The sequence below is a fragment of the Burkholderia reimsis genome (genome assembly GCF_003294055.1).
Lineage (GTDB): Bacteria > Pseudomonadota > Gammaproteobacteria > Burkholderiales > Burkholderiaceae > Burkholderia > Burkholderia cepacia.
Genome location: NZ_QMFZ01000024.1, coordinates 1 through 56,417 on the forward strand (window position 1 = coordinate 1; position 56,417 = coordinate 56,417).

Annotated in this window: 53 protein-coding genes; 33 read left to right on the plus strand and 20 right to left on the minus strand. The window is 66.5% G+C overall.

Features of this window, described 5'->3' with window-relative positions:
* From DPV79_RS25125 to DPV79_RS25150, 6 genes are all read right to left on the minus strand, one after another.
* Positions 1-357, minus strand: a 357-nt coding sequence (locus DPV79_RS25125; RefSeq protein ID WP_133295717.1) for a DUF2946 domain-containing protein, incomplete at its 3' end; no start/stop codon positions are given.
* Positions 335-1,804, minus strand: coding sequence for a PepSY-associated TM helix domain-containing protein (locus DPV79_RS25130; protein WP_113046727.1), 1,470 nt, complete (start codon positions 1,802-1,804; stop codon positions 335-337). The genes DPV79_RS25125 and DPV79_RS25130, both read right to left, overlap by 23 nt.
* A gap of 242 nt (positions 1,805-2,046) precedes the next feature.
* A complete protein-coding gene (locus DPV79_RS25135; RefSeq protein WP_042977181.1) occupies positions 2,047-2,532 on the minus strand; it encodes a hypothetical protein in 486 nt (161 codons plus the stop codon).
* A gap of 105 nt (positions 2,533-2,637) precedes the next feature.
* The gene (locus tag DPV79_RS25140; protein ID WP_027789773.1) at positions 2,638-3,183 is read right to left on the minus strand and encodes a hypothetical protein; all 546 of its coding nucleotides are present in this window, start codon (positions 3,181-3,183) and stop codon (positions 2,638-2,640) included.
* On the minus strand, positions 3,180-3,413 hold the full coding sequence (locus DPV79_RS25145) for a hypothetical protein (protein WP_048021591.1): 234 nt from the start codon (positions 3,411-3,413) through the stop codon (positions 3,180-3,182). The genes DPV79_RS25140 and DPV79_RS25145 overlap by 4 nt, the downstream gene beginning before the upstream one ends.
* Before the next feature lie 88 nt (positions 3,414-3,501).
* Positions 3,502-3,825: a hypothetical protein gene (locus tag DPV79_RS25150; protein ID WP_021162626.1), complete on the minus strand. Its 324-nt coding sequence runs from the start codon at positions 3,823-3,825 to the stop codon at positions 3,502-3,504.
* Between the two features lie 148 nt (positions 3,826-3,973).
* On the opposite strand from DPV79_RS25150, the gene DPV79_RS42760 reads away from it, so the two are divergent.
* Together DPV79_RS42760 and DPV79_RS25155 are read left to right on the plus strand one after the other, a co-directional pair.
* Positions 3,974-4,123: a hypothetical protein gene (locus DPV79_RS42760; protein ID WP_165843561.1), complete on the plus strand. Its 150-nt coding sequence runs from the start codon at positions 3,974-3,976 to the stop codon at positions 4,121-4,123.
* Between the two features lie 298 nt (positions 4,124-4,421).
* Positions 4,422-5,054: a LysE family translocator gene (locus DPV79_RS25155; RefSeq protein ID WP_059687693.1), complete on the plus strand. Its 633-nt coding sequence runs from the start codon at positions 4,422-4,424 to the stop codon at positions 5,052-5,054.
* Between the two features lie 79 nt (positions 5,055-5,133).
* On the opposite strand, the gene DPV79_RS25160 is transcribed toward DPV79_RS25155, so the two are convergent.
* Positions 5,134-6,762 carry an NADP-dependent glyceraldehyde-3-phosphate dehydrogenase gene (locus DPV79_RS25160; protein ID WP_059624114.1) on the minus strand — a complete coding sequence of 543 codons (1,629 nt, stop codon included), beginning with the start codon at positions 6,760-6,762 and terminating at the stop codon, positions 5,134-5,136.
* A gap of 924 nt (positions 6,763-7,686) precedes the next feature.
* Between DPV79_RS25160 and DPV79_RS25170 the strand changes: the two genes are divergently transcribed.
* Positions 7,687-9,816, plus strand: a complete 2,130-nt coding sequence (locus tag DPV79_RS25170; RefSeq protein ID WP_113046729.1) for a TonB-dependent receptor — start codon at positions 7,687-7,689, stop codon at positions 9,814-9,816.
* A gap of 36 nt (positions 9,817-9,852) precedes the next feature.
* Positions 9,853-10,386, plus strand: coding sequence for a hypothetical protein (locus DPV79_RS25175; RefSeq protein ID WP_244321806.1), 534 nt, complete (start codon positions 9,853-9,855; stop codon positions 10,384-10,386).
* Positions 10,387-10,405: 19 nt separating this feature from the next.
* On the opposite strand, the gene DPV79_RS25180 is transcribed toward DPV79_RS25175, so the two are convergent.
* Positions 10,406-11,362, minus strand: coding sequence for a LysR family transcriptional regulator (locus DPV79_RS25180; RefSeq protein ID WP_111938965.1), 957 nt, complete (start codon positions 11,360-11,362; stop codon positions 10,406-10,408).
* 226 nt (positions 11,363-11,588) lie between these two features.
* On the opposite strand from DPV79_RS25180, the gene DPV79_RS25185 reads away from it, so the two are divergent.
* Positions 11,589-12,617: a DUF1338 domain-containing protein gene (locus DPV79_RS25185; protein ID WP_059687527.1), complete on the plus strand. Its 1,029-nt coding sequence runs from the start codon at positions 11,589-11,591 to the stop codon at positions 12,615-12,617.
* Between the two features lie 364 nt (positions 12,618-12,981).
* Here DPV79_RS25185 and DPV79_RS25190 read toward each other — a convergent pair whose 3' ends face one another.
* The 3 genes from DPV79_RS25190 to DPV79_RS42765 all read right to left on the minus strand — a co-directional run bounded on the left by DPV79_RS25190 (position 12,982) and on the right by DPV79_RS42765 (position 13,814).
* Positions 12,982-13,179 (minus strand): CsbD family protein, encoded by a 198-nt coding sequence (locus DPV79_RS25190; protein ID WP_021162617.1) that lies wholly within the window; start codon positions 13,177-13,179, stop codon positions 12,982-12,984.
* Positions 13,180-13,235: 56 nt separating this feature from the next.
* Positions 13,236-13,586 (minus strand): BON domain-containing protein, encoded by a 351-nt coding sequence (locus DPV79_RS25195; RefSeq protein WP_113046730.1) that lies wholly within the window; start codon positions 13,584-13,586, stop codon positions 13,236-13,238.
* Positions 13,587-13,649: 63 nt separating this feature from the next.
* On the minus strand, positions 13,650-13,814 hold the full coding sequence (locus DPV79_RS42765; RefSeq protein WP_165843562.1) for a hypothetical protein: 165 nt from the start codon (positions 13,812-13,814) through the stop codon (positions 13,650-13,652).
* A gap of 371 nt (positions 13,815-14,185) precedes the next feature.
* Between DPV79_RS42765 and DPV79_RS25200 the strand changes: the two genes are divergently transcribed.
* From DPV79_RS25200 to DPV79_RS25220, 4 genes are all read left to right on the plus strand, one after another.
* A complete protein-coding gene (locus DPV79_RS25200) occupies positions 14,186-15,718 on the plus strand; it encodes a PAS domain S-box protein (protein WP_113046731.1) in 1,533 nt (510 codons plus the stop codon).
* A gap of 140 nt (positions 15,719-15,858) precedes the next feature.
* Complete coding sequence (locus DPV79_RS25205; protein WP_021162612.1) at positions 15,859-16,050, plus strand: CsbD family protein; 192 nt, start codon at positions 15,859-15,861, stop codon at positions 16,048-16,050.
* Positions 16,051-16,466: 416 nt separating this feature from the next.
* Entirely contained in the window at positions 16,467-17,618 is a 1,152-nt protein-coding gene (locus DPV79_RS25215) for a branched-chain amino acid ABC transporter substrate-binding protein (RefSeq protein WP_113046733.1), read from the plus strand.
* A gap of 195 nt (positions 17,619-17,813) precedes the next feature.
* The gene (locus DPV79_RS25220; protein WP_113046734.1) at positions 17,814-18,986 is read left to right on the plus strand and encodes an NAD(P)/FAD-dependent oxidoreductase; all 1,173 of its coding nucleotides are present in this window, start codon (positions 17,814-17,816) and stop codon (positions 18,984-18,986) included.
* A 92-nt stretch (positions 18,987-19,078) separates the two neighbouring features.
* On the opposite strand, the gene DPV79_RS25225 is transcribed toward DPV79_RS25220, so the two are convergent.
* Complete coding sequence (locus DPV79_RS25225; RefSeq protein ID WP_113046735.1) at positions 19,079-20,260, minus strand: serine hydrolase domain-containing protein; 1,182 nt, start codon at positions 20,258-20,260, stop codon at positions 19,079-19,081.
* A gap of 335 nt (positions 20,261-20,595) precedes the next feature.
* Here DPV79_RS25225 and DPV79_RS25230 point away from each other — a divergent pair, with 335 nt between their 5' ends.
* Complete coding sequence (locus tag DPV79_RS25230; RefSeq protein ID WP_059488885.1) at positions 20,596-21,723, plus strand: aminotransferase class V-fold PLP-dependent enzyme; 1,128 nt, start codon at positions 20,596-20,598, stop codon at positions 21,721-21,723.
* Positions 21,724-21,901: 178 nt separating this feature from the next.
* Complete coding sequence (locus tag DPV79_RS25235; protein ID WP_059687532.1) at positions 21,902-22,312, plus strand: GNAT family N-acetyltransferase; 411 nt, start codon at positions 21,902-21,904, stop codon at positions 22,310-22,312.
* A 70-nt stretch (positions 22,313-22,382) separates the two neighbouring features.
* On the opposite strand, the gene DPV79_RS42770 is transcribed toward DPV79_RS25235, so the two are convergent.
* Both DPV79_RS42770 and DPV79_RS25240 read right to left on the minus strand, forming a co-directional pair.
* On the minus strand, positions 22,383-22,730 hold the full coding sequence (locus tag DPV79_RS42770) for a hypothetical protein (protein ID WP_165843560.1): 348 nt from the start codon (positions 22,728-22,730) through the stop codon (positions 22,383-22,385).
* Positions 22,731-23,295: 565 nt separating this feature from the next.
* On the minus strand, positions 23,296-23,931 hold the full coding sequence (locus DPV79_RS25240) for a glutathione S-transferase family protein (RefSeq protein WP_113046736.1): 636 nt from the start codon (positions 23,929-23,931) through the stop codon (positions 23,296-23,298).
* A 169-nt stretch (positions 23,932-24,100) separates the two neighbouring features.
* Here DPV79_RS25240 and DPV79_RS25245 point away from each other — a divergent pair, with 169 nt between their 5' ends.
* From DPV79_RS25245 to DPV79_RS25295, 11 genes are all read left to right on the plus strand, one after another.
* Positions 24,101-24,409 carry an acyl carrier protein gene (locus tag DPV79_RS25245; RefSeq protein WP_051392129.1) on the plus strand — a complete coding sequence of 103 codons (309 nt, stop codon included), beginning with the start codon at positions 24,101-24,103 and terminating at the stop codon, positions 24,407-24,409.
* Complete coding sequence (locus DPV79_RS25250) at positions 24,406-24,921, plus strand: gamma-glutamylcyclotransferase family protein (protein WP_027790679.1); 516 nt, start codon at positions 24,406-24,408, stop codon at positions 24,919-24,921. Before DPV79_RS25245 ends, DPV79_RS25250 begins: the two co-directional genes overlap by 4 nt.
* Positions 24,922-25,388: 467 nt before the next feature.
* On the plus strand, positions 25,389-26,693 hold the full coding sequence (locus DPV79_RS25255) for an MFS transporter (protein WP_060342616.1): 1,305 nt from the start codon (positions 25,389-25,391) through the stop codon (positions 26,691-26,693).
* Between the two features lie 37 nt (positions 26,694-26,730).
* Complete coding sequence (locus DPV79_RS25260; RefSeq protein WP_048021615.1) at positions 26,731-27,255, plus strand: flavin reductase; 525 nt, start codon at positions 26,731-26,733, stop codon at positions 27,253-27,255.
* Between the two features lie 26 nt (positions 27,256-27,281).
* Positions 27,282-28,352 (plus strand): DUF6421 family protein, encoded by a 1,071-nt coding sequence (locus tag DPV79_RS25265; RefSeq protein WP_226144601.1) that lies wholly within the window; start codon positions 27,282-27,284, stop codon positions 28,350-28,352.
* A 51-nt stretch (positions 28,353-28,403) separates the two neighbouring features.
* Positions 28,404-30,245, plus strand: a complete 1,842-nt coding sequence (gene ilvD, locus DPV79_RS25270) for a dihydroxy-acid dehydratase (RefSeq protein ID WP_021156684.1) — start codon at positions 28,404-28,406, stop codon at positions 30,243-30,245.
* 2 nt (positions 30,246-30,247) lie between these two features.
* Positions 30,248-31,438: a cystathionine beta-lyase gene (gene metC, locus DPV79_RS25275; protein ID WP_021156685.1), complete on the plus strand. Its 1,191-nt coding sequence runs from the start codon at positions 30,248-30,250 to the stop codon at positions 31,436-31,438.
* 68 nt (positions 31,439-31,506) lie between these two features.
* Positions 31,507-32,823, plus strand: coding sequence for an LLM class flavin-dependent oxidoreductase (locus DPV79_RS25280; RefSeq protein WP_021156686.1), 1,317 nt, complete (start codon positions 31,507-31,509; stop codon positions 32,821-32,823).
* Positions 32,824-32,889: 66 nt separating this feature from the next.
* Positions 32,890-34,521, plus strand: a complete 1,632-nt coding sequence (gene gshA, locus DPV79_RS25285; RefSeq protein WP_165843564.1) for a glutamate--cysteine ligase — start codon at positions 32,890-32,892, stop codon at positions 34,519-34,521.
* 40 nt (positions 34,522-34,561) lie between these two features.
* The gene (locus DPV79_RS25290) at positions 34,562-35,752 is read left to right on the plus strand and encodes a benzoate/H(+) symporter BenE family transporter (protein ID WP_059589341.1); all 1,191 of its coding nucleotides are present in this window, start codon (positions 34,562-34,564) and stop codon (positions 35,750-35,752) included.
* 59 nt (positions 35,753-35,811) lie between these two features.
* Positions 35,812-36,972 (plus strand): mandelate racemase/muconate lactonizing enzyme family protein, encoded by a 1,161-nt coding sequence (locus DPV79_RS25295; RefSeq protein ID WP_059687540.1) that lies wholly within the window; start codon positions 35,812-35,814, stop codon positions 36,970-36,972.
* A gap of 129 nt (positions 36,973-37,101) precedes the next feature.
* Here the strand turns inward: DPV79_RS25295 and DPV79_RS25300 are convergent, their stop codons facing one another.
* Both DPV79_RS25300 and DPV79_RS25305 read right to left on the minus strand, forming a co-directional pair.
* Positions 37,102-38,013, minus strand: a complete 912-nt coding sequence (locus DPV79_RS25300; protein WP_021156690.1) for a LysR family transcriptional regulator — start codon at positions 38,011-38,013, stop codon at positions 37,102-37,104.
* A 329-nt stretch (positions 38,014-38,342) separates the two neighbouring features.
* Positions 38,343-38,801 carry a GNAT family N-acetyltransferase gene (locus tag DPV79_RS25305; RefSeq protein ID WP_113046737.1) on the minus strand — a complete coding sequence of 153 codons (459 nt, stop codon included), beginning with the start codon at positions 38,799-38,801 and terminating at the stop codon, positions 38,343-38,345.
* Positions 38,802-39,045: 244 nt separating this feature from the next.
* Between DPV79_RS25305 and DPV79_RS25310 the strand changes: the two genes are divergently transcribed.
* The 8 genes from DPV79_RS25310 (at position 39,046) to DPV79_RS25340 (ending at position 44,522) form a co-directional block, all read left to right on the plus strand.
* Positions 39,046-39,912 carry an AraC family transcriptional regulator gene (locus tag DPV79_RS25310; protein WP_113046738.1) on the plus strand — a complete coding sequence of 289 codons (867 nt, stop codon included), beginning with the start codon at positions 39,046-39,048 and terminating at the stop codon, positions 39,910-39,912.
* An 87-nt stretch (positions 39,913-39,999) separates the two neighbouring features.
* Positions 40,000-40,914 carry an alpha/beta hydrolase gene (locus tag DPV79_RS25315; RefSeq protein ID WP_060129323.1) on the plus strand — a complete coding sequence of 305 codons (915 nt, stop codon included), beginning with the start codon at positions 40,000-40,002 and terminating at the stop codon, positions 40,912-40,914.
* Between the two features lie 735 nt (positions 40,915-41,649).
* Complete coding sequence (locus DPV79_RS25320; protein ID WP_021156694.1) at positions 41,650-42,024, plus strand: VOC family protein; 375 nt, start codon at positions 41,650-41,652, stop codon at positions 42,022-42,024.
* A gap of 127 nt (positions 42,025-42,151) precedes the next feature.
* On the plus strand, positions 42,152-42,379 hold the full coding sequence (locus DPV79_RS25325) for a hypothetical protein (RefSeq protein WP_021156695.1): 228 nt from the start codon (positions 42,152-42,154) through the stop codon (positions 42,377-42,379).
* Between the two features lie 151 nt (positions 42,380-42,530).
* Positions 42,531-42,974 (plus strand): hypothetical protein, encoded by a 444-nt coding sequence (locus DPV79_RS25330; RefSeq protein WP_059627684.1) that lies wholly within the window; start codon positions 42,531-42,533, stop codon positions 42,972-42,974.
* A 108-nt stretch (positions 42,975-43,082) separates the two neighbouring features.
* Positions 43,083-43,577, plus strand: a complete 495-nt coding sequence (locus tag DPV79_RS25335; protein WP_113046783.1) for a GNAT family N-acetyltransferase — start codon at positions 43,083-43,085, stop codon at positions 43,575-43,577.
* A 7-nt stretch (positions 43,578-43,584) separates the two neighbouring features.
* Positions 43,585-43,734, plus strand: coding sequence for a MerR family transcriptional regulator (locus DPV79_RS42775; protein WP_155643525.1), 150 nt, complete (start codon positions 43,585-43,587; stop codon positions 43,732-43,734).
* Between the two features lie 110 nt (positions 43,735-43,844).
* The gene (locus tag DPV79_RS25340; RefSeq protein ID WP_113046739.1) at positions 43,845-44,522 is read left to right on the plus strand and encodes a hypothetical protein; all 678 of its coding nucleotides are present in this window, start codon (positions 43,845-43,847) and stop codon (positions 44,520-44,522) included.
* A gap of 86 nt (positions 44,523-44,608) precedes the next feature.
* Here the strand turns inward: DPV79_RS25340 and DPV79_RS25345 are convergent, their stop codons facing one another.
* Positions 44,609-45,580, minus strand: a complete 972-nt coding sequence (locus DPV79_RS25345) for a LysR substrate-binding domain-containing protein (RefSeq protein ID WP_113046740.1) — start codon at positions 45,578-45,580, stop codon at positions 44,609-44,611.
* A gap of 136 nt (positions 45,581-45,716) precedes the next feature.
* Between DPV79_RS25345 and DPV79_RS25350 the strand changes: the two genes are divergently transcribed.
* Complete coding sequence (locus DPV79_RS25350; RefSeq protein ID WP_027790699.1) at positions 45,717-48,017, plus strand: NADP-dependent malic enzyme; 2,301 nt, start codon at positions 45,717-45,719, stop codon at positions 48,015-48,017.
* Positions 48,018-48,091: 74 nt separating this feature from the next.
* Here DPV79_RS25350 and DPV79_RS25355 read toward each other — a convergent pair whose 3' ends face one another.
* Positions 48,092-48,727, minus strand: a complete 636-nt coding sequence (locus tag DPV79_RS25355; protein ID WP_113046784.1) for a TetR/AcrR family transcriptional regulator — start codon at positions 48,725-48,727, stop codon at positions 48,092-48,094.
* Between the two features lie 99 nt (positions 48,728-48,826).
* On the opposite strand from DPV79_RS25355, the gene fabF reads away from it, so the two are divergent.
* The gene (fabF, locus tag DPV79_RS25360; RefSeq protein WP_113046741.1) at positions 48,827-50,116 is read left to right on the plus strand and encodes a beta-ketoacyl-ACP synthase II; all 1,290 of its coding nucleotides are present in this window, start codon (positions 48,827-48,829) and stop codon (positions 50,114-50,116) included.
* A 745-nt stretch (positions 50,117-50,861) separates the two neighbouring features.
* The gene (locus DPV79_RS25365) at positions 50,862-51,764 is read left to right on the plus strand and encodes a hypothetical protein (protein ID WP_226127073.1); all 903 of its coding nucleotides are present in this window, start codon (positions 50,862-50,864) and stop codon (positions 51,762-51,764) included.
* A gap of 40 nt (positions 51,765-51,804) precedes the next feature.
* On the opposite strand, the gene DPV79_RS25370 is transcribed toward DPV79_RS25365, so the two are convergent.
* Positions 51,805-53,499 carry an NfrA family protein gene (locus DPV79_RS25370; protein WP_113046743.1) on the minus strand — a complete coding sequence of 565 codons (1,695 nt, stop codon included), beginning with the start codon at positions 53,497-53,499 and terminating at the stop codon, positions 51,805-51,807.
* Entirely contained in the window at positions 53,496-55,454 is a 1,959-nt protein-coding gene (locus tag DPV79_RS25375; protein WP_244321808.1) for a glycosyl transferase family protein, read from the minus strand. The genes DPV79_RS25370 and DPV79_RS25375 overlap by 4 nt, the downstream gene beginning before the upstream one ends.
* Positions 55,455-56,417 lie beyond the last annotated feature (963 nt).

The window sequence follows — 56,417 nt, forward strand, 5'->3', positions numbered from 1 at the left end:
GATCGGCGGCGCGGGCGGCGCATGCTGCACGGCCGGGGCGGCGGACAGGAACGCCGCGTACTGCAACGGCGGATGGCCGGCGAGCAGGCCGCAATAACCGCAGCGTTCGAAATGCGGATCGGCGGGCGCATGCGGTTCCGCGTGCGTCACGAGCGTATTGCCGGTTGCCGAGCAGATCGGCGCGGCCGGCAGGCCGCCAACGGATTCGGATGCGCTCGCGCGCAGTTGCGAGATCAGCGGCGCGACCAGCGCGAGCACGAGCGCGAACAGCCCGAGCCACGCCGTGGCCCGGGCTTGCCGTGTCGGCGCGCGGCGTGCGACGGCGCGCGACGAATCAGGCTGCCGCGCGTGCCGCACGGCCGAACAGCAGACGGTCGATCAACCAGACCGCGACGATCGTCGCGCCCATCAGCGGAAAGACGATGCCGAGCAGCACGAGCCCCGCGATCCAGCCGCGCATCGGCGGCGTGTCGCGTTCGCGCGACGGCGCGCCGAGCTTGCCGGCCGGGCGCCGTTTCCACCACATCACGGTGCCGGTGACGGCCATCGCGGCCAGCCCGAGCGACAACACAGCGCAGACGATCTGGTTCGCGAGCCCGAAGTAGCGGCCCATGTGCAGCGACGTGCCGTACGACACGGCGCGCGATACCGCGCCGTAGTCGTCGTAGCGGATGTCCTTCAACACGGCGCCGCTGTACTGGTCGAGGTAGATCGTCCGCTCGGCCTGCGGGTCGTCGGGGAAGTACGACGCGGTGAACACGCCGTCCGCGCCGGACGGCAGCGCGAGCGTGTAGCCGCTCGTCACGCCGAGGCCCGCGACGATCGCGATCGCGCGGGCCAGCGGCAGCGGGGCCGGGGTCGGCGCCGACGGCGAATGCGGAACGGGCACGTTGCCGACCGCCCACGGTGTTTGCGGCAACGGCAGGTCGTCCATCACCATCCCCGGCATCGACTCGCCGGATTCGTGGTGATGGCCCGAGGGTGCGGCGGCCTGCGCGGGCGCATGCCCGGGCGCCGCGGCGGCACCCGGGCGCGTCGAGCGAACCGACGCGCCGCCCCATGCGCCTTCCGGCGCGCCGAGGTTCACGGTCGCGGCCAGCGCCTTGAAATTCTTGCCCCACGAACCCGACCACGGCAGCCCCGTCAGGATGAACGCCACCGTGCCGGCCGCGAGCCAGATGCCGGCCGTCGCGTGGAGGTTTTTCCACAGCGGCCGGCCGCGCAGCGACAGGTCGGGCCGCAATGCGCGCCCGACGCGCGCCGTGCCGCGCGGCCACCACAGTGCGATGCCGGTGCCGATCATCACGAAGGTCCAGCACGCGGCGAGCTCCATCAGCAGTTCGCCCGTCTTGCCGAGCAGCAGCTTGCGATGCAGCATCCGGTCGATCTGCATGAAGCGGTTCTCGACGCTCAGCGTACCGAGCACGCTACCGTCGTACGGGTTCACGTACACGCTCTCGCGGCTGCCGTCGCGCAGCCGGAACACGTATTCGGCGCTGCGGTCCGGCGCGGTCGAGACCTGGACGGAAACCGGCGTCGCGCCGGCCGGCATTGCGGTGCGTGCACTCGCGAGCAGCGCGTCGGGATCGAGGCGCGGCGTGGCACGCGGCTCGACGACGAGCCGGTGCGGATACAGCAGCGGCTCGATCTGCGGCTGGAAGCAATACAGCGTGCCCGTGATCGCGAGGATCACCAGGAAAGGCATGACGAACAGGCCGGCATAGAAGTGCCAGCGCCAGAGCGTCCGGTAACCCGCGTGGGCGGAATGGGCGGGCGAGAGGGCCCGCTCGACGGTGGTCGACATGGTGTCAGCTCCTCGTGTTCGTTGAGCGGCCACGCCGGCGCGTGCCGGCGGACGTCAACGTGCGTTGCGCCCGCCTGCACGCAGCGACGGAGCGGGCGGCGCGACGCCATGCGCGGACGGTGCGCATGACGGCGTCGCCCGCGCGGTGCGGGCAGGCGGATGAACGCTTGAATCAGGTCATATGAGACGAACGGCGTGCAGGCCCGTGCATATCGATGCGCGCGGGCCGCGAGGCGGAACCGTCAGCAGAACAGGGGAGGCGCGCGGGAAGGAGGGCGATCGTCGAAGATCGATCGCACGAACGGAAGAGGGGCGACGTGAATCCGGAAGCGCCGCGGGACGGCGCCCGGAAACAGCAGCACCAGCAGCACGAACGACGCGAGCGCCGTGAACAGCGCGGCGCCGAATGCGCACAGGCTGTCGCCGCCTCCGGCGGAAGCCGGGTTGTCGGCGTGCGCGTCATGCTTGAGCGCATCGGCGAGCGCGAGCGCATCGTTGGCCGGCGTGATCGGCGCGCCGGCATCGAAACGGGCCGCCAGCGCGGCCACGTCGACGATCAGCGGGCCGCGGCCCGAACACAGCACCACCGAGCCCGCATCCGGACCGTCCGGATCGAGCATCACGGCGCCCGACATCAGCGCGCGGGACAGCAGCGTCACGAGGAGGAACCCCCACAGAAGCTGTCGCGCGACGCCTGGCCGGAGCAGGAAGCGGCGAAGTGCGTTCATGGCGCGCGATTGTACCTCCGTTTGCGGTGCGGGGCCGCTCGTCACGCTGATGCACGGCATCAGCCCGGCGTGCTGCCGGAAGAGGAGGCGGCGCGCGCGCGGTGGCTATCCGGAACCGGGCGATCCGCTTTCCGGCGGCGCGTTCGCCGGGCCATACGACCAGGTGCCGTCCGCGCGGGCGGTGAGCACGTTGCCCGAGCGCCGGTCGTAGAGATGCCACTGTTCGTCGGCCGGGTCGTCGCCGTATGGCCAGGTCGTCAGCTTGCCGCCGAGGTCGAAGTCGAACGCCCACGAACCCGGCTGGGCGTGCGGCGCGACCGATTGCAGGATCTGTCCGTCGAGACGTTGCGCGGCGGCGGCGATGTCGCCGGAGCGGGATTCGCTGTGCGCGAGTTCGAGGCCGTCGAGCGCGATCGACCAGTGGCAGTAGCAGATCCACAGATGCCCGCTGCCGGCGACCGTCACGTGCCGCGACGCGAGCCTGTCCCGGGACGCCGCGGACAGGCCGGGCGAGCCGGCGAGCGGCTCCCTGACATGCAGCGCGGGCTGCCCGAATTCGAACGTGAGAAAGCTGCCCTGGCCCTTCGTCACCGACCAGGCCGGGGTGTCGCAGATGGCCGGCCAGATCCGGTCGAAGTCGGCGGCGTTCACGGCGTGCGTCTCGTGTCGGCGAAACCGGCCCGGGTGTCGTTTGCGGTGTCGTCATTGCCGGCGAGCAGATCGGACAGGTCGGCGGGCGACATGCGCCGCATCGCCCGCTCGACGTCGCGATCGTAGCGGCGATCGTTCGGGTCGAGATGCTTTTGAGCCTTGCGCCCGTAGCGTTTCACGAACACGCCGAGCGCGCCGGCCAGCCGGGATGTCCGGTTCCTGATGCTCATGCGGCGAGATTATCGGGCGTGCGCACGAATCGGGAATGGCCGCCGTGGCCGTGCTTGCCGCCCGCGGCAGCCGCTGCGTCGTGCCGGCTCAGGCCGGATACGCATCGTCGACTTTCAGGTTCGCGAGGCGGAACAGCGTGCGCAGCGTCTGCGGATGAATGTCGCGGTGCGCGGCGAGCGACGTCAGCATGAAGTCGAGCACCTTCGCGTAGCGGAGCAGCACGAGGCAGCGTGCGAGATCGGGCGTGCGGCCGCGCATGTCCTCGGCGAGGTGGACCATTTCGGTCGACAGCGAGCGCGCCATCTCGAGTTCCATCTGCTGTTTTTCGGTCCAGTCGGGCAACGGCTGTTCGAGCAGTTTCGCGAGAAAGAGCTGGAACGACGTGTCGGACGAATTGGGCAGCGCATCCATGAAGGGCCTCGTTGCTTGCGCGAATCGTTCGGGCGTATCGGCTGGACGCGCCCGAGGGTGGGTTTGTGTCCGCGCGATGACCGGCGCGGCTGTCTCGCCCGAATGGAATGCAGGTTCCGTACCAGCGCAGCGGGACGATTGTTGAGCAATGTTGAGCGACGGTGCGATGCCGGGCGGCGAGTCCCGCCGGTACTGGATCGTGGCGGCGATCGAGGAGGCCATCTACCTGCGCGGCGCGATGCATGTCGGGTGCGCGGGGCGGTCCGGCGAAGCGAAATGCTTCACGGATGTAACGTAACGCGGGGATAAATTGCGTCGCGCGTTCCATGGCGGGCCGACGAAACGGGCCGCCGCGCGCCTGCCGCCCGCGCCTGTCAGGGCGTTCGGCCGGCCGGAGGCGGCGCTGCGGGATGGCCGCCACCGGCGGCGAAAACCGGCGGCGAACGTGGCGGGTGTTTCAAAACCGAGACGGATTCGCCCACGGCGAGCCGGCTGCACGACCTGTCCAACTGGCCCAGCGAATTGCCGGCCAATTGTCCATGGGCAGACGGCGCGCGTTTGCCAACAATGCGCTGATCATCCCTGCGAGGTTCGACATGAGCGTCCACGCTTTTTTCTCGGCCAACCTGCTGTTGGCCTACACGGCCTATTTCATCGGGACGGCCAGCCCCGGGCCGAGCAATCTCGCGATCATGTCGGTCGCCGCGAACCAGGGCCGCAAGGCGGCGCTCGCGTTTGCGCTCGGCGTGATTTCAGGGTCGATGGTCTGGGCGACGGTGGCGGCGCTCGGCGTGTCGGCCGCGCTGCTGGCGTGGTCGAAGCTGCTGGTCGCGATCAAGATCTTCGGCGGGTTGTACCTGATGTGGCTGGCATTCAAGTCGGGGCGCACGGCATGGTCGGGCAAGGCGGCGACGTCGCTGAACGCAGCGGGCGAGCAACGGCTGTCGCGTTTCTACGTACGCGGCGCAATGCTGCACCTGACCAATCCGAAGGCGATCCTCGTGTGGGTGTCGATCGTCGCGCTGTCGTCGAATGGCGCGGGCGCGTCGCACGGCGCCGTCGTGCCGGGCTGCCTCGTGATCGGGTGCCTGGTGTTCGGCGGCTATGCGCTCGTGTTCTCGATGAACGGCGCGCGTCGGCTGTACGTGCGCGGCCGGCGCGCGATGGAAGCGTGTCTCGCCGTCGTGTTCGGCGTGGCGGGGATTCGGCTGCTGGTGTCGAACGTGTAGCGCTTGCGCCGGCCATGCGGGCGCACGGCCGGCGCAAGCGGCTCGCGAGTGAGCGAGCCGTGCCGCGCGGCCGCCGTACTCAGAAAATGAAGCCCGTGTTGATGAACTTCGACGTGTGATCCGACACGATCGAATCGAGCAGCTGCTTGCTGCTGTCGGTCTGCTTCGCCGCGACCATCGAGCGGATCGAGAACGCGCGCAGCGCGTCGCTCACCGACAGCGTGCCTTCCGCCGAATCCTTGCGGCCCGCGAACGGGAACACGTCGGGCCCGCGCTGGCACTGGCAGTTGAGGTTCACGCGGCACACCTGGTTCACGAGCGGATCGACGAGCGCGCCGATCTGCACCGGATCGGAGCCGAAGATGCTGACCTGCTGGCCGTGATCCGACGTCGTCACGTAGTCGAGCGCCGTCTCGACGTCGTCGAACGGCGCGACCGGAATGATCGGCCCGAACTGTTCCTCGCGGTACAGTTTCATCCCTTCCGACACCGGGTACACGACGGCCGGATAGAACAGCGTCTTGCTGAACTCGCCGCCCGAATGGTTGACGACCTGCGCGCCCCTGGCCTTCGCGTCGTCGATCGCGTCCGTCATGTAGGCCGTGCGATGCATGCCGGGCAGCGGCGTGATGCTGACACCCTTCTCCCACGGCATGCCGATCTTCAGCTGCTCGAGCGCGGCGGTGAAGCGCTTCAGGAATTCGTCGACGATCGAGCGGTGCACGAGCAGCATCTTCAGCGCGGTGCAGCGCTGGCCGTTGAACGACAGCGCGCCGAGCAGGCACTCCTTCACGGTGAGGTCGAGATCGGCGTCGGGCAGCACGATCGCCGCGTTCTTCGCGTCGAGGCCGAGGATCGCGCGCAGCCGGTGCGACTTCGGGTGCTGCTTCTTCAGGTGGTCGGCCACCTTGCTCGAGCCGATCAGCGCGAGCACGTTGATCTTGCCCGACGCGAGCATGTGCGGCACGACCACCGCGCCGGGCGCGTAGATCGTGTTGATCACGCCCTTCGGGAACGCGTCGCGGAACGCCTCGAGCAGCGGCTCGAACAGCAGCGTGCCGTATTGCGGCGGCTTGAACACCACGGTGTTGCCCATCAGCAGCGCGGGGATCAGCGTCGCGAACGTCTCGTTCAGCGGATAGTTGTACGGGCCCATGCACAGCACGACGCCGAGCGGCGTGCGGCGGATCTGGCCGATCGTGCCTTCCGCGATCACGAAGCGCGAGTTCGCGTTGTCGAGCTCCTTCAGCGCGTCGATCGTCTGCGTCATGTACGTGACGGTACGGTCGAACTCCTTCTGCGAATCGGCGAGGCTCTTGCCGATCTCCCACATGATCAGGTTCACCACCAGTTCGCGCTGCGCGACCATCCGCTTGATGAAGTCCTGCATGCACGCGATGCGCTGCTCGACCTTCATCGTCGGCCACTCGCCGCGGCCCGAGTCGTACGCGCGCACCGCGGCGTCGAGCGCCGCGTCGCTTTCCGGCTCGCCCATCACGGGATAGCTGCCGATCTCGACCTGCTCGACGCTGCCGTCCGCCTGTCGTACGCACACGGGCGACAGCACGGTCTTGGTCGCGCCGTCCCACGGGCGCAATTCGCCGTCGACGAGCGACACGCGCTGGTGGATCGGCGAAGCGAGCCGGTACTCGGCGGGAATGTCCTGAAAGGCGGGAAACAGCTGTTGCAGGGAAGCGGAATCGGGCATGACGGTCTCGTTTGACGGGGTGTCCGGGAAGGACGGGCGATGCGAATCCTGAGCTGAGCGATCCTCGATCCTGAATCGGCATGATGACGCGCGCACGACGAAGCGTCACGGGGAAACATGGCCGAATCAGCGAATGGAACCAGTTCCATTAAAAAGGAACGCCGGCGTGAATGCAAGATTTGCCGAATCGTGCCGCATGCCTTGAAAGCATCCGGAAAGACTGTTGCGGAATGCTGGATATAACACGCTGCAGGCACCCGCAAACGTTTCCCTGTGGCCGGATTGCGCGGATAATGGCTCGGCGCGGCGAAGAAAAAAATGTAGCGAACCTGAGAGCACACGCAGTGAACAGAAGAAGATCCGCCGCACCGCCGATGCGAGGTCGGCTGCCCGGAGCGCCGGGTCGGGGTTGCCCGGTCCGGCGCGCACCGGACTTCGAATGCATGCCATCTGCTCCGACCGATGCTTCGTGATCCTCTCCAGTCTCTTCGTCGTCAAATCCCGAATCCCGCCTGGCTCCCGGCCCTTCATCGCCCGATGGGGGAGATGAAATTCTTTCGTTTTAGTTACACAAAAGCCGCACCAAAGCGCAAACAGAAAGGTATTCGTCAGGAATGCAGAGCGCCGAGCGCGTGCACGTTGCGGGCAGGCGACACGTCGAAAATTTACTAAAAACACGAATCATTCTCGTTTAATATTTCGCTCCGTTACAAGTCGCGACAGAACGCCGCGGCTTGTTTCGAGCCGGTTCCGCCGGCCGGCAGCCACCCGCGCCGGCTGTGCGTCGGCCGGCGGATGCGACGGGGAGATCCCCCGCGCATCGTCTCTTTCACGGAACGCTTCGTCGGTCGATTCGCCGCGTGATGCGCGCGCTGGCCGGATGCGTTTTCGTTCGCCGTTTTTCCTTCAGCCCCTACGTTCACGATGAAACTCAACAAGAGCGCCTGCCATGCGCTTCTGATCGCCACGTCGCTGGCCGGCGCACGCACCTCGTTCGCGCAGGCGAGCGACACTGCGGCGACCCTGCCCGCGATCTCCGTCAATGCGGCTGCCGAGCATGCGTCGTACGACGGCGGCCACTCGCGCGCGGCGACCAAGACCGACATGTCGCTGATGGACGTGCCGCAGACGGTGAACGTCGTTCCGCACGCACTGATCGAGGACCAGAACGCGACGTCGATGCAGGATGCGCTGCGCAACGTGCCGGGCATCGGTTTTTCGGTCGGCGACGGCCAGCGCGACCAGATCACGATCCGCGGCTTCAACAGCATCACGGACCAGTACGTCGACGGCATCCGCGACGACGCGCTGTACTACCGCGACCTGTCGAACGTCGATCGCGTCGAGGTGCTGAAGGGGCCGGCGGCCGTGCTGTACGGGCGCGGCTCGGCGGGCGGCATCGTGAATCGCGTGCTGAAGCGGCCGGAAGCGAACCCGGTGCGCGACGTGGGCGTGACGCTCGGCACGCGCGGCGAGCGGCGCGGCGAATTCGACCTCGGCTGGAACGCGAACGATGCGGCGCGTTTCCGCATGACCGGCGCGGCCGAGAATTCGAACAGTTTCCGCGACCAGTTCCAGCTCAACCGCCAGGCGTTCGCGCCGTCCGCGCAGTTCAAGCTCGACCGCGACACGGTGCTGAACGTCGAATTCGACTACCTGCACGACCGCCGCACGTCCGACCAGGGGCTGCCCGCGTATCTCGGCCGGCCGGTCGACGTGCCGATCAACACGTATTACGGCTCGGCGGACGCGGCGAACAGCTCGTACAACGACATCTCCGCGAAGAGCGCGACGGTGTCGCTCGATCACCGCTTCAGCGATTCGCTGTCGTTTCACGGCGCGATCCGCGCGTACGACTTCTCGCTCGAACGCAAGAACTACGTGACGTACGAGCCGATCAAGACCGCCGCGCACCCGGTCGTCACGCTCGACCAGTCGACGCGCCAGCGCACCGACCACGGCATCGACGGCCTGTTCGAGCTCACGCAGAAGACCTCGCTGTTCGGCATGCGCCACGAGCTGCTGTACGGGCTCGAGCTGTCGCAGCAGCAGAAGTTCGACACGATCTACAGCGTGTCGAAGGTCGCGACCTACGATCTGTTCAATCCGCAGCAGGTGATCCTGCCCGGCGTGCCGACCGGCGCGCGGGCGAAGACGAACGCGTCGACCGTCATCGGGCTCGCGGGCGTCTACGCGCAGGACCTGATCTCGCTGACCGAGCACTGGAAGGTGCTCGCGGGGCTGCGTTTCGACTACCTGAACCAGATCCGCCACGACTACACGTCGTCGAACGTCAACCTCGACCGTACCGATCACGCGTGGAGCCCGCGCGTCGGGCTGATCTACGAACCGCTCGACTGGCTGACGCTGTACGGGTCGTTCAGCCAGTCGTTCTCGCCGCTCGCCGATACGCTGATCAGTGCCGGCGCGTTCGCGAACGGCGCCGCGCTCGCGCCGCAGAAGACCACCGCGTATGAAGTCGGCTCGCGCTTCGACCTCGGCGGCAAGGCGACGGCGAGCGTCGCGCTGTTCGACATGCGACAGACCAACCAGCAGGTCGGCGATCCGAACAATCCCGGCTACGCGCTGCCGATCGGCACGCAGCACGTGCACGGGATGGAGCTGGGCTTCACCGGCGAGATCGCGCCGAAGTGGTCGGTGTATGCGGGTTACGCGTACCTGAACGGGACGGTCGACGGCTCGGCGCAATCGACGGCAGCGGGCGTCACGGTGGCGAGCAACACGCCCGGGCTGATGCCGCGCCACAGCGCGAACCTGTGGATCAAGCGCGAGCTGCCGTACGGCTTCTATGCGGCGGCCGGCATGCAGTTCCAGTCGGCGCGTTATACGTCGGCGAGCGATCTCGTCACGCTGCCGTCGTTCACCGCGTTCAATCTCGGCGCCGGCTATCGCAGCAAGAAGGTCGACGTGACGCTCACGCTCGACAACCTGTTCGATCGTCGCTACTTCATTGCCGCGCACGGCAATGCGGACCTGTACAACATGCCCGGCGACCCGCGCACGCTCACCGCGACGGTGAAGTGGCACATGTAACGCTCGTCACGCGCATCACGCGTGCGTTGCGCGACAATGCGGGTCGTCGTCACGATGGCCCGCCTTTCGCTACCCATGATCAGCCAAGCGCTTGATATATCGAACCTGACCGGCCGCGCCCGCACGTTGTGCGCCGTATTGTTGCTGGCGTGCGGCCCGGCCGCGGCGGGCGAGCAGCCGATCCTGGCCGATGCCGAGCCGGAATGCCATGCCGTGCATGTCGACCGGACGATCACGCTGTCGGGGCGTTACGCGGTCGATTACGACGATGAAGCGATCGGGCCGGACGTGTGGTTCGAAGACGACGATGCGTCGGCGATGCGCTTGCCCGACCGCTCGCAACGTGCGGGCATGATCGTTTTCACGAACCAGGACGTTGCGCGGCGCGGGCTGCGGCTGCCCGCCGCGCGGCCGCACGGCATTTGCCGGCTCGACGGGCGCGCGACGCTCGTGATCCGCGATCTGTATACCGCGTGCCCGGGGCTGGAAACGCCCGATAGCGCGCGGCTGGTGAAAGTCGTCAAGGCCAGCGTACCGGCGCGGCATGCCTGCAAGGCCACCGCGCCCTGACGCCGACGCCGCCGCGCCGTTACTCGACGTCCTCGTCGTCCTCGTCATCCTCCAGATCGGCATCCTCTTCCGCGCACTCCGGCGCCGCATACGCGCTCGCCTGCTCGAGCAGCCAGCCGCGAAACAGCTCCAGCGGCTTGCTGTGGCTGAACTCCGTCGGATACACGAGGTAGTACGCCGAATCGCCGACCGTCGCCGCGTCGCACGGCACGACCAGGCCGAGCTGCTGCAACTGTTCCTCGACGAAGAATTTCGGCACGAGCGCGACGCCGAGCCCGGCCGCGGCCGCGCTGATCAGCATCGTGTGCAGCTCGTAGCGCACGCCCTGCATCGTGCGGATGTCCTCGACGCCGTGTGTCTCGAACCACTGCGCCCACGCGCCGGGGCGTGTCGTCGAGTGCAGCAGCGGGTAGGCGAGCAGATCCTCGACGCGCTCGACGGGCCGGTCGAGCAGCGCGGGCGAGCAGATCGGCACGACTTCCTCGCCGAACAGGTAGTCGGACGACGTACCGGGCCAGGTCGGCTTGCCGTAGTGGATCGCGGCCTCGAAGTGCGTGTCCTCGAACGAGAACAGGTCGGTGCGGCTGCCCATGTTCACGCGCACGTCGGGCGTGCGGTCGTAGAAGCTCTTGATGCGCGGGATCAGCCAGTGCGACGCGAAGGTCGGCAGCACCGCCAGCTCCAGGTAGCCGCCGCCGCTGCCGTGCGCGATGATCGACAGCGTGTCGCGGTCGAGCGCCTCCAGCGCGCGGCGCACCTGCGTGCCGTAGAGCTTGCCGGCGCGCGTCAGCACGACGCGCTGCTTCACGCGTGCGAACAGCCGCACGCCGAGGCTGGCTTCCAGCGTCGCGATCTGGCGCGATACCGCGCTTTCCGTCAGGAACAGCTCCTTGGCCGCGTGCGTGAAGCTCTCGTGGCGGGCGGCGGCTTCGAAAGCCACGAGCGCGCCCATGTTGGGGATCTTGAATTTGCGCATGATGTTCGATTCGTCTGACGGTCAGGCCCGCGCGGCGCCGGGCGGAAGGCGGGGCCGAGGAACGGCTGATAATTCCAAAAACTCATCACGTATCAATTTAATCTCGCTTTACGCCCGGCTGCAACCCTTTGAATAATGCTCCCCACGCAAGGTCAGGCGCCCGCTGGGCAGCCGGCCGACGAGTTGCCGGCACGTTTGCCGGCGGTCCCCCGAGACGAGAATCCTGATGCGCAATCCGAATATCGAGAGCTTGCTGACGAAGCTGCTGGGACAGGCGAAGACCGACGCCCTGTTCTCGACCCTGAACATGCCGGCCATCCTCGAAGAATGGGAGGACGGCGTCGTGACGCGCGCGGAAATCGCGCAGGCGATGAACATGGCGCTGTTCGAAGGGCTGCTCGAGCGTTCGGCGAACGGCCGCGCGTATACGGCCGACGCGATCGAAAGCGGCGGCTCGGTTTATTTCGACCACGGTGCGCTGCGCACGGTGCGCTGGCCGCACACGGGCGCGCTGCCGCCGGGCGAGGCCGCGTTCACGCGCATCCTGCGTCCGCTCGGCTTCCGCCTGAACGGCCGTTACCCGCTCGACAAGCTCGGCATGACGGGCCGCGCGTATGCGCATGAGGACGCGCCGGACGAAATCGCGCAGTTCTTCGTCAGCGAACTGCATCCGGAACGTTTCTCGAAGGAATTCCAGCAGGCCGTGACGAACGTCGTCAGCTCGTCGCGCGATCCGCTGTCGCCGGCGGCCGTCGCGCTGCTGTGGGAAGTCGAGCGCGAAGGCTGGCTGTCGCTCGACGCCGCGCACGCGCTGTTGCCGGAGATCGTCGGTGCGTTCGCGCGCCAGCACGATGTGCCGAACGAGCTCGACTACGAAACGCTGCTGCTGGAATCGGCGGAAATGGCGTGGATCGCGACCGAAGGCAACGCGTTCAACCATGCGACCGACCGCGTGGCCGACGTGTTCAAGCTGTCCGACGACGAGAAGGCGAAGGGCCGGCCGATGAAGCCGGAAGTCGAGCGTTCGCGCTCGGGCCGCGTGTTCCAGACCGCGTATCGTGCGGATACCGTCGAGCGCGAGTTCCGCACGCGCGACGGCGGCACGGTGAAGCGCAACGTGCCGGGCTCGTTCTACGAGTTCATCACGCGCAAGCGCACGTTCGACCAGGCGGCGCGCCGCTGGGTGACCGACCTGCGTTTCGATGCGGGCAACGCGCAGGGCATCTTCAAGATGACGGCGAACGCGGCGAAGTAACGAAGCGAAAGCGGGGTACGTCGCTTTCGGAAGAGACGAGCGGATCGGGCAGGACGCAAGGGCGTCCTGCCCGATTTGCGTTGGGGACCCCGCGATGCCGCGCAATACGCGCGATCGGGCGAATGCCGGATCGCGGCGTCACGGTCATCGATGCGATTGGGGAAAGTGGAAATTGGAAAGCGGCATAGCGGCCGGCGCATGCCGCGCGCCGTGCCGTCAGAACACGTGCGTGATCAGAAAGAACAGCACCAGCAGCCCGACCGGCACGCCGAGCAGCCAGGCGATCAGGTATTTGCCCATGTCGTAGGTCCTGGTGGCCGCGACGCCGTCGGCGCCGCGGCGGTTGGATGAATGTGCTGTCGTGTCACAGCTCGCGGTCGAATTCCTTCAGCTGCTTCTCGGCCGCGTCGCGGGCGATCCCGTACCGTTCCTGGATCTTCCCGGCGAGATACTCGCGATTGCCGTCCGCGACGGCCAGGTCGTCGTCGGTCAGCTTGCCCCACTTGGCCTTCAGCTTGCCGGTGAGCTGCTTCCACTGGCCCTTGATCTTGTCCTCGTTCATCATGTGCTCCTTGTCGTGCAGGGATAAAAAGCGCGGCGGCGTGCCGCGCCGGGAGGTCAGGCCTTCGCCTTCAGGCCGGATGCGTCGACGTGCTTCACGCCCTTGACCGCGCGCGACACGGCGATCGCCTTCTTCACGGCGATCTTCGTCGGCAGCACGCCGGTCAGCGTGACGACGCCGTCGACGGTCTTCACGCTGATGTCGACGCTTTTCAGGCCGTCGGTGGCGGCCAGCTGGCCCTTCACCTTGGTCGTGATCCATGTGTCGGTGACGGGCTGGTTCGATTCGGCCTTCATGCCGTTGTCGGTGGATGCGTCCTGCGCAACCGCGTTCGTGAGCGGCGCGGCGCCGAGCAGGAAAGCCGCGCTGACGGCGAGCAGTGTCGAAAGGTGCGAGATTTTGTTCATTGATGTTCTCCTTCGATTGATGGGGTGAGTGGACTGATCGTCGAGCACGGATCGTGCCGCGCGTTACCGGGCGATCGGCGTGTCGTAGCCGGGCTCGCGCGGCGGCATGTCCGGGCGCGGCACGTCGGGCGGCAGCGGAACCGGCGGCTCGGTGCCGGGCGGCGGTTCGGGCGGGCTGTCCGGAGGCGGTTCGGGCCGCGTCGGATCGGGTGTCTGATGCAGCTTCATCGTGCTTCTCCTCTGCGGTTCGGATGGCAGCGCATGAGCGCCGATGCAGAACCAGCGTACCGGGTCGAACGTGCACGGACATCGCGCAAATTCACCTGATCGGCTAGTGCGTTTGCACGGGGGCGTCGTGACGGGGAGGGGGTGCGCTCGCGGGTTGCGGCGCGCGCAAAGCAGGCGCGGAGAATGCTTCGGGGATCGGCGGGATGCCGCACGGTGGCGGCACGCGATGCGAATGTACTATGGCGGTTAGTGCATCCGCGCCTGTCGCGCACGGATGCGGCGCGCGATCATCGCCACACGCGCCGGCCGGCGCGTGCCGACGAAGCTGCAGCCGGGCCGGCAGTCATGCTGACGACAGGGACAACCATTCGATGAACGAACAGGTAAACGAACAGGCGCTCAAGTCGCATACCGACCGGCGCCAGCTGCACCAGATCATCGCGGGGCTCACCGAGGGCGTGATCCTGATCGAGCCCGACCAGCGGATCGTCTGGGCGAACGAGGCCGCGCTCGCGATGCACGGCGTGACCGAGCTGAAGGCGCTCGGCGCGACCGTCACCGATTACCGCGAGCGTTTCCGGCTGCGCTACCGGAACAACCACCCCGTGCGCGACGGCCACTATCCGATGGATCGCGTGATCGCGGGCGAGGAGTTCAGCGACGTGACGGTCGAAGTGGAATCGGCCGCCGACGAAACCGTGAGCTGGGTCCACCGCATCCGCAGCCTCGTGCTGACGAACGCGGCCGGCGAACCCGACTGCCTCGCGCTGGTGCTGCACGACGCGACCGAATGGGCGAGCGCCGAGGAGCGCTTCGAGCGCACCTTCAACGCGAACCCGGCGCCGGCCGTGATCTGCCGGCTCGACGACCTGCGCTACGTGAAGGTCAACCAGGGTTTTCTGGACATGACCGGCCACGCGCGCGACGACGTGCTCGGCCGCTCGGTGTACGAGATCGACGTGCTCGAACAGGCCGAACGGCGCGAGCTCGCGATCGAGCGGCTCGGCGAAGGCGCGACGATTCCGCAGATGGAGGCCGTGCTGAAACTCGCGGACGGCAGCACGAAGGCCGTGGTCGTCGCCGGGCAGCCGATCGACATGAACGACGAGGCGTGCATGCTGTTTACGTTCATGGATCTCGAGCCGCGCAAGCAGGCCGAGCGCGCGCTGCGGCAGAGCGAGGAACGCTTCGCGACGGCGTTCCGGATGGCGCCGGTCGCCACCGCGATCGTCACGGCCGACCGCTTCGAATTGCTCGACGTGAACGACGCGTTCGCCGCGATGACGGGCCATGCGCAGGACGACCTGCTCGGCAAATCCGCGGAGGAAATCGGGTTGTGGGCCGAACGCGGCGCGTGGCAGCGCATCGAAGGCCGGCTCGCGCGCGACGGCAACGTGCGCAACGCCGACGTGCAGATTCGCACGCGCGACGGTGACGTGCGCGACTGCGTCGTGTCGGCCGACCCCGTCGCGATACACGGGCGCGACTGCCTGCTCGTCGCGCTGCTGGACATCAGCGATCGCAAGCGCACGGAGATGGAACTCGTGTACGCGATCGAAACGGCGATGCAGGATGCGTCATGGTTCAGCCGCACGCTGATCGAGAAGCTGGCGAACGTGCGGCGTGCGAACGCGCCGGACGCGGGCGCGCAACTGTCGGACCTGACCGCGCGCGAGCGCGACGTGTTCGACCTGCTGTGCCACGGTCTCGCCGACAAGGAAATTGCCGGCCGCCTCGGGCTCGCGCCGAACACCGTGCGCAATCACGTCGCGACGATCTACGCGAAGCTCGACGTGCACAGCCGCGCCGAGGCGATCGTGTGGGCGCGCGAACGCGGGATCGTCGGCGCGGCCGATGCAAACGGCACGCGCGGCGCGAAGGCGGGTGAGAACGGCAAGGACTGACGCCGTCGGTACGAATGCATCACGCGCGCTGGTGCATCCGCATCTGCCGCGCGCGGCGCCCGCTTGCGATCCTGTCCACTCGGCGGTGCGGCGCTGGCCGTCACGCCGCCGGTTCTCCCCAACCATCGCAGGAGACGACCATGGACAGGAATCGGATCGAAGGCAAGCTGAAACAGGTCAAGGGTTCGGTCAAGGAAGCGCTCGGCAAGGTCACGGGCGACCGCAAGACGGAACTGGAAGGCGTCGCCGAACAGCAGGCCGGCAAGCTTCAGGAGCAGGCCGGCGAGGCGGCGGATGCGGCGCGCAAGCAGACGGACGCCGATCGGCACTGACCGATGACGCGGCGCCGCGGGCGTCGCGGTGGCCGGCCGGGCCGTCGTCGCAACGATGATGCGCTGCCGGCATGACCACGACCGGCCTTGATGGACGGGCGCCGGCGCCGCTTCCCATGAAAACTGCCTGCCCGCGGTTCACGGTTGCGCGGGCCGCGGGCCGGCCGCGCATGCGGAACTTGATGACAAATCCTCACTACATAGTTCCGATATTTCGTTTGCTGCACGGGTATTGGCTGCCCACAATCCATTCACCTCTTTCGCGATGAAAGGCTCTTCGGAGACGGAGCTGCGGCGATCGACCGGCCAGGTGCGTTGCACGACGCCCCGGTAGCGGACGAGACGACCGGCACGCGAGAGGGCGCCGACGCGCGGTGGTCGCGCGTTGCATCCCGGCCCCCAGAACAAGGATTGTCATGACGTTCCGCATTCGTTCGCTTTCCGGCGTCGCATTGACCGCCGCGATTCTCGCGCTCCAGACGGGCGCGGCCCACGCGCAGGAGACGGTCGTCAAGGTCGGCGTCGCCGGCCCGCTGACGGGAGGCGGCGCCGCTTACGGCAAGGACATCGAGAACGGCGTGCGCATGGCCGTCGACGAAGCGAATGCCGCGCATCCGACGGTGGGCGGCAAGCCCGTGAAGTTCGTCGTCGCGTCGCAGGACGACCAGAGCGATCCGCGCACCGGCGTGCAGGCCGCGCAGCAGCTCGCCGACGCGCAGGTGGCCGTCGTGATCGGCCACTTCAATTCGGGCACGACGCTGCCCGCGTCGAAGATCTACGCGAAGGCCGGCATTCCGATGATCACGCCGTCGGCGACCAATCCCGACATCACGCGCGCCGGGCTCGGCACCGTGTATCGCGTGATCGCGACCGATACGCAGAACGCCGGCAACGCGGGCGCCTATGCGGCGAGCGTGACGAAGGCGAAGCGCATCGCGATCATCGACGACCGCACGGCGTTCGGCCAGGGCGAAGCCGACGAATTCGAGAAGGCCGTGAAGGCGAACGGCGGCACGATCGTCGCGCGCGAATTCACGAACGACAAGGCGGTGGATTTCAGCGCGCAGCTCACGAAGATCAAGAGTACCAACGCCGATCTCGTGTTCTTCGGCGGCCTCGACGCGCAGGCCGCGATGCTCGTGAAACGCATGCGCCAGCTCGGCATTCGCGCGCAGTTCCTCGCGGGCGGCGGCGTGATGAACGCGAACTTCATCAAGCTGGCCGGCAACGCGGCGGAAGGCGCGGCCGTGTGGGAATACGGGCAGCCGCTGTCGCGTCTCGCGAAGGGCAAGACGTTCGAAACGAAATTCCGGCAGAAGTACGGTGTCGACATGCTCGCGTATGCGCCGTTCGCGTACGACGCGACGTGGATCGCGATCAACGCGATGCAGAAGGCGAACTCGACGAAGCCGGCCGATTTCAACGGCGCGCTGAAGGGCACGCGCTACGACGGCATCACGGGCACGATCGCGTTCACGAACACGGGCGACCTGAAGAACCCGAGCTCGACGCTGTACGAGGTGAAGAACGCCGTGTGGCAGCCCGTCACGACGAAATCGGCGGATTGAACGCAACAGGCGCGCGCGGACTTTCGCGGTGCTGCCGGACGTGCTGAAATGCCATCGGCGATCGGTTGCGATCGCGGCGCACGCCGGTGCGGCAGCCGCACGAGTCCGCCCGCGCGACGCCGCGTGCGACGCGGCACGAACAACCCACGGGCGCGGCCGGCCGGCCGCGCCCTTCATGTGCAACTGGAGTCAGTCGTGAGTTCTCAAGTCGTCATCGTCGGCGGTGGTGTGATCGGCAGCTCGATCGCCTATTTCCTGCGCGCCACCGATCCCACGGTATCCGTGACCGTCATCGAGCGCGACCCCACGTATGCGAGATCGTCGTCGGCGTTGTCGGCCGCGTCGATTCGCCAGCAGTTCTCGACGCCGCTGTCGATCCAGATGTCGCTGTTCGGCATCGACTTCCTGCGCACGATCGGCGAACGGCTCGAAGTGGACGGCCACCAGCCGTCGATCGACCTGCACGAAGGCGGCTACCTGTTCCTCGCGACGCCGGCAGGCGACGCGACGCTGCGCGAGAACCATGCGCTGCAGACGAGCCTCGGCGCGGATATCCGGCTGATGGACCGCGATGCGCTGCGCGCGAAGTTTCCGTGGCTGAACGTCGACGATCTCGTATCGGGCTCATATGGCGTGAGCGGCGAAGGCTGGTTCGACGGCTACGGGCTCGTGCAGGCATTGCGCAAGAAGGCGCAGGCGCTGGGCGCGCGCTACGTGCCGTCCGACGTGACGGCGGTGGTGCGCGACGGCCGCAAGGCGACGCATGCGGTCACGGCCGACGGCGAACGCCATGCGTGCGACACGCTCGTCAACGCGGCCGGTGCATGGGCCCGCACGCTGTCGTCGATGATGGGCATCGACATCCCCGTCCATGCGCGGCGGCGCAGCATCTTCAACGTGTCGTCGCCCGCCAGGCTCACGGATTGCCCGCTGCTGATCGACCCGACCGGCGTGTATTTCCGGCCGGAAGGGCGCACGTACATCTGCGGGACGTCGCCGAGCCCGGATCGCGATCCGGACGACCTGCCGCTCGACGAAGTCGACCACGACCTGTTCGACGAGGTGATCTGGCCGACGCTCGCGAACCGCGTGCCGGAGTTCGAGGCGCTGCGCGTGGAGAACTGCTGGTCCGGGTACTACGAGTACAACGTGTTCGACCACAACGCGATCATCGGGTATCACCCGGACCTCGACAACGTCGTGTTCGCGAACGGCTACAGCGGCCACGGGCTGCAGCAGGGGCCGGCGACGGGGCGCGGGGTCAGCGAACTCATTCTGGGCGGGCGTTACGACACGCTCGACCTGTCGTCGCTCGGCTGGGCGCGAGTGCTGGAAAACCGGCCGATCGTCGAAAAGAACGTCGTGTAGCGCGGCGTACCCCGCCCCGTGTGGTGGGCGGGATTCTCCTTGTGTCTCGACTCATTGGCCCGACCGTGTCGGGCCTTTTTTTGTTGCGCGTGTCAGCCGGCGCCGTAGATCGCGTCGCGCAGATCGATCGTGTACTGGCCGTTCATCCCTTCGTAAAGCGTGTTCGACAGCGACACGACGGTGAGCCCCCGGGCGCGGTCGACGAACCACGAATGCCCGTACACGCCGCCCCAGCGCCACGTGCCCACCGACTCCGGCGATGCCGCCGCGAGCGGGTCGCGCAATACCGAGAACCCGATTCCGAACCCCGCGCCGGGCAGGTCGGGCAATTCGAGGTTGCCGGTGTGGGCGCGGCCCATCTCGTCGACCAGGTCGGCCGGCAGCAGCGAACCGCCGCCCGCGCGCAGCGTGTCCAGCAGGTTCAGCACGTCGCCGGCGGTGCCGACCATCCCGGCGCCGCCCGACGGGAACGCATCCGCGTCGAGCGCGCGCGACGGCGAATACGTCACGCCGACGGTTCCGTCGAAGATGGGTACGGTCTCGTTTTCGGCGAGCCGGTGCGGTTGCGGTGTGTCGTTGACGTAGGGCGTCGCGAGCCGCGCGGCGTCGCGTGCGACGAATCCCGTGTCGCGGGCGCCGAGCGGGCGGAGCACGAGCGTGTCGATGGCGTCGGCGAGCGGCAGCCCGCTGACGGCCTCGATCAGCGCGCCGACCACGTCGATGGAAAGCGAATAGTTCCAGCCGGTTCCCGGCGCGAACTGCAGCGGCACGCTCGCGATCCTGCGCAGGTTTTCGGCGAGCGTGATCGATGCGGCATCGAGCCCGTCGGAGGCGCCCGCGCGCGCATAGGGGCCGGTCGCGTCGGCTTCCGTGAAGCGATAGCCGAGGCCGGCCGTGTGCGTGAGCAGGTGGCGCACCCTGATCACCGGCACGCTGCCGTCGCGCAGCGCCGGGCGGAACTCGGGCAGCCAGCGCGTGACGTCGTCGTCGAGCGACAGCTTGTGTTGCGCGACGAGCGCCATCGCGGCCGCCGAGACGATCGGCTTCGTCACCGATGCGAGCCTGAACAGCGTGTCCTCGCGCATCGGCGTGCGCGCTTCGCGATCGGCGAACCCGGCCGCGCGGCGATAGACGAGTTCGCCGTCGCGTGCGATCAGGACGACCACACCAACGAGGCGATGTGTTTCGAGTTGACGGGACAGTACCGCATCGACGCGCTCGGCGAGTGCGGGATCGGTCGACGGCTGCCGGGATGATGCGCGGTTGGGGATCATCGAAGACTCTGTCGTGAAAGGTGAGCCGACATGGTAGGCGGCATGCCCCGGAAGTGGCGTTTATCCATACGTCGAACAGGGCTTCGTGCGCCGCACCGGCCGGCGCGGGCGGCCACGGGGCAGGGGATTGAACCGGGCGCCGCGGCAGCCGCGTTGCGGTGCGTCATGCCGGGCCTGCGCCGGGCAGCCGCCAAAATATGCCCCAAGCGGCGGGCGGCGTTCGTTAGAATCTGCTTTCGTCGAGGAAACAGCGCAATTGCATTGGGGCAGGGCGGTATCGCGTCGCGGACACTGCTTGCCCGGAATTCATCGTTCATTTTTCACCGGAGGCGAGCATGCCAGGTTTACTTCCCGATGTTGACCGCGAGGGGCTCCTCGAATATTCGGTGGTGTACACCGATCGCTCGGTCAACCATATGTCGCAGCGCTTTCAGGGCGTCATGCGCGACATCTCCGGCACACTGAAAAAAGTCTACAACGCGAAGTCGGTCGTGATCGTCCCGGGCAGCGGGACGTTCGGCATGGAAGCCGTCGCGCGGCAGTTTGCAACGAACAAGAAGTGCCTGGTCATCCGCAACGGCTGGTTCAGTTTCCGCTGGTCGCAGATTTTCGACATGGGCAGCATTCCGTCCGAAACGACGGTGCTGAAGGCGCGCCCGGTCGAAGCGGGGCGGCAGGCCGCGTATGCGCCGGCCCCGCTCGACGAAGTGGTCGCCGCGATCAAGGAACACAAGCCGGATCTGGTCTTTGCGCCGCATGTCGAAACCGCGTCCGGGATGATGCTGCCCGATGCGTATCTGCGCGCGGTGGCCGACGCCGTGCATGCGGTCGGCGGCATGTTCGTGCTGGATTGCATCGCGTCCGGCACGGTGTGGGTCGACATGCAGGCGAGCGGCGTCGACATCCTGATCAGCGCGCCGCAGAAGGGCTGGAGCGCGTCGCCGTGCTGCGCGATGGTCATGCTGAGCCCGCTCGCCCGCGAGCGCATCGATGGCACGACCAGCACCAGCTTCGCGTGCGATCTCCGCAAGTGGCTGCAGATCATGGAAGCCTACGAGGGCGGCGGGTTCGCGTACCACGCGACGATGCCCACGGACAGCCTCACGACGCTGCGCGACGTGATGAAGGAAACCGAGGCATACGGGTTCGACAAGGTGAAGGCGGAGCAGCTCGAGCTCGGCAAGCGCATTCGCGCGCTGCTGGCCGACAAGGGTTTCCGGAGCGTCGCGGCTGAAGGTTTCGAGGCGCCGGGTGTCGTGGTCAGCTACACGGACGACGACGGGATTCGATCGGGGAAGAAGTTCGCCGACGTGGGCTTGCAGATCGCGGCCGGCGTGCCGCTGCAATGCGACGAGCCGGAGGATTTCAAGACCTTCCGTCTGGGGTTGTTCGGTTTGGACAAGCTGCATGATGTCGACGGTGCGGTTGCGCGGTTTGCCGACGCGCTGGAGCGGATTCTCTAAGCCGCCTTGCGGACCTGGGCGAGGCCGTGGGCGGTGGGTGGTTGTACCCGCGGCCTGCCGCCTCGCCCGATTCGTCGTCATGGTCTCGTTTGATGCGCGCGTTCGGGCTCCGGGTTCGACGGAGTCATCCGCGGCGGGGCCGATCCCTCCGCCTGTACGGCTTACCTGAAAGGCTCGCATGGCATACATCGTTCGACACGAAGTTCCGCCGGTATCCGTCTACATCGACATTCGTCTTGCCGCAGGGTTGAGCAGGAAGTCGGAACAGGCCGCGACGATCGGGTTGAAGAACGGGCTTTTCAGCGTCGTGGCTTACTGCGACGGTGTGCCGGTCGGAATCGGCAGGGTCATCGGCGACGGCGGCTGCTTCTTCGAGATCGTGGACATCGCGGTGTTGCCCGCTCACCAGAAGAAAGGCGTAGGTGACCTGATCATGCGGGCGCTGATGGGCTACGTTCACGAGAATGCGCCGCCGACCGCGTATGTCAGCCTGATGGCCGATCACGGCACGCCGAAGTTCTATGAACGTTATGGTTTCCAGCCGTCGTCGCTGCCGGAGAAGGCGGGGATGTTCCTGCGGATTGCGTAGCGCGCGGGAGGCCGATCATCGCGGGTGATCGCTTGCCGTCGACCGTGCTGGAAACAGCATAAGTGCGCGCTCACCGCCGCTCACCGCCGCTCATCGTGGCGACGGTCCGGTCTTCCTTGAGTTTGTCGACACGCTTTTGCACTGAGCGCGCCTGCTTTTCGTTGTCATGTTCACGGCCCCAGGCGGCGACGCGTTTGCTGCCGATGGCGGGCCGGTCAATTTCATTTTGTTCGGCGGCACGGCGCACCTGCGCCGCCGCGTCGGCATCGACGATCCGAATGAACCACAGGCCGGCTGGCGCCGTGCGTTCGGCAATACCCAGCGATACGCAGCAATGCGCAGCCGGGCTCGACTTTGTCGTTCGCGAGCGGCGGGCCGCTGTCCCGCATGGCCACCGTGGCTTTCGTTGCGCTGACAACGACCTCGACGGAACAAGCCGGCACGACGCCGGCAGCCGAAGCATTCAGCGAATGCACTCAACGAAATCCGGAAGCTGGATTGCGTTGCTGACGTGCCATATCGAGACCGCTCGGGGTTGGTCGCCAGTCGAAGCCGATTTTGCCCCGGCAATGCACGCCAATCCCGCTCCATTCGCCGCAATCAATTCGCCAGGATTGGCAATATCGGACTCGCCGGCCAATCGCTGATTAATATGCGTGGCGACTTAGTGGAAGACGAAAAATATATTGGACGTCACGAAATGGATGTTGCATTGTTCACGCATTCGATGCGATCGCAGAAAATGAGCTGAGCGGTGTAGCGCCGCACAAGCAGAGAACGTCATATGCGATTGCGGTCGTGGCTCCTGTTCCCGGAGTCGTGGCCTGGACGATCCGCGGCGTGCGCGACGCATGTGCGCGCGCGTGTGCAGGATCGGCGCAACAGACAAAGAAAAGCGGCGAAAAGGACCTGAGAAGATGAAGGAGACGCGACGGACGCGGGCGGCATTCCGGATCGGGCGCAAACCCGACCCGGCTTCGCCGCTACGCCCAGATCGAGATCTGTTCGACCGACAACGCGGTCGCGACGGCAGGGCGGCGGAGCATGCATTCCGTATGCGCGGCCCAATGTTCGAACCCGCGCATGTCGAGCTTCAGCATGTTCCCCCATTTGAAAAATATCAGCAGCATCGGATCGACGATCGAGTAGTGCTCGCCGAGCGCCCAGTCGCGCGCCGCGAGCCGTTCGTCAATCTGCGCATACGCAGCGAGGATGCCCGCGCGGCCTTTCGCGCGAATGCCGTCGTGCGCAGCCGGGTCCTCGCTGAAACGCGACGGATGGAAGTTGAGCGCGACCGTTCCGGGCAACACTGACGCCAGCCAGTTCATCCACTCGACGGCACGTGCGAGGCCCATTGCGGTATCGGGCACGAGCCGCGCCTGCGGAAAGCGCAGCGCGAGATAAAGCAGGATCGCCGACGACTCCGTCAGCACGTCGTCGCCGGTGTGCAGCACGGGCACCTTGCCTTTCGGGTTGAGCTGCCGGAATTCGGCGCTCTGCGTCGCACCGTCCTTGATCGAGACGAGTGCGAGTTCGAATGGTTCGCCCAGCTCGCGCAGGATGACGTGCGGTGCAAACGAAAGATGGCCGGGACAGTAGAACAGCGTATGAGTTGTCATATTGATTAAGTCTCCTATTTATCTCTGGTGGAGATGCTGACCGGGTTTGTCGTGTCGACGCGTCGCATGGTGCATGACGCCCGATCGAAAGTCAAAAGCGAAGGACGATGTGAAGGATCTTGCGGTTCGGTGAAGACGAAGCCGGCCAGTGCGATGCGCGCGGGCCGGGATGAACGTGCGTTTCTGGAGCGTGATCGTGATGCGGATGATGAGCCTCGACGAATTGATCGACAGCGTGAAGACGTTTCTGGCCGGGATCGACCCGGGCGCGCCGGCGCGCGTGACCGCGCAGACGAACCTGCTCGACGCCAACCTGCTCGATTCGCTGTCGCTTGTGCACTTCGTGCTGTTCATCGAGCAGACGCTCAGGATCGACATCCCGATCGGCGACTTCGTGCTCGACTCGATCGCGTCGGTCGCGGCGATTTACGACCACTACGTGCTCGGCACGCCGCATGCCGCGAGCGCGTCGCGATGACGCCGGACGACCTGCTTCGTGACGAGCCGTTCGCGTATTTCGCATACGGCTCGTGCATGAACCTCGCGAGCCTGTCGACGTCTCTCGGCTGCGACGCGGCGACGTACTTCGCGGGTGCGGCGCGGCTCGACGGCCATCGCCTCGCGTTCAATTACGCGTCGCTCAACGAGCCGGTCTGCTGCGCGAACATCGAGCCGGCTGCCGGTGCGATCGTCGAGGGCGCGCTATACCGGTTGCCGATGCGCATGCTCGACGCGCTCGAGCGTCGCGAAGGCGTGCATCTCGGCCGCTACGTCCGCTACGCGGTCGAGGTGCTGGCGCCCGGCGGGCAGCGCGTACACGCGCTGACGTATCGCGGCGCGGTCACGCTCGATTGCGACGCCGCGCCGAGCGCGCGCTACCGCGACCTGCTGGTTCGCGGGCTGGCCGACGCGGGCGTGTCGGCGGCGTATCGCGACCGCACGGTCGCGTACATGGCGGGGCTGCGCGATCGGCCGCCGCGTGCGGCATGACGGAATCAAGGCATCGTGCGCTCCACAAGAGCGCCCGATCCAGCGGTGCGTTCGCGACTTCGAACGTCGACGAGCGTTTTAAAGGCGCCCTAAGCGGGCATGTGAGCAAAAGGTTGAACATGAACCAGGCTTTCGACCATCCGCGCGTCATGCGCATCTTGCGCGTTGCCTGCGACGCAGCGCCCGGGCACAACGACGTACAACGAGCCCCCGGATCCGCAGCAACGCCACGAACCGACCTCGCGAGGCCGATGCGCACCTGATCCGCGCCCGCGAGCCGGATCGACACCCGCCCGGCGTGCCGCACACAGGTGTGCGGCACGCGGCACCCCGCATGCGAGAACGCGCCGACCGGAGGAGGACGGCTCGCCGCCTCGTGCGCTGGAGCGCGGGTGCCGCCGTCGGGCGACGCGTGCAAGACGCCGTGCGCAACGAATGACAATCGATCGCAAACAAGGAAAAAAATCATGGAGACGCTCGTATCGACCGTATTGCCCGCAGCGGGGGTGTCGGAAGACGCCGCCTATCGCAAGGTCGCGTGGCGGCTGATGCCGTTGCTGCTGTTCTGTTACCTGGTGTCGTATCTCGACCGCGTGAACGTGGGCTTCGCGAAGCTGCAGATGGCCGGCGATCTCGGGCTGTCCGACGCGGCCTACGGGCTCGGCGCCGGCATCTTCTTCTTCGGCTATTTCATCTTCGAGGTGCCGAGCAACCTGATCCTCCACCGCATCGGCGCACGCGTCTGGATCGCGCGAATCATGGTGACGTGGGGCGCGGTGTCCGCGCTGACGATGTTCGTCACGACGCCGACGGCGTTCTACGCGATGCGGTTCCTGCTCGGCGCCGCCGAGGCCGGCTTCTTCCCGGGCGTGATCCTGTACCTGACCTACTGGTATCCGGCCCATCGGCGGGGGCGGATCACGACGGTGTTCATGACGGCCGTCGCGCTGTCGGGCGTCGTCGGCGGCCCGATTTCCGGCTACATCCTGAAAGCGTTCGACGGCATCAACGGGTGGCACGGCTGGCAGTGGCTGTATCTGCTCGAAGGGCTGCCGTCGATCGTCGCGGGTTTGCTCGTCTACGCGCTGCTCGACGACCGGATCGCGCAGGCGAAGTGGCTGAACGACGAGGAGCGCGCGCTGCTCGAACGCAACGTGAATGCCGAGGACGCGGTCAAGTCCCACCTGTCGCTCGGGGCGGTGCTCGCGAATCCGCGCGTGTGGCTGATGTGCGCGATCTACTTCTCGTTCGTGATCGGCCTGTACGGCGTCGGCTTCTGGCTGCCGACGCTCATCCATGCGACGGGCGTGGCCGATCCGCTGACGATCGGGCTGCTGTCGACGGTGCCGTATGCGCTTGCGGTGGTCGCGATGATCGCGATCGCACGCAGCTCGGATCGCCTTCGCGAACGCCGCTGGCACCTCGCGGTGCCCGGTGCGATGGGCACGGTGGGGCTCGTGCTCGCGGTCGGCTGGGCGCATCAGACGGGGCTTGCGATCGCGGCGCTGACGCTCGCGACGATGGGCATCCTCACCGCGATCCCGCTGTTCTGGAGCCTCCCGACCGCGTTCCTCGGCGGCACCGCGGCCGCCGCCGGGATCGCGATGATCAATTCGGTCGGCAATCTCGCAGGCTTCCTCGGCCCTTACCTGATGGGGCTGCTCAAGCAACTGACCGCATCGAACGACGCGGGCCTCTACATGATGGCCGGCTGCATGGCGCTGGGCGGACTGCTCGCGCTGTCGCTGCCGAAGGCGCTGGTGAACCGGTAGCGATGCGCGGCTTTTCCCCCATGCACGGAGACAGGACATGATCCACAACGAACCCGCACTGTTCCCCGACCAGTCGATGGGCGCCTCGCCGCAGCGCTTTCGCGACGCGATGTGCCGCGTGGCGTCGGCCGTTCACGTACTCACGAGCGACGGACCTGCCGGGCGCTGCGGCATGACGGCGACCGCCGTGCTGTCGGTGTCCGATGCGCCGCCGACGGTGCTCGTGTCCGTCAATCGCGGCAGCGTATCGGCGCAGCGGCTGATCGCGAACGAGGTGTTCTGCGTGAACACGCTCGGCGCCGCCGACCGGTTTCTCGCCGACGTGTTCGCGGGCCGGACCGCGCATGCGCGCGATGCGCGCTTTACGGTGGGCGAATGGGGCGAGCTCGCGACGCGCGCGCCGGTGCTGGCGAGCGCGCGCATCGCGCTCGACTGCCGGCTCGTCGCGTCGATGAGCGCGGCGACGCATGAGCTGCTGGTCGGCGAAGTGGTGGCGCTGCACTGTGCGGCGCCCGACGACGACACGCTCGTCTATCTGCAGCGGGAGTTCCGCGTCGTGTGACGACGCGTGCCGACAGGATGACCGACATGAAACGCGAAATCGTACTAGCCACCAACCGCTGCCGCGGCGAGATCCTCGCCGGCGGTTTTCGCACCGACGTCGCGCGCATCGCGCAGTGCGCACGCACGCATCTCGGCGACTACGCCGACAACCCGCATGTGCGTGCGCTGCTCGTGGCGCTCGAGAACCGCTGCCTCGCATCGGGGCGCCTGCTCGATCTCACGTACTCGGTGGACCCGAGCTTCATCCTCGGGTTCTTCGACGTGCCCTACAACGCCGACGCGTTCCTCGAGGCGGCCGCGATCGCGCCCGTGCCGATTCCGCCGAGCGTGCTCGCGATCGCGCCGGACGGCAACGCGTTGCCGGTGCAGATCCGCATGTGCACGGACGGCTTTCTCAATCCGCTCGCGGTCGCGGTATTCGGCGAGAACTTCATCGACGCCGACCTGCGCGCCTATCACAAGGCGTACTACTTCATCGACAAGTTCGTCGAGCGCTTCAAGCGCCATACGCGCCCGGCAATCGAGGCGAACTGGTCGCCCACCGCGTTCCCGGATCTGCTCGCGGCGGACGACGAGCTGCTGACGCAGGCGAGCGCGATCTGGGTCCACCTGCACGAGTACCACCATCGCACGGGCTTCCTGCCGATCCCGGAGTACCTCGATGCGAAGAGCACGCGCAACGGTGCAGGCGCGGAGGAGTTGCGGGTCGACATCCTGTCGATCCTCGCGCTGTTCCGGCTGCGCTCGGACGACCGCGTGCTGCGCGCCTCGATCCAGTACATCCTGGCCGAGCGCCTGATCCGCTACCCGCTGCAGGCGCCGCCGCTCGACAACTACGACGCGCGCTCGTCGGTCGCGCTGTTTCATTACCTGTCCCGTCACGGCGTGATCGCGCAGCGTGGCGGTTCACTCTATTTCGAAGGGGGCTACGAACGCCTGACCCAGGCGCTCAGGTCCATCGTGATCAAGCTGACGGCGCTCGAATACAAGCTCAGCGTGTCGTCCGATCTCGACCGGAGAAAGATCCTGTCGTTCGTGCTGCCGACGCTCGCGAAGAACGACAACAACTGGGGCGCGGCCGGCAGGCCGCATTGACGGAAGCCCGCCGCCCGCCCCCATTTCGCAACGAATCAACCGAGGATCACGATGCCCACCTATCGTTCACGCACTTCCACGCACGGCCGCAACATGGCGGGCGCGCGCAGCCTGTGGCGCGCCACCGGGATGACCGACGCCGATTTCGACAAGCCGATTATCGCGGTCGTCAATTCGTTCACGCAGTTCGTGCCCGGTCACGTGCACCTGAAGGATCTCGGCCAGCTGGTCGCGCGCGAGATCGAAGCGGCCGGCGCGGTCGCGAAGGAGTTCAACACGATCGCGATCGACGACGGCATCGCGATGGGCCACGACGGCATGCTGTACAGCCTGCCGTCGCGCGAGCTGATCGCCGACAGCGTCGAGTACATGGTCAACGCGCACTGCGCGGACGCGATGGTCTGCATCTCGAACTGCGACAAGATCACGCCGGGGATGCTGATGGCCGCGATGCGCCTGAACATCCCGGTGGTCTTCGTGTCCGGCGGCCCGATGGAATCCGGCAAGCTGACGTTCCGCGGCAAGCGCCGCGCGTTCGACCTGATCGACGCAATGGTGGTGGCGGCCGACTCCCAGGTGACGGACGACGAGGTGCGCGCGGTCGAGAACGTCGCGTGCCCGACCTGCGGCTCGTGTTCCGGGATGTTTACCGCGAACTCGATGAACTGCCTCGCCGAGGCGCTCGGGCTCGCGCTGCCCGGCAACGGCTCGGTGCTGGCGACGCATGCCGAGCGCAAGCGCCTGTTCATCGAGGCCGGGCGCACGATCGTCGATCTCGCGCGCCGCTACTACGAGCAGGACGACGCGAGCGTGCTGCCGCGCTCGATCGCGACGCGCGATGCGTTCGAGAATGCGATGACGCTCGACATCGCGATGGGCGGCTCGACCAATACGGTACTGCACCTGCTCGCCGCCGCGCACGAAGGCGAGGTGCACTTCACGATGGCCGACATCGACCGGCTGTCGCGCCGCGTGCCGGTGCTGTGCAAGGTCGCGCCGTCGGTGCAGGACGTCCACATGGAGGACGTGCACCGGGCCGGCGGCGTGATCGGGATCATGGGTGAACTCGATCGCGCGGGGCTGCTGAACACGACGCTGCCGACCGTCCATGCGCCGAGCGTCGCGCACGTGCTCGCGCGGTGGGACGTGATGCGCAACCGCGTCGATTCGGTGTCGCGCTTCTATCGCGCGGCGCCTGGCGGCGTGCGCACGCACGTCGCGTTCAGCCAGGACAACCGCTATGACGAACTCGATCTCGACCGCGCGAACGGCTGCATCCGCGATGCCGAACACGCGTTCTCGCGCGACGGCGGGCTCGCGGTGCTGTTCGGCAACATCGCGCGCGACGGCTGCATCGTGAAGACCGCGGGCGTCGACGGCGGGATGCTGAAATTCACCGGCACCGCGCGCGTGTTCGAAGGGCAGGAGGAGGCGGTCGAAGGCATCCTCGGCGGTGCGGTCGGCCCGGGCGACATCGTGATCGTCCGCTACGAGGGGCCGCGGGGCGGCCCGGGCATGCAGGAGATGCTCTATCCGACCAGCTACCTGAAATCGAAGGGGCTCGCGAAGCAGTGCGCGCTGATCACCGACGGTCGCTTCTCCGGCGGCTCGTCGGGGCTGTCGATCGGGCACGTATCGCCCGAGGCGGCGGAGGGCGGCGAGATCGGGCTGCTCGAGAACGGCGACGCGATCGAGATCGACATCCCGAACCGCTCGATCAACGTCCTCGTGTCCGACGACGAACTGCGGCGGCGCCGCGCGGCGATGGAGGAGCGCGGCGCGCGTGCGTGGCAGCCCGAGAAGCGGCAGCGCCGCGTGTCGGGCGCGCTGCGCGCATACGCGGCGATGACGACGAGCGCGGCGCGCGGCGCCGTGCGGATCGTGAAGGGCTGACCGTGCGGCCCGCCCCGAACCATCCGGCGGCCGATGCGCAGGTCGACACCGTGCTCGTCACGGGCGGCCGCGCGCCGGCCGCACATCACGGCTTCGTCAACCCGCCGGTGTATCGCGGCTCGACGGTGCTCGCGCCGAGCGTGGCCGACCTGCTCGGCTACACGCAGCCGTACGTGTACGGCCGGCGCGGCACGCCGACCACGGCCGCGCTGCAGGACGCGGTGCGCGCGCTCGATCACGGCGCGGGTGTCGTGCTGTGCCCGTCGGGGCTTGCCGCGATCACGACCGCGCTGTCGTCGTGCCTGTCGGCCGGCGACCATCTGCTGATGACGGATGCGGTGTACAAGCCCGCGCGCCAGCTGTGCGACGGCGTGCTGCGGCGCGCGGGCATCGAGACGACCTACTTCGATCCGCTCGCGTCGGTTGACGCGCTCGCCGCGCTGATCCGGCCGAACACGCGCGCGCTGTATCTCGAAGCGCCCGCGTCGCAGAGCATGGAGCTGTGCGACGTGCCGGCGTTCGCCGCGCTCGCGCGCGACCGCGGGCTCGTGGTGCTGTTCGACAACACGTGGGCGACGCCGCTGTTCTTCGACGCGTTCGCGCACGGCGCCGATCTCGTGATCCAGGCCGGCACCAAGTACCTGGCCGGTCATGCGGACGTGATGATCGGCATGGTGTCGGCGTCCGCGCGCGCGCTGCCGGCGCTCGAACAGTATCAGCGCGACACGGGGCAGTGCGTCGGCTCCGACGACGCGTTTCTCACGCTGCGCGGCATCCGGACGCTCGGCGTGCGGCTTCGCCAGCACCAGGCGAACGCGCTGCGTGTCGCACGCTGGCTCGCCGCGCGTCCGGAAGTACGGCGCGTGTGCCATCCGGCGCTCGAGGACGATCCCGGCCATGCGCTGTGGGTGCGCGACTTCGGCGGCGCGACGGGGCTGTTCTCCGTCGTGCTGCGCCCGGCGCCCGCGCAGGCCGTCGCCGCGCTGCTCGAGGGGCTCGCGTATTTCGGGCTCGGCTATTCATGGGGCGGCTATGAAAGCCTCGCGATGCCGTTCGACTGCAGTGCGTACCGCACCGCGTCGCACTGGGACCCGGGCGGCCCGTGCGTGCGCTTTCACATCGGGCTCGAAAACGCCGACGACCTGATCGGCGACCTCGAGACCGGCTTCGCCCGCTTCAACGCCGCGCGCTGACGTCGACACGAGCAGGACGCGCGCGGCCCGCACGTTTCGCGCCGCATTCCAATGACGAGGAATCCCGTATGACGAAGCAACTCTGCCTGGGTGGATTCATGCGCCCCATCTGCCTGCACACGGCGTGGTGGCGGCACCCGAGCGCGCCGACGCTCGCGAACTTCAACTGGCCGGTGATCCGGTCGCTCGCGCAGAAGCTCGAGCACGCGTGCTTCGACGCGGTCTTCACCGCTGACCACCTCGCGGTGATGCCGATGCCGCCGAATGCGCTCAAGCGCAGCGGCACGATCACGTCGTACGACCCGCTCGTGATGCTGTCGGCGATCGCCGCATGCACCGACCGCATCGGCCTGATCGCGACCGGCACGACGAGCTACGAGGATCCGTACCTGCTTGCGCGCCGCTTCGCGTCGCTCGACCACCTGAGCGGCGGCCGCGCGGGCTGGAACATCGTCACGACGGTGAACCCGGAGGCCGCGCTCAACTTCGGTCTCGAGACCGCGCTGCGCCACGCCGAACGCTACGAGCGCGCCGAGGAGTTCTTCGACGTCGTGACGGGGCTGTGGGACGGCTGGTCCGATCACGCGCTCGTGATGGACAAGGAAGCGGGGGTGTTCTCCGATCTCGACAAGATCCGGCCGCTCAACCACAAGGGCAAGTTCTTCTCGGTCAAGGGGCCGCTGAACATCGCGCGGCCCGTGCAGGGCTGGCCGGTGATCGCGCTCGCCGGTGCGTCGGAGGAAGCGCGCGACATGGCCGCGCGTTCGGCCGACCTGGTGTTCGGCAACGCGCGCAGCATCGAGACGGGCCGTGCGTTCTACCGCGACGTGAAGTCGCGCGCGGTCGCGGCCGGGCGCAACCCCGATCACGTGAAGATCCTGCCCGCCAACCAGGTGTATGTCGGCCGCACGCGCGCGGAGGCGCTGGCGAAGAAGCGCTACATGGACGATCTCGTCCACGTGGACAGCAACATCCCGAACCTGTCGATCCGGCTCGGCGTCGACTGCTCGAAGTTCGATCCCGACAAGCCGTTGCCCGAGCTGCCGCACACGGAACAGGGGCAGGGCAACCAGCGCGAATGGGCGGCGCTCGCGCGCCGCGAGGGATTGACGGTGCGCGAGCTGGCGAAGCGGGCGGCCGAATCCGGCACCGGCGAGATGGTCGGCACCGCGTCCGAGATCGCCGACCAGATGGAGGAGTGGCTGATGACGGAGGCGTGCGACGGCTTCATCGTCGTGTTCTATACGGTGCCTGACGGCTACGACGACTTCGTGACGATGGTGGTGCCGGAACTGCAGCGGCGCGGGCTGTTTCGCACCCGCTACGAAGGCACGACGCTGCGCGAACACATCGGCCTGCCGCGGCCGAAGAGCCCGCTCGACTGAGCGGCGCGTCGCCAGATTTCGTTCCGGGAGACCGCAATGACCCACGATTCACCCCGATCCACATGGATGACGACGCCGTACCGCCGCCGGCTCGGCGTGCTGAGCGACGCCGCACACCTGCCGCTGCTCGGCGACGGGTTATGCGGCGTCGAGCGCGAGACGCTGCGCGTCGATGCCGCCGGCCGGCTCGCGCTGACGCAACACCCGCACGCGCTCGGCGCGGCGCTCACGCACCCGTCGATCACGACCGACTACGCGGAGCCGCTGCTCGAGTTCGTCACGCCGCCGCAGCACGACGCGGCCGACGTGATCGAGCGGCTCGACGAGCTGCACCGCTTCGCGTGCCGCGCGATCGGCGACGAGCTGCTGTGGAGTCAGTCGATGCCGTGCCCGCTCGACGACGACCGGCGCATTCCGATCGCGTGGTACGGCACGTCGAACATCGGCATCCTGAAGCACGTGTACCGGCGCGGGCTGGCGTTCCGCTACGGCAAGGCGATGCAGTGCATCGCCGGGATCCACTACAACTATTCGCTCGCCGATGCCGTGTGGCCGCTGCTGCGCGACGTGCGCGACGGATGCGAGCCGGCCGGCCGCGACGTGCGCGACATGCGCTCGGCAGGCTATCTCGCCCTGATCCGCAATTTCCATCGCTACGGCTGGCTGCTGCTGTATCTGTTCGGCGCGTCGCCGGCGCTGTGCGCGGGTTTCGTCGCCGGCGACCGGCACGGGCTCGACGCATTCGATGCGCAGACGCTGTACCTGCCGCACGCGACGAGCTTGCGGATGAGCGACCTCGGCTACCAGAACCGGGTGCAGGGCGCGTTCGCGCCGTGCCTCGACAACCTGCCTGCGTACCTGGACGGCCTCGCGCGAGCCGTCGCGCAGCCGTGCCCCGAGTACCAGGCGATCGGCGCGAAGCGCGACGGAGAATGGCTGCAGCTCAGCACGCACTTGCTGCAGATGGAGAACGAGTTCTATTCGTCGATCCGCCCGAAGCGCACGGTACGCAGCGGCGAGCGGCCGCTCGACGCGCTGCGCAGCCGCGGCGTCGAATACGTCGAGGTGCGTTGTCTCGACATCGATCCGTTCGCGCCGCACGGTGTTGCCGAGACGACGCTGCGCTTTGTCGACGCGTTCCTGCTGTTCTGCGCGCTCGACGACAGTCCGTGCCTCGCCGGTGCCGAGCAGGACGCGTGCCGGCGCAACTTCGCGGCGGTCGCGCGGGACGGTCGGCGCCCGGGGCTCGAGTTGCAGCGCGGCGGCGAGCGCGTCGCGCTGCGCGTGTGGGCGCACGAACTGCTCGCGCGAATCAATGAGGCGGCCGGCGTGCTGGACCTGCAGCGCGGCGACACGCGCACGACCGCCGCGCTCGACGCGCAATACGCGAAGCTCGACGATCCGCGGGCGACGCCGTCGGCGCGTGTGCTCGATGCACTGCACACGCTGCGCGACGATCCGGGCGGCGCGTGCTTCGCGTTCGGGATGCGGCAGACGCTCGCGCATACCGGGGCGTTCCGCGCGCGTCCGCTGCCGGCCGACGTGCAGGCGCGTTTCGACGCGATCGCGGCCGAATCGCTGAGCCGGCAGGCCGACCTGGAGCGCACGCAGATCGGCAACTTCGACGCGTTTCTCGCCGCGTATCACGCGGGAACGCTGAACCAGGAGTGCGGCGAGCCGACACATGGTGCGCACTGATACGGTCGCCGCCGTATCGAATCCATCTCACGGAGGACAGATGAGCAGTATCGCGGAAATGAAGACCGATCGCGGGTTCTCGGCGCGGGCGGCCGGCGCGGGCGCACTGGCGTCGTTCGTCGGTTTTGCATCGACGTTCACGCTGATCGTGAATGCGCTCATGAACGTCGGTGCAACGCGCGCGCAGGCCGCGTCCGGCCTGATGGCCGTCTCGATCGTGATGGGGCTGGCGGGCATCGTGCTCAGCTACCGGACCCGGATGCCCGTCAGCGCTGCGTGGTCGACGCCCGGCGCCGCGCTGCTGCTCGGCCTGGGCGCCGTGAAGGGCGGCTATCCGGCCGCGGTCGGCGCGCTCGTGCTGACCGGCGTGCTGCTCACGCTGGCCGGGCTGTGGAAGCCGCTCGGCCGCGCGATCTCGAGGATTCCGCTGCCGATCGCCAACGCGATGCTCGCGGGGATCATCCTGAACCTCTGCGTCGCCCCGGTGCATGCACTCGAGCAGTATCCGCTGTACGTCGCGCCGGTCCTGCTCGTGTGGGTCGTGATGATGCGGGTTCGCAAGATTCTCGCGGTGCCTTGCGCCGCGGTCGCGACGCTGATCGTGATCGCGTTCATCGCGAAGACGGGTGGCGTCGGCGCGACCGGGATGTTGCCGCACCTCGCGCTCGTCGGGCCCGTGTTCTCGGCATCGACGATGGTGAGCGTCGCGGTGCCGCTCTTCATCGTGACGATGGCGTCGCAGAACATCCCGGGCGTCGCGGTGCTCAACGTCAACGGCTACCGGCCCGAGGCATCGCGGCTGTTCACGGCCACGGGGCTGTGCAGCCTGCTCGCGGCGCCTTTCGGCGCGCCGCCGATCGGGCTGGCCGCGATCACCGCCGCACTGTGCGCCGGCGAGGAGGCCGGCCCCGACGAATCACGGCGCTACTGGGCCGGCATCGTCTGCGGTGCCGCGTACATCGTGTACGGGTTCGCGGCGAGCGCCGCGACGCTGTTCATCGCGGTCGCGCCGCCGATCATCATCGAAGCGGTTGCCGGCCTCGCACTGATGAACGCCCTCGGCGGCGCGCTGCTCAACGCATTCACCGACAAGGACGCGCGCGAGGCCGCGATCCTGACCTTCCTCGTGACGATGGCGGGCCATGCGTTTCTCGGCATCGGCGGCGCGTTCTGGGGCCTGCTGACCGGCATCGGGCTGACGTTCGTGCTGCGTCGCGAGAAGGGCCGGTGATGCCGCGCGACGACGCGGCCCCCGCAGTTCTGCCATTCCCTCAAAAAAACGGAGAAGAGATGCAGCACAACATCGTGAAAGTGACCGCGACGCCGGTGTTCGCGCGCGGCGACGCGGAGATCGCCGGCGTGCGGTTGTCCGGCAAGCTGTCGGGCGTCATCGTCGAAATCGAGACGTCGCAGGGCGTGGTCGGCCACGGCTTCACGGCGATCACCGACGAGGCGGTCGTGGCCGCGGCGATCGATCACGTCGCCGCACCCAACCTGGTCGGGATGAACGTCGTCGAGCGCGAGCGGATTCTCGACAAGCTGTACTGGCTGTTATGCCCGCGCGGGCAGACCGGCTATGCGGGGCACGTGATTTCCGCGATCGACATTGCGGTCTGGGATGCGATCGGCAAGATCGCCGGGCTGCCGGTGTGGAAAATGCTCGGTGGCGCGCGCCCGGTCGTGCCGCTGTATACGACGTTCGGCTTCGCGTCGCTCGAGCGCCCGGAGCTGATACATGCCGCGCGTGCGCTCGTCGGCGCCGGACATCGCCGCATCAAGATGATCGTCGGTTATCACGCGCTGGCGCGCCGCGACGAAGGGCGCTCGCTCGACCAGGTCGTCGCGGACGACGTCGCGCGCGTGCGCGCGGTGCGCGATGCGGTGGGTGCCGCCGCCGAGATTTACATCGACGCGAATTGCGGGCTCGACCACTATCACGCGCTGCGGCTTGCCGAGCGCGTGGCCGATTGCGACATCGGTTTCTTCGAGGAGCCGATCGCCGAGAACGACCCCGCGAAGCTCGCCGACCTGAGAAAGCGCGGCGGCATTCCGGTCGCCACCGGGCAAAGCGAGGGGCAGTTGTTCCGGTTCAGGGATTTCCTCGTGAACGACGCCGTCGACATCCTGCAGCCGAACGTGTGCGTGTGCGGCGGGTTCTCCGTCGCGGCGCGCGCGGCCGCGCTCGCGCAGGCGTTCGGCGTGCCGATCGACAATGGCGGCACGTTCCCGTTCCACAACATGCATCTGCACGGCGGGCTCGCGAACGGCGGCTCGGTCGAGTGGCACGTCGTCGCGGTCGAGATCTGCCGGAACCTGTTTACCGGCCTGCCGGCCGAGCAGAACGGGACGCTGGCATTGCCCGACACGCCGGGCCTCGGCTTCGGCATCAATCGCGACGGTGTCCGCGAATTCTCGTCGGGCCCGGGATCGCAGGGGCACGGCAAGGCGTGAGCGTCGGCCGGCGCGTCCGCGAGCGAGGACGCGCCGGCCGCGCGTCGACGGCTTCCCGCGCGTCGTCGCGCGGCAAGCGGCCTGCCGATCCGCCCGGACATGCCGGAACGGATCCGCCTGCGGCCGGCATCATGCCGAGGCCAGTGTCCGCACGATATTGATGAAGCTGGCAAGGACGTGCCCGATATCGCCTTTGCGCCAGACGAGGCCGGTTTCGACGACGAACGAGCCGTGTGCGAGCGGGCGGTAGACGACACCCGTTCGCCGCAGATTGCGCAACGATTGCGGCACCAGCGCGACGCCCATGCCGGCGGACACGAGGCTGACGATCGTCTGCATCTGGATTGCTTCCTGACCGATGTGCGGGACGACACCGACGTCGCTGTAGCACTCCATGATCGCGTCGTAAAACCTCGGGGCGAGACGGCGCGGAAAAATCACGAGCGGAAGGTCTGCAACTTCCTTCAGGTGAATCGGCACATCGTCGGGTGCCGTCGACGCGGCGCTCGGCATCGCGAGCACGAGCGGCTCGCTCAGGAGCGGCAGATACGACAGCTCGGCCACGTAGCGTGGCGGCAACGGCGGAATAATCAGGCCCGCGTCGATGTGGCCCGCGACCAGCTCTTCGATCTGCACGTCGCTCGTCGCTTCGGTCAGTTGCAATCGCACCAGCGGATAGCGCATGCCGAATTCGCGCAGCAGCGAGGGCAGCAGCCCGTAATCGGCAATCGAGACGAACGCGAGCGACAATCTTCCGGTCTCGCCGAGGGCGAGGCTCTTTGCCAGCGCGGGAAGCTCCTCGGCCGCGGCAAGCAGTTTCAGCACCGTCGGAAGCAACGCCTCGCCGACTGCCGTGAGCGCGACCGCACGCTTCGTGCGTGCGAAGAGCTCGACGCCGAGCTCGCGTTCCAGCGAGCGTATTGCCTGCGACAGCGGCGGCTGGGTCATCGAGAGGCGCGCAGCCGCACGGCCGAAGTGCCGCTCCTCGGCAACGGCCGCGAAGTAATACCACTGGCGAAGATCCGGGGGGAAGTTGGGCATTCGTTCGACCTGAAGCGGCTGAATGGTGATGAATCATATATTGGACCAGCGGCCTGTGGCGCATCGGGAGCCGGTTCGTTCTTGTGTGTGCGAGGCGCATAAGCCGATGGCCAGCGCGCCACTTCATGCGACGCAAACGCCTGGAAAGCCAGCAGGCAATTGACGGATCGCATGTCGCTACGGCTTTTGTGACACGTGATGGCAACACCGGATCGAGATGGCCGCCACAACACGGCCGTTCGCCGACGAATTAACCCGTCTTTTCCGGCTCCGAGCCCGCTTCGATCCCGCCGACGACAGACCGGCGACGTGGAGCATGCGGACGGAAGCTACCGCGTCAGGCAATACAACACATCCGGACAACCTTCCTCGTTCCAGCTTCCGTCGCGATATGCAATGGCTACGAAACCATGCCGCTCATAAAACGCGGCGGCATCGCGATTCATCTGGAACGTATAGAGCTGGAGCTTGCCAGCCGTCTGCGACTTCACCGATTCCAGGAGGGCGGAACCGATCCCTTGTCGTTTGAATTCGGGGCACACGTACAACTGGTCGAGCCATGCCGTACCGTCGGTGATGACGTGTGCGGCCATGCCGACCATGCGATCGTCGTTCATCGCAACGGTCACGTTGCCCGACGGTACGAGTACGTCGGCAATCCAGTCACGGACGGCGGCTTCGGAGTGCGCGAGCGGCGCGTAGGAGGCGAGCGTGTTGCGCGACCGCAGATACACGTCAGCCACCTCCGCGGCATCAGCCGCCATCGCTCGGCGCAAGATCAAGGGCATGTATCGGCTGCTCCGGAAAATTAATTGCGTGCACAACGATAGCAGCACGGAATCGAACTTCCAAGGTCATGCGGCATGCTGCTGAAACCGGCGACACCGGAGGTCCGGCGCTGCTTGTCGAGTTTGCGGTATGGCGGTGAGATCGGGTTGCCGATTTACTGCTTCATTCCGACATTCCCGTATCATCCGTCCGGTTCGCCGGATCGCACGCGCCGGCGATTCCGCACACATGAAAGGACGAGCGATGAAGGTCGAAAGGCGCGGCCACGGCAAAGCGATCGGGCACGGCGAGGCGGCGGATCCGAAGCGGGCCGGCGTCCCACCGGTCACGAAGAGTACCGACCCGCGCGACTACCAGCATGCACCCGCCATCGCGGCCGTCATGCCGAAAGCATTTCCCGACGGCTTCGTCGTCGCGGAGCATCGGCACGCGCGCGCGCAACTCGTCTACACCACGACAGGCATTGCCGAAGTCATCGCCTGCCAGTCGCTGTGGATGATCCCGCCGCATCGCGCTCTCTGGATTCCGCCCGACCTGCCGCACGCGATGCGCGCACACGGGCAACTCGAAATGCGCACCGCCTACGTCGACCCGCGAGCCTGTCGATCCGCGTACCCGGATCAGCCGGGCCTGGTCAACGTTTCGCCGCTGCTGCGCGAGTTGATCGTGCGTGCGTCGTCGTTCCCGGTCGAGGTCGATCCCGACGGACGCGACGCGCTCGTCATCCAGCTCATGCTCGCCGAAATCGAGTGGTCTCCCGAGCAACCGTTGCGGCTGCCGTCCGGCCAGGACCGGCGTCTTGCCCGCGTCTGCGACGCGATGCTCGCGAATCCGGCCGATCAGCGAACGCTGACGCAATGGGCCGACGAAGTCGGTGCGTCGAGCCGGACACTGGCCCGGCTGTTCACTGCCGAAACCGGGCTGTCGTTCAGCCAGTGGCGCCAGCAGGCCAGGATTTCGGCCGCGCGCCCGCTGCTGGCCTCGGGACGCTCCGTGATCGCCGTCGCGGCCGAACTCGGCTACGAAACCACGAGCGCCTTCTCGACCGTGTTTCGCCGGTTTGTCGGCATGACGCCCAGCGCGTACGCGAAACTGTCCGATTCCGCGTAGCAAACGTCTTTCCAGCAAACGCGGGGCGCGGCGCGCACGCTTATCGTGTCGGTCATCGAATCCACTGACCGAACGAGGCAAGCCGACATGACGCGACACGACATCGAATTCCTGTCCGAAGCCGCCACGCTGCGAGGCTGGTACTACGAACCGGCGCGGCGCATCGCCGGCACGCAGGCGTATCCGGCCATCGTGATGGCGCACGGCTTCTCCGGCGTGAAGGAACAATATCTGGACCGCTACGCCGAGGTGTTTGCCGCCGGCGGCTTTGGCGTGCTGCTCTACGATCACCGGAATTTCGGCGCGAGCGACGGGTATCCGCGTCAGGAGATCGACCCCGTGCAGCAGAAGCGCGGCTATCGCGATGCGATCAGCTATCTGCTGACGCGCCCGGACGTCGATGCCGCACGCATCGGCATCTGGGGCACCAGCTACAGCGGCGGCCACGTGCTCGAAGTCGCGGCCATCGACCGGCGCGTCAAATGCGTGGTTTCGCAGGTGCCGACGATCAGCGGATATCAATCGGCGTTGCGCCGCACGCGTTCCGATCTGGTGCCCGCGGCGCTGGCTCGCTTCGATGAAGATCGCAGGCAGCGATTCGCGGGCGGCGTGCCGGCGATGTTGCCGGCAGTCAGTGCGGACCCCGCGACAGCCTGCGCGATGGCGGGCGCGGATGCGTACCGGTTCTTCACCGAGTCGGCGGCGCGGTGTGCGCCGAACTGGAAAAACGAAGTGACGCTGCGCAGCGCCGAGATGTCGCGCGAGAACGAGCCGGGCCAGTATGTCGATCGCATCTCGCCGACCCCGTTGCTGATGATCGTGGCCAACGAGGACCTGCTGACGCCGACCGACCTGTGCCTCAAGGCGTGGGAAAACGCGCTGGAGCCGAAGCGCCTGCTGCAGATCAAGGGCGGGCATTTCACGCCGTATATCGAGCATTTCGACGAAACGAGCCGGGCGGCGGTGGAGTGGTTCACGCTGCATCTGTCCGGCGCGCGCTGACCTGACCGGTTGCGGCGCGTGCGTGCGGTGTCCACGGCGTGCGCGAATGGCGATACCGCCAGCTTCGGTGGTGCCCGCGTTTGCGGGGAAGGCGGCAAGGCACTCGGAGGCACGACTACATCCGTCGCCCGCCCGAAGCAACACCGGCGAACGGCATACTGCGATGCCTCACGCGCTCGCGGACGATGTGTCGCCTCTTGGCCCGCACACGGCGGCGGCCGATGCTTCGTCATATGGAGTAATAGCTGTAATCCGGCCTGAAATTTTCTTTCCGGCGACTCGGGCTAGACTGGTCTCGCCTTGATACCCCCCCAAGGTGTTGTGTGTTCTCGGCTTGGCCCGCGCTTTCAGGTGCGGGCCAATTTTTTCGGGCGGGCGCCATCGGCCGTTCCGCTCCCGACCCTGCCGGCGGGTGCGTCATCCGGCACCCCCGTTTCGCCATAGCCATTCTTTCCGAACCCTTTCATGGAATCCTGACGATCGACGATCGGTCGCAACGTCGTGTGCAATCGTCGGCTCTTGCCCGGATCGTGATGACGTCAGGCAGCACGGTGTGACCGCTCGATGAGGGGTGAGCGGGATTCTTCTTGTATCCCGCTCGTTGGCCCGACCGTGTCGGGCTTTTTTTGTTCGAGGGCGGGCAGGTGTGCCACCGATCGCTGCATGTGGCAACATCGCGGTGATTTGCATATCCGATCCGGGTGCCGGCAGACCCATCCATCCGAAGGGGGAGTCATGTTTGACCATGTCAAATTCGGCGTGAGCGACTTTGCAGCCAGCAAGACGTTTTTCCTCAACGCACTTGAACCGCTTGGCGTCGTGGTGGTGGGTGAGGGCGATCCGTCGTACGGCATCGAGATGTCGCCACCTGGCAAACCATCGTTGTGCCTGTTCCAGACGTCGGAGAAGCCGGCGCATCTTCACATCGCGTTCGTGGCCGACGACCGGCAGCAGGTCGATGCGTTCTATCGCGCGGCGCTGGAGGCGGGCGGGAAGGACAATGGCGCGCCGGGGCTGCGGCCGCATTATCACGCGAACTACTACGCGGCGTTTGTCATCGGGCCGGATGGGCACAATATCGAGGTGGTGTGTCATCAGGCGCAGGGGTGATGCCCTGTCGGGCGGCATGGGGCGGCGCGGCGGCTTGCAAGGTCAGGTGCGGAGGGACGGCGGTCGACCGACGCCGTCGAATCGATGAGCGAACGCTTGCTTCATGCGAGCAACGGAGCTTTCCGGGATGAGTGACATCGCCATTGACCTGCCTTTTCCCGTCATCGCGATTCTCATGGGGGCCATCTACTGGCCCGTGACGCTTTGCGTCGGCGCTGTCGGGTTGTATGTCGGCGTGGCGCGCCTGCGCGGTATCGGGCGCGTTGTGTGCGTCGCCATTGCACTCCTGTTCATCGTTGATGCCGGCGCGGGGATCTACGAGGCTCTCCGGCAGGGCTTGAATGCTTCGCACTAGACGCGTGTTCGGCGTGCGTGCGCGTACGCGTTTGTGGTGATTGCGGATGGACTACACTCGGCCGAAACTCGCTGCGTCGTGAAATCGACAAGCGGCAAATACGATACGAACACAATCCGGGGCGGGGAGCGCAAGCTTCCTGAAAGCGACGATGCCAATCAGCAAGTTGAAGGCCATGCCGGCGTTTCGCGCCGACGCACCGCTGCAGATCCGTCACGCTATCGCGCTCTTCACGATCGTCTGGCTCATCGAGGCCGGATTCGCCGTCTGGCTCACGATGCTGGGTTTCGACCAGGCTGGCGAAATCCCCGCGGCGAAAGCCGTGCTCATGCGCAAAGGCGCTGCGATGATCGGGATCATCCAGGCCTTCTGGCTTTTGCTGAACGCGAGCCTGATCGTGGGCCTGTGCCAGCGACAAAAGCTGGCGCGTGTGCTGGAACTGGGGCTCACGGTCGTCACGACAATGGCCCTTCTCGTGATGGGACTCCCTTTCAGGCTGAGCCTGATCGAAGTGGGCTTTCTCGCCAATGCGATCGCGACCGTGCTCATTTACACGGGCCCGTGTACGCGCTGGTTCCAGGCGGCAGCATCATGAGAGCGTCGTGCTTTCGGCTGACCGGGCGAGTGCCCGCTGTCGAAAATACGGCGTGACGGGATGGCGGCTGTCGAGCCGCGACGTGACGACGCCACGGAGAAACGGGCGATGACTTCGAAAAACATCCGCAGGGCAACGGCAGACGACGTACCGGCGCTGACGCGGATCCGGAACGACGCACACGCGAAGAAGCTCACGTACGGCGACCATGCGTGGGGCAAGGAAGGCGACGGATTCTCCGAACGGTGGGTGCGGAGCAACGTTTCTGAAAAGGACGTGTATGTCGTCGAGCTGGACGGCGCGTTGGCCGGAACGTTCTCGCTCGGCTTCGGCGAAGACCGGCACTGGGGGCCGCAGGCACCGATCGCCGGTTACGTGCACGGGCTTTGCGTGCGGCAAGGCTTCAACGGGCTCGGGCTCGGCGGTTTCATGCTCGACTGGTGCGCTCGCAAGGTGAGCAGCTTGAACCGGCGTTATGTCCGGCTCGATTGCGCCGTCGAAAACGTGACGCTCTGCGCTTATTACGAGTCGCTTGGCTTCATTCGCGTAGGGTTGAAATCGGAAGGGCTCGTCTGGTCGTTGTACGAGAAACAGGCTGATTAGCGTTCAATTGGAACCCCGGCGAATTCACCCGGACGCCTCGACCAATCGGATCGACGCGCTGAAACGGTTCGGGTATTCGCTGTCGGACATCGAGGCGAGCCTCGACAGCCAACTGGCCGGCGCATCGCCGGGGCGGCTGGTCCTGGCCACCGTCTGAGGGCACGGGCCGGCGCGCATCGCCGGCCGCGACCGACTGCTCATTCGACAGAAGCGGCCGGATCATCGACAATTCGCGGCTACCAAAACATGAGAGAAGGGGGCAGGTGCATGCGCAGGGTCTTCACGTCGCTCGGAGTGGTCCTGAGCATTTCCGTCGCCGGCATCGCGGGTGCGCAGGCCGCCCCGAGCGAACCGGCATTCCCGCGTTTCACCCAGGCGGAGGGCCGGCAGGATTCGGACGGGCTTCCGCTGTCCGGCGTGAAACTCTGCGTGCTCCCCGATCGTGCGCCATGCTTCGAGATGCCGCCCGAGCCGGTTCCCCATTCGTCGAAGGAGCTTTACCAGTTCGGACTGATGCCGCGGTCCGAGCGGCTGCCGATTGCGTCGGGCGGCTCGTGGGTGTTCTTCTCGGGGATGTTCTCGGGCGGGGGCAGCGGGATGCTGGAGCGCGTGGCGATATTGCGTTATGGCGCGAACGGCAAGATCGAGAACCTCATGCCGGAAGTCACCCAGACCGAGACGGCCGATCGCGCGATGTGGAAGCTGCCGGACGTGTCGCCCTATCCGGTGTTCGTGCGGGCGGACTTCGTGTGGGCCGACGACGAGGATCATTTCGGCAAGCACTTTTTCGTCGTCGACGCGTGGACGTTCGACCCCGCCATCGGGCAGTACAGGAAGCGGTTTTCCTACCGGACCGCGAAGCGTTATGACCGCGGCGAGGGCTCGGATCATGTGTTGAGCGCCGAGCGTGCGGACATTCTGCGTCACCTCGCCGCCAGCAAGTAGCGCGCTGCCGGTGCGGCGAGCCTCCGCCGCCGCGCGCGTGGGTTGCCGGCGGGGGCGAACCGCCGTTCAGGCGGCCGCCCGCAGCCTCATCGCTGCGCTTCCCCGTAAGTCTCCCTGCATACCTCGCGCAACGCGTCGACCAGGAGATCCCGCGCCGGCGAGCGCGAATCGGCGGCGCGGGTAAAGAGCGCGATGGGCGGGAGCGTCCAGACCAGCGAGTACGGCACGATCGCCACGCCGGCGATCCGCACCAGTTCTTCCGCGATGTCGGCGGGCACGATCGATACGGCCTCATCGCTCGACGCGATCATCTCGCCGATCAGCTTGGACGAGTAGCTTTCGACGATCGGCACGGGCGGCGGGATGCCGGCCGACAGGAACAGGTCGGTGACCTGTTCCCGCATCGGCGTATGCGGGGCGCCGAGAATCCAGTCGAGCGCGTGCAGCTTGTGCCAGTCCAGCGCGGTGCGGGCCAGTTTCGCGGCAAGACGCCGGCTCGCGATCATGCGCGGCTGCTGCTGGTACAGCACTTCGAAGGAAACCTGCCCCAGGTCGATCGCCGCCGACGCGCGCCCGATCACGATGTCGACGCTGTGATCCTTGAGCTGCAGCAGGAGCTGATCGCTGGTGCCTTCGTGAATCGTCACGGTCAGGCGCCGTTCCATGCGCGCCTGCAGCCGCTTGAGCGCCGCCGACAGCATCTGCCCGGAAATGAACGGAATCACGCCGATGTGCAGGTGGGCCGCATGCCCGGCGGCGACGGCCTCCATTTCGCGGGCGAGGTGGTCGAGATCCTTGATCATCGCCTTCGCCCGCTCGAGCACGACCGCGCCGAGCGCGGTAGGCCGCATGCCGCGCGACGAGCGTTCGAAGAGCGGCGTGCCGAACATGCTCTCCAGCTCGGACAGCGCGTTCGTCACGGCCGGCTGGCTGCTGGCCATGTGCTCCGCGACACGCGTCAGCGACCCGTGCTGCTGGATCTGCAGCAACAGCACCAGGTGCCGCATCTTTAGGCGCGCGCCCAGCCGCCTGACCACGTCGTTCGCGTCAAAAGTCATTGACTGGTCACGTATTCATCATGAAAAAGTGATGGAGCGATATTAAAACAGAATCATCACCTTATGGCGGATCCCTAGAATCACCTTCATGGATCGCGCCGGGACTGGCCTGGCGCCCGTGCCCGGATCGAAAAACATGAAACAGACTGAGACACAGCAGCAGGCAGCGTTCGACTATCACGAATTTCCGACCCCGGGAAAGATCTCGGTCGTCGCCAGCAAGCCGCTCGTGACGCAGCGCGATCTCGCGCTGGCGTACACGCCGGGCGTGGCGGGCGTGTGCGAGGCCATCGCCGCCGATCCGCTGCAGGCGCACCGCTTCACCAGCCGCGGCAACCTGGTCGGCGTGATCACGAACGGCACGGCCGTGCTGGGTCTGGGCAACATCGGCCCGCTCGCGTCCAAGCCGGTCATGGAAGGCAAGGCCGTGCTCTTCAAGAAGTTCGCGGGGATCGACGTCTTCGACATCGAGATCAACGAAACCGATCCGGACAAGCTGGTCGACATCATCGCGGGCCTCGAGCCCACCTTCGGCGGCATCAACCTCGAGGACATCAAGGCGCCCGAATGCTTCACGGTCGAGCAGAAGCTGCGCGAACGCATGAAGATCCCGGTCTTCCATGACGATCAGCACGGCACCGCCATCACCGTGTCCGCCGCGTTCATCAACGGGCTGAAGGTCGTCGGGAAGTCGATTTCGGAAGTGAAGGTCGTGACGTCGGGCGCAGGGGCCGCCGCGCTGGCTTGCCTGGACCTGCTGGTCGACCTCGGGCTGCCGGTCGAAAACGTGTGGGTGACCGATATCGAAGGCGTCGTCTATCGCGGGCGCACCGCGCTGATGGACCCGGCCAAGTCGCGCTTTGCGCAGGAAACCGATGCGCGCAAGCTGGCCGACGTGATCGGCGGCGCGGACGTGTTCCTGGGCCTGTCGGTCGGCGGCATCCTGAGTGCCGAGATGCTGAAGGAGATGGCGCCGCGCCCGCTGATTCTCGCGCTGGCCAATCCCACGCCGGAAATCTTCCCGGAACTGGCGCACGCGACGCGCGACGACGTCGTCATCGCGACGGGCCGCTCGGACTACCCGAACCAGGTCAACAACGTCCTCTGCTTCCCGTACATCTTCCGCGGCGCGCTGGACGTGGGCGCGACGACGATCACCCGCGAAATGGAGATCGCCGCGGTGCACGCGATCGCGGGGCTGGCCGAGGAAGAGCAGAACGAAGTCGTCGCGGCGGCTTATGGCGCATACGACGTGGCGTTCGGCGCGCAATACCTGATTCCGAAGCCGTTCGACCCGCGCCTGATCGTCCGTATCGCGCCGGCCGTGGCGAAGGCGGCGATGGAAGGCGGCGTGGCGAAGCGCCCGCTGACCGATCTCGACGCGTATGTCGAGCAGCTGCAGCAATTCGTCTACCACTCCGGCGCGTTCATGAAGCCACTGTTCGCGACGGCGCGCCGGCTGGTGCGTGACGGCGGCAAGGCACGGATCGTCTTCACCGAAGGCGAGGACGAGCGCGTGCTCCGCGCGGTGCAGGTGATCGTCGACGAGAAGCTGGCGCGTCCGATCCTGGTCGGGCGCCCGGAAGTGCTGCTGGCGCGCATCGAGCGGTTCGGCTTGCGGATCCGGCTCGGCCAGGATGTCGAGGTGACGAACCCCGAGTACGACGAGCGGTTCCCGCAGTACTGGACGACGTATTGGGAGCTGCGCTGCCGGGACGGCATCTCGAAGGAAATGGCGCGGGTCGAGATGCGGCGCCGCCTGACGCTGATCGGCGCGATGATGGTGCGGCTCGGCGATGCGGACGGAATGATTTGCGGCACGGTCGGCGAATATCACAACCACCTGCGGTTCGTCGACGAGGTGATCGGCAGGAAGCCGGGTGCGTCCACGTATGCGGCGATGAACATCCTGTTGCTCGACCAGCGGACGGTCGCGCTGGTGGACACGCACGTCAACGACAATCCCGATGCCGAGCAGATCGCGGAATTCACGATTGCCGCGGCTCGTCAGATGGAATGGCTGAACCTCACGCCGAAGGCGGCGTTGCTGTCGCGGTCGAACTTCGGGTCGGGGAGTGCGGCGTCGGGCGTGAAGATGCGCCGGGCGCTGGAGATCATCCGGGAGCAGGCGCCCGATATCGAGGCAGACGGCGAGATGCATGGCGACTGCGCGCTCGACGAGGGCTTGCGGTCGAGGCTGCTGCCGATGTCGCCGCTGAAGGGGGCGGCGAACCTGCTCGTGTGCCCGAACGTGGATGCGGGGAATATCGCGTACAACCTGCTCAAGACGGAGGCGGGCAGCAATGTGGCGGTGGGACCGTTCCTGCTGGGCGTCAACGCGCCGGTGAATATTCTGACGTCCAGTGCGACGGTGCGGCGGATCGTGAACATGACGGCGTTGACGGTGATCGAGGCGAACCGGAACGCGTCGGTTTGAGCGGAAACCGGAAGGGGGCGGGTTCACCGGACGCGGTGTGGTTCGGGGGGATTCGCCCCTTCGGCGATGGCTTTCTAGTCGTGCCCGTCGACGTTGACCTCATCGAGGTCCCATGTGGCCGCAAGATGATCGCGCAAGGTCGCGAGAATCTCGTCAGATAGCGCGGGCAATCCCCGCGCGGTGGCTCGGGCGAGGATCAATCCGCCCACCATTGTCGACAGCATCGAAATTGCGCGAACCCGGTCCTCGGGTTCGATCTGCGCAGCCTCCGTACCATCGGGCCTCCGCTGCGCGAATAGCGTCATGTAGCGCCCGATGCCTTGGGCGAAAGCGTCTGCGATCGCGCCCGTTTCGCGTGCCGCGTCTGCCGCGAGCGCGGCCACCGGGCAGCCCTGGCCGACACTGTCGCGATGCTGCGCCGACAGGTAATTCGCGACTCCGGTTCGAAGGAACCCGTCGGCGTCGGCGTTCGCATCGGCATCCGGTGTCTCCAGCTCGGAGAGTTTCCACTCGAACGCATATTCCGCGGCCTCGGCCGCCAGTGCGTCCTTCGATTCGAAGTGCCGGTACAACCCGCCGTGGGTGAGCCCGGCCTCGCGTGTGATGTCGGCCACTCCCACGCCGGTGAAACCGCGCTCGCGGTACAGCCGGGCCGCGGCCTGCAGGATGGCCAGGCGGTTCTCGGCCACCTGCGTTTTCGAGACTTTCATGAAGATCCTTTCGTGCGCATGGCATTGCGTTTTGATGACAATCATACTCAATACTGTATGATGGCGATCATCATCAATAGCTCGACCAGGACAGAATCCATGCACATCACGCCCACTGCGAACCGCCGAATCGTCGTCACCGGGATGGGAATGGTCTCGCCGCTGGGGTGCGGAGTCGAGCTGGCGTGGCAGCGGCTGCTGGCCGGCCAGTCGGGCTTGCGCCGGCTACCGGATTCGATGACGGCGGACATCGCGGCCCGCGTGGGCGGTGTGGTGCCCGATGTGCACGAGGACGGGTGCGGCGGCTTCGACATCGACCGCTTCGTGTCGACCAAGGACCAGCGCAAGATCGACCGCTTCATCGCCTTCGCGCTCGCCGCCGCGCAAGAGGCACTCGCGCAGGCGCAATGGGCTCCGGCCGACGAAGCGTCCCAGCGGCGCACCGCCACGGTCATCGCGTCGGGCATCGGTGGATTTCCGGCGATTGCGGGCGCGGTGCGGACGACCGAGACGCGCGGACCGAAGCGTCTGTCGCCGTTCACGATCCCCTCGTTCCTCGTCAACCTTGCGGCGGGCCACGTGTCGATCCGGCACGGCCTGAAGGGGCCGATGGGTGCCCCGGTGACGGCTTGTGCCGCGAGCATCCAGGCCATCGGCGACGCGGCGCGGCTGATCCGCTGCGGCGAGGCCGACATCGCGGTGTGCGGTGGCGCCGAGGCCGCAATCGATCGCGTCAGCCTGGGCGCCTTCGCCGCAGCGAAGACCTTGTCCACCGGCTTCAATGACACACCCACCCGCGCATCGCGACCCTTCGACCGGGCCCGCGACGGTTTCGTGATGGGCGAAGGCGCCGGCATGCTGGTGATCGAATCGCTCGAGCACGCGCTTGCGCGCGGCGCCGCGCCCCTGGTCGAACTCATTGGATATGGCACCAGCGCCGATGCGTTTCACATTACCTCCGGCCCCGAAGACGGCAGCGGCGCGCGACGCTCGATGCAGACGGCGCTGACGCAGGCCGGCCTGACTCCGTCCGACCTGCAGCATCTCAACGCTCACGCGACCTCGACGCCGGTCGGCGACCTGGGCGAATTGGCCGCGGTGCGCGACCTGTTCGGCGTCGACGTCCCGCTCGCCATCACCTCCACCAAGTCGGCGACGGGCCACTTGCTGGGCGCGGCCGGCGGCGTAGCGGCGATCTTCACCGCCCTGGCCTTGCGCGATCAGGTCGTCCCGATGACGCTGAACCTCGAACAGCCGGACGCACTCGCCGAGGGCCTGGACATCGTGCGCGATGCGCCGCGGCACATGCCGATCGTTCACGCGATGGCCAACGGTTTCGGCTTCGGCGGCGTGAACGCCAGCCTCGTCTTCAAGCGTTGGGGAGCCTGATGGCGCCCGCGTCTGCGAAGCCTGCCGGGCGCCAATGGCCCGGTCGGCTCCTCGATCGGCGATCGGTTCACGGCCAAACGCTCGGCGGACGCGTGAAGTCCGGGCCATTCGCCGAAACCCTTCGGTACACGGTCTAATCGGAATATTCAATTGAGCATTCGCTCTCGGCATCAGCGAATGCGCAGGCATACGTCGGCTTCGAGTGGATCGCGGCCCGTGATGACGTGACGGCGAAGCAATCTCAGGCCTGATCTGACGATGTCTGAGAGATCAGGGTTTCGACTTACCCACCTGATCTGACTTTGGCGACGGACGTTCTGGCCGGCCTGATTTCTTCGGGCCATTTCAACCTCGAGGCGCGGCCGTGGTGAGCGGCTCCCTTCAGGCTGCCGCGCTTGTCAGTCGAAATCCGTTGCTACCGGCTTGGGATGTCCGCAATCGTTTGCAAGCAACCACTCGTATATCGGCTAAACCCTTGGACGCCTCTGCCGCGTCTCCGCACCTCGCGCCGATTTAATCAGTATTTCGTAACAATCGCCCGTGGCGACACGCCGGATAGCGCGTATTCGATACCAATCCTAACGAAGTTTTAGGGCCCGCTACTTCGCGTATCATCCGATAATTAGCTTTTATTTTCGTCTAAAATCGCGCTTCCTCTTACTTTATAACGGAAAGCGTTTTGAAAGGACTGACGAAAAATATCTCGCGCACGGCCATCGCCGCATGCGTCGCTTATGCCGGGCTCATGCCTTTATCCCGGCCCGCCGAAGCCCAGGTCGAACCTCTGAAGAATCCCGTCTACGGTGTGACCCTCGACGACCTGACCAAACTGGACGCCATCGTCGCGTCGCTGCAGAACCTGCCGTACAAGCCCACCGTGCGTGTCGTGTTCGATCCGGGTACGTCGGCCGCCGACTACTACGCGCCTCTGCTGCGCCTGCACGCAGTCGCGTACGTGATGGGCGAAGTCTACGATTCCTACTATTTCCCGACGGATCTCGCCACGTACAAGGCAAGAACGCAGGAACTGGTGTCGCAGCTGAAGAACACCGTCGACGTCTGGGAGATCGCGAACGAAATCAACGGCGAATGGCTGCGTAACAACCCGAGCGGCACGAATTCCGTGGTCAACTCGCAAGAGCAGCAGATCGGCCAGATGGTTGCGGCGGCCAACCAGATCGTCAAATCGAACGGCGGCAAGACGGCCATCACGCTGTACTACAACGACGACAGCAAGGGCAACAACTGCTGGGAGAAGCCGCAGGATTACTGGAAGACGTGGCCGACCGCGTTCCTGTCGTCGACGGTCCGCCAGCAGGCCGACTACGCGCTGTTCAGCTACTACCCATATCAGGATTGCCCGGGGCTGAACCCGACGTGGAAGAACGATTTCGCGGCGCTGGAAAGCATCTTCCCGAACGCGAAGGTCGGCTTCGGCGAAATCGGCACCTCGGATACCTCCGCGCCCGCATCGGTGCAGCAGAACCTGATCAAGACCTACTACCCGATGGTCAACAGCATGGCCGATCCGCGTTTCATCGGCGGATTCTTCTGGTGGAACTACGCCGAGCAAATGCTCCCGTATTCGACGAGCTCGTACTTCCAGCTGTTGCGTCAGACGATCATCACGCTCAAGGCGCCCAACTAAGCGAAAAGCGCCATCCAGGAGCAAGCGTCAGCGTCGTTGGTTAGAACCACAATGTCGCGCGTACCACGAGACCACGTGCGCGTGCCGCTGACGTCAATCCGAACCGGTATTGCACCGTGACATCCAGATAGCTTGCCGGCGCGCTGTACCGCCCTTCGCGGAACCAGTACCGCAACTGGATGCCGGGCCCGGCGCCGATCGCCGTCTTTTCCGGCTGTCGATTGTCGTGATCGCCGGCCACCGCGGCGTGCGGGTAGATGGTCAGCCGATCGCTGATCATCGGCAAACGCCAGGTGTGCCCGTAACGCAACTCCGAATAAATGATGTATCGACCCGCGCTGATGAAGTACGCGCCCTCGACATACGCCTGCCAGCTGCGCCAGCTCGGTTCGGTGACCCTCAGGTCGGTCCCGGCCTCCGACGAATAACCCACGCGCATCAGCCAGTCCGTCATCGACAGGCTGCCGACGTGGAACAGCCGCTCGGCGGTCAGCACGACGTTCTGGTCGGGCAGCGGCTTGTAGCGCGCGCCCACCGAACCCTGCACGGTCGGCATGCCGGTCACGTTGCCCGTCCCGTCGTAGGCCGTGCCGTATCCGCGCACGAAGAACTGGAAGATGCGGCCGTTCTGGTAGCCGATCTTCGGCGGTTGCCAATACGCTTCGATACCCGGCTGCAACACGCTGATCGTGCCTTGCGGGCCGAACGCGGCCGACTGGTACGGCGCGCTCAGCACGAACCCCCAGGTGCGCTGAAGCTGCTCGACTTCCCGTCGATAGCCGAACTTGTGCTGCGCATCGAATTTGTGTTCGTTCTCGTCGGCGTCGAGGCTGTGCTCGAACAGGTCGATGGACTCGTCGTTCAACCCGATCCGCTTGGCGGCATAACCCGCGTCCGCGTAGTTCATCGCGTTGCCGGCGCCGCCGGCGAATCCCTCCTGGAATGCGTCGAGTGCCTCGCGATCCTTGTGGTCGCGCAGCAGGTCATAGGCTTCCTGCAATTTCTGTTGCGCGGTATTGTCCACCGGCGCCTGGGCGGGCTGGTCTTCCTGCCGCGCCTGCGCCGCGATCGATGCGGCCATGTTGCGCTCGCCTTCGGTCGTCGCATCGCCGGCCGCGAGATCCGCCATCCGGATCGCGGTATCGCGGTCGCCCGCCTGCAGGCTCAACTGCGCGATGCGCAACTGCACCACGGCCGATTTTTCATCGGCGAGCGGGGCCAGCGCAATGCCGGCTTCATGCGGACGATTCGCCGCGAGCGCGCTGTCCGACCAGGCGAGACGCAGGTTGCGCTGCTGCTCCTTGCTCCATTTCCCGGTTGCGACGGCGGCCGAGAAATCGCTGCAGGCGACGTCGTAGCGCATCTGCCGCTGCGCCAGGTAGCCGTGCTGCGCACGCACCGCCGCACTCTTCGGAAAACGAACCATCAGCGATTCCACCAGGGCGTCCGCTTCGTCGACCTTTCCTTCCCGCCTGTATACGTCGACGAGCAGCAGCCCGAGCTGTTCGCTACCGGGCTGAATCCGGATGGCGCGCGACGCATACACTTCCGCGAGCGGCAGGTCGCCGGCATTGATCGCCTTGTAGGCGCTGTCGGCGAGCCGGTAGGCCTTGGGCGTCAGCGGCTGCGCGGCGGAGGCCGGCGCGTGCCACGCCAGCGACACGGCGATCGCCAGTGCGCTCAACCGGGCGCAGCGCTTGAGGCCGGCCGCGATCGGGGGTTTCGAATGCTTCATGCCTGTTCTCCCGACGGTTTCGTCACGAGGGCGCCCTGCTGCGCCGCCGGGTCGCCGTCGCGTGCGCGGGCGAGTTCGACGAAGCGCGAGTGCCGGGAGAGTTCGGCGGCAATCTCCGCATCGCAGGCGATGAAGTACGCCACATTCGATCGGGCTCCGCGCCGCACGACGTCCTGTTCGTCCGGCGTGAGCGGTCGCCCGACCGCAACGTTCAACGTGCCGTCTTCCGCGGTCGAAAACGGCACGGCGTGGTACGCGTACTGCAGCTCGAATGCCAGCGAATCCGCAAAGTGGCCCACCGCGACGTTGCCGAGGCTCACCCGGGGCAACTCGGCCTGCTCGGCGATCGCATCCGCGAGCGATTCGGCGGATATCGCGCAGCCTTCGACCAGCAGTTCACCGAGCCGTTTGCCGCAGGTCAGCTGCTTCTCGAGGCTCGCCTGCAATTGCTCCAGCGTGACCACGCCCCAGCCGACCAGGATCTCGCCGACTTTCATGCGCGCTTTCCCGAGCGCTTCGTTCGACAGGTAGGTATGGCTGGTCTTGTCCCAGGCGATGGGCTTGCCGGTCACCAGGTGGCCGATATAGATGCGCCACGCGCGGCAAACCGCATAGAAATTGATCAGGTTGTTGACGAACATCCGCGGGATCGACAACAGCCCCTGGGTCGGGCCGTTCAGCTTGCTGACGAAATGGAAGCGCTGCCCGGCCCGCGCAAACAGCATGGCGGTGTTGACCCACAGCAGCGGCGCGACCCAGTGGCTCGCCATGAAGAGCGGGGCGCCGACGGGGATGACATGGAGGGATCGCTGAAGTGCGCCGAGCAACAGGAAGTTGACCAGCACGCCATAGGCAATGACCGAGAACAGCGAGGTCACGATGCCCTTGCGATCGTGGAAGAACATGTATCGGGTGAGAAGATTGCCTTTCCAGCCGAGTTGCTCCCAGCCCTGAAAGGCGATGCCGAGGATCCAGCGCGTGCGCTGACGGTACGCGGTACGAAATGTCTTCGGAAAATACTCGCGCGTGGCCAGCAGGTTTCGATAGGCGACGCTACCCGTTGCGCGTCTTTCCGCTGCATCGCGCGTGATGCCCGTCAATGGAATGCATGCAAAGGTTTCCTTCATCCCCAGGTCTCTCAACCGGAAGCTGAAGTCGTAATCCTCGGTCAGCGAACTGGTGTTGAACGGTGCGCCGTTGCGTTCCTTCATCGCCGCTTCGATCGAGCGCCTGCTGTAGCACGATGCAACGCCCGCGCCCGGGACGACGCCGGTCAGGCGAGCCCGAACCGGCACGTCCTTCTGGTGCGTTTCGCTGAAGTCGTCGAGGTAGCATCCGGCGACGAATTCGTTCCATTTTCGCGGCAAGGACAGCACGGGAAGCTGGACCAGGTCGCTATCCGCGACCGCGTGGTTGAGGTACTTGAGTTCGACCGGATGAATGACGTCCTCGCAGTCGTGCATGACGACGCCTGCGAATTGAATCCGGTGGACCCCTTCGTAGCGCAGGATCGCTTCGACGATCCAGTTCAGGCAGTCCGCCTTGCAGGTCGGCCCGTCGTTCATGACGGTCGCGCGCGTGACCCTGCCCGGGTACCGGCGGACCATGCGTTCGACCTCGGCCGTGGTTTCGGCATCGTTGTGATAGGTGCCGACGAATATCACGTAGCGCTCGTACTCGAGGGTCGCCAAGGTGTTTTCGATCATCTTGGCGATCACGTCGTATTCCTTCCAGGCCGGAACCATCAGCGCCAGATGCCGTTCTTCCAGCGCGCGCAGCATGCCGATATCGATCGTTTGCGATTTTTCACGGCGCAGGATGCGCCGGATTTCAAACGACCAGTAACAGGCATCCAGCGTGAGGTCATCCAGTGTGCTCACCAGGATGACAATTGCGGTCACAATGGCGACAAGGTTAAGTGCGTATAAGTACGCACTCCAAATCATGTTATCCATCATTTTTTCCGCGATTTTATCTTTTATTTGATATTTCTCCTCGTATCGACGAAAGACGAAAGTTCCCTGTCCTCGCCGGCCCCGTCACGTCCACTCCGTGGCTTGCGCCGCGCGAATTCCCGCCGCTCGAAAAAGCCGGCAGCACGCGAGCTTTCCCGATGTGGTCACGTTGCATCGCGAACGATGCAACGTGTTCAGTGGATGACTTTTTGACAGCCCGTTTCCCGCTTGCCTGCCTGCCTCCGTCCCTGCATTCCTGATCGCCTGCCGCCGCTCTCCACCCGACGCTTGCGCAGTGCCCCCGCGCACCGACTCCGCAGCACACAGCTCATGTAGCAAGTCGTGCGCCATCGCTGCGCGACCCTTGACGTCAAGGGCATCGCAGGGTGCCGCACAGGATCGGCCCGCCGAATCCGAGCCAAATGTTTCAGTGCTGAAACACGCCGTCGATCGACCGGATGACACATCGTTTTCCGACCCTCTGCCGGGCTCCGATCGTCGCTTTCGGGAAATCGCCACACGATTCCGGCGGTGACCGGCCGGATGAACCGGCGTCGAACCGGAAAGCCGGCGCTTCAGTCGTCATTGCACATGCATGTCACCGGAGGAAATCTTCCCGTTGCGCTCAGAGAAGCTCGGCGATTGACTGGTTTTCCCTGAATCGTACGAACAGGGTTCGCGCGTTTGTCCGATTAAATTCATGACACCGCCGCGTTGCATGCCTGAAACGTTTTATCGGCCCAATTTTCGAGTGGCGTCGATGCGTCAATTTCACCCCCTTGGCGCATGCCCATTTGCGACCGATGGTACGGATCTAGCTTGAAAGTAAAGCCATCTCCTCCCGGATTTATTTGTCTGGTTCCAATTGCGCAGCAAAAATCAACGACATGGCGCCCCGATTCCGGAGGGTGATTCTCCATGCTCGTCTCGCGAGCGAGATGAACTTATTTTGCATATCAAAGG

What these genes read in the sequence shown, in the direction of transcription:
- DPV79_RS25290 (WP_059589341.1), top strand. Translation starts at nt 34,562, where the DNA reads ATGAGCAGTATCGCGGAAATGAAGACCGATCGCGGGTTCTCGGCGCGG.
- DPV79_RS25235 (WP_059687532.1), top strand. Translation starts at nt 21,902, where the DNA reads ATGGCATACATCGTTCGACACGAAGTTCCGCCGGTATCCGTCTACATC.
- DPV79_RS25195 (WP_113046730.1), bottom strand. Translation starts at nt 13,586, where the DNA reads ATGAACAAAATCTCGCACCTTTCGACACTGCTCGCCGTCAGCGCGGCT.
- DPV79_RS25295 (WP_059687540.1), top strand. Translation starts at nt 35,812, where the DNA reads ATGCAGCACAACATCGTGAAAGTGACCGCGACGCCGGTGTTCGCGCGC.
- DPV79_RS25265 (WP_226144601.1), top strand. Translation starts at nt 27,282, where the DNA reads ATGAAACGCGAAATCGTACTAGCCACCAACCGCTGCCGCGGCGAGATC.
- DPV79_RS25350 (WP_027790699.1), top strand. Translation starts at nt 45,717, where the DNA reads ATGAAACAGACTGAGACACAGCAGCAGGCAGCGTTCGACTATCACGAA.
- DPV79_RS25170 (WP_113046729.1), top strand. Translation starts at nt 7,687, where the DNA reads ATGAAACTCAACAAGAGCGCCTGCCATGCGCTTCTGATCGCCACGTCG.
- DPV79_RS25375 (WP_244321808.1), bottom strand. Translation starts at nt 55,454, where the DNA reads ATGGATAACATGATTTGGAGTGCGTACTTATACGCACTTAACCTTGTC.
- DPV79_RS25255 (WP_060342616.1), top strand. Translation starts at nt 25,389, where the DNA reads ATGGAGACGCTCGTATCGACCGTATTGCCCGCAGCGGGGGTGTCGGAA.
- DPV79_RS25325 (WP_021156695.1), top strand. Translation starts at nt 42,152, where the DNA reads ATGAGTGACATCGCCATTGACCTGCCTTTTCCCGTCATCGCGATTCTC.
- DPV79_RS25330 (WP_059627684.1), top strand. Translation starts at nt 42,531, where the DNA reads ATGCCAATCAGCAAGTTGAAGGCCATGCCGGCGTTTCGCGCCGACGCA.
- DPV79_RS25155 (WP_059687693.1), top strand. Translation starts at nt 4,422, where the DNA reads ATGAGCGTCCACGCTTTTTTCTCGGCCAACCTGCTGTTGGCCTACACG.
- DPV79_RS25310 (WP_113046738.1), top strand. Translation starts at nt 39,046, where the DNA reads ATGAAGGTCGAAAGGCGCGGCCACGGCAAAGCGATCGGGCACGGCGAG.
- DPV79_RS25320 (WP_021156694.1), top strand. Translation starts at nt 41,650, where the DNA reads ATGTTTGACCATGTCAAATTCGGCGTGAGCGACTTTGCAGCCAGCAAG.
- DPV79_RS25260 (WP_048021615.1), top strand. Translation starts at nt 26,731, where the DNA reads ATGATCCACAACGAACCCGCACTGTTCCCCGACCAGTCGATGGGCGCC.
- DPV79_RS25250 (WP_027790679.1), top strand. Translation starts at nt 24,406, where the DNA reads ATGACGCCGGACGACCTGCTTCGTGACGAGCCGTTCGCGTATTTCGCA.
- DPV79_RS25370 (WP_113046743.1), bottom strand. Translation starts at nt 53,499, where the DNA reads ATGAAGCATTCGAAACCCCCGATCGCGGCCGGCCTCAAGCGCTGCGCC.
- DPV79_RS25150 (WP_021162626.1), bottom strand. Translation starts at nt 3,825, where the DNA reads ATGGATGCGCTGCCCAATTCGTCCGACACGTCGTTCCAGCTCTTTCTC.
- DPV79_RS25340 (WP_113046739.1), top strand. Translation starts at nt 43,845, where the DNA reads ATGCGCAGGGTCTTCACGTCGCTCGGAGTGGTCCTGAGCATTTCCGTC.
- DPV79_RS25190 (WP_021162617.1), bottom strand. Translation starts at nt 13,179, where the DNA reads ATGAACGAGGACAAGATCAAGGGCCAGTGGAAGCAGCTCACCGGCAAG.
- DPV79_RS25230 (WP_059488885.1), top strand. Translation starts at nt 20,596, where the DNA reads ATGCCAGGTTTACTTCCCGATGTTGACCGCGAGGGGCTCCTCGAATAT.
- ilvD (WP_021156684.1), top strand. Translation starts at nt 28,404, where the DNA reads ATGCCCACCTATCGTTCACGCACTTCCACGCACGGCCGCAACATGGCG.
- DPV79_RS25355 (WP_113046784.1), bottom strand. Translation starts at nt 48,727, where the DNA reads ATGAAAGTCTCGAAAACGCAGGTGGCCGAGAACCGCCTGGCCATCCTG.
- DPV79_RS25365 (WP_226127073.1), top strand. Translation starts at nt 50,862, where the DNA reads ATGCCTTTATCCCGGCCCGCCGAAGCCCAGGTCGAACCTCTGAAGAAT.
- DPV79_RS25160 (WP_059624114.1), bottom strand. Translation starts at nt 6,762, where the DNA reads ATGCCCGATTCCGCTTCCCTGCAACAGCTGTTTCCCGCCTTTCAGGAC.
- fabF (WP_113046741.1), top strand. Translation starts at nt 48,827, where the DNA reads ATGCACATCACGCCCACTGCGAACCGCCGAATCGTCGTCACCGGGATG.
- DPV79_RS25130 (WP_113046727.1), bottom strand. Translation starts at nt 1,804, where the DNA reads ATGTCGACCACCGTCGAGCGGGCCCTCTCGCCCGCCCATTCCGCCCAC.
- DPV79_RS25300 (WP_021156690.1), bottom strand. Translation starts at nt 38,013, where the DNA reads ATGCCCAACTTCCCCCCGGATCTTCGCCAGTGGTATTACTTCGCGGCC.
- DPV79_RS25215 (WP_113046733.1), top strand. Translation starts at nt 16,467, where the DNA reads ATGACGTTCCGCATTCGTTCGCTTTCCGGCGTCGCATTGACCGCCGCG.
- DPV79_RS25180 (WP_111938965.1), bottom strand. Translation starts at nt 11,362, where the DNA reads ATGCGCAAATTCAAGATCCCCAACATGGGCGCGCTCGTGGCTTTCGAA.
- DPV79_RS25135 (WP_042977181.1), bottom strand. Translation starts at nt 2,532, where the DNA reads ATGAACGCACTTCGCCGCTTCCTGCTCCGGCCAGGCGTCGCGCGACAG.
- DPV79_RS25145 (WP_048021591.1), bottom strand. Translation starts at nt 3,413, where the DNA reads ATGAGCATCAGGAACCGGACATCCCGGCTGGCCGGCGCGCTCGGCGTG.
- DPV79_RS42760 (WP_165843561.1), top strand. Translation starts at nt 3,974, where the DNA reads ATGTTGAGCGACGGTGCGATGCCGGGCGGCGAGTCCCGCCGGTACTGG.
- DPV79_RS25305 (WP_113046737.1), bottom strand. Translation starts at nt 38,801, where the DNA reads ATGCCCTTGATCTTGCGCCGAGCGATGGCGGCTGATGCCGCGGAGGTG.
- DPV79_RS25185 (WP_059687527.1), top strand. Translation starts at nt 11,589, where the DNA reads ATGCGCAATCCGAATATCGAGAGCTTGCTGACGAAGCTGCTGGGACAG.
- DPV79_RS25175 (WP_244321806.1), top strand. Translation starts at nt 9,853, where the DNA reads ATGCGGGTCGTCGTCACGATGGCCCGCCTTTCGCTACCCATGATCAGC.
- DPV79_RS25280 (WP_021156686.1), top strand. Translation starts at nt 31,507, where the DNA reads ATGACGAAGCAACTCTGCCTGGGTGGATTCATGCGCCCCATCTGCCTG.
- DPV79_RS25345 (WP_113046740.1), bottom strand. Translation starts at nt 45,580, where the DNA reads ATGACTTTTGACGCGAACGACGTGGTCAGGCGGCTGGGCGCGCGCCTA.
- DPV79_RS25315 (WP_060129323.1), top strand. Translation starts at nt 40,000, where the DNA reads ATGACGCGACACGACATCGAATTCCTGTCCGAAGCCGCCACGCTGCGA.
- DPV79_RS25205 (WP_021162612.1), top strand. Translation starts at nt 15,859, where the DNA reads ATGGACAGGAATCGGATCGAAGGCAAGCTGAAACAGGTCAAGGGTTCG.
- DPV79_RS42765 (WP_165843562.1), bottom strand. Translation starts at nt 13,814, where the DNA reads ATGAAGCTGCATCAGACACCCGATCCGACGCGGCCCGAACCGCCTCCG.
- DPV79_RS25225 (WP_113046735.1), bottom strand. Translation starts at nt 20,260, where the DNA reads ATGATCCCCAACCGCGCATCATCCCGGCAGCCGTCGACCGATCCCGCA.
- DPV79_RS25335 (WP_113046783.1), top strand. Translation starts at nt 43,083, where the DNA reads ATGACTTCGAAAAACATCCGCAGGGCAACGGCAGACGACGTACCGGCG.
- DPV79_RS25240 (WP_113046736.1), bottom strand. Translation starts at nt 23,931, where the DNA reads ATGACAACTCATACGCTGTTCTACTGTCCCGGCCATCTTTCGTTTGCA.
- DPV79_RS25200 (WP_113046731.1), top strand. Translation starts at nt 14,186, where the DNA reads ATGAACGAACAGGTAAACGAACAGGCGCTCAAGTCGCATACCGACCGG.
- DPV79_RS25245 (WP_051392129.1), top strand. Translation starts at nt 24,101, where the DNA reads ATGAACGTGCGTTTCTGGAGCGTGATCGTGATGCGGATGATGAGCCTC.
- gshA (WP_165843564.1), top strand. Translation starts at nt 32,890, where the DNA reads ATGACGACGCCGTACCGCCGCCGGCTCGGCGTGCTGAGCGACGCCGCA.